53 protein-coding genes (2 of these 53 running past the window's edge) are annotated in these 56,745 nt (G+C 63.0%); 28 read left to right on the forward strand and 25 right to left on the reverse strand.

Annotation, left to right across the window (positions count from 1 at the left end):
* From AC0L3E_RS26695 to AC0L3E_RS26730, 8 genes are all read left to right on the forward strand, one after another.
* Positions 1-169: the end of an ABC transporter ATP-binding protein gene (locus AC0L3E_RS26695; protein WP_473605999.1), read on the forward strand. Its footprint begins 647 nt before the window's first position; 169 of the gene's 816 nt are visible here — the last part of the coding sequence; its start codon lies beyond the left edge, outside the window; the stop codon is at positions 167-169.
* Positions 170-223: 54 nt separating this feature from the next.
* On the forward strand, positions 224-1,024 hold the full coding sequence (locus AC0L3E_RS26700) for a transporter substrate-binding domain-containing protein (RefSeq protein ID WP_023811511.1): 801 nt from the start codon (positions 224-226) through the stop codon (positions 1,022-1,024).
* Positions 1,025-1,180: 156 nt separating this feature from the next.
* Positions 1,181-1,894, forward strand: a complete 714-nt coding sequence (locus AC0L3E_RS26705; RefSeq protein ID WP_206516821.1) for an ABC transporter permease — start codon at positions 1,181-1,183, stop codon at positions 1,892-1,894.
* Positions 1,894-2,703: an ABC transporter permease gene (locus AC0L3E_RS26710; protein ID WP_027039831.1), complete on the forward strand. Its 810-nt coding sequence runs from the start codon at positions 1,894-1,896 to the stop codon at positions 2,701-2,703. Before AC0L3E_RS26705 ends, AC0L3E_RS26710 begins: the two co-directional genes overlap by 1 nt.
* A 148-nt stretch (positions 2,704-2,851) precedes the next feature.
* Positions 2,852-3,853: an Ldh family oxidoreductase gene (locus tag AC0L3E_RS26715; RefSeq protein WP_164749058.1), complete on the forward strand. Its 1,002-nt coding sequence runs from the start codon at positions 2,852-2,854 to the stop codon at positions 3,851-3,853.
* A gap of 240 nt (positions 3,854-4,093) precedes the next feature.
* A complete protein-coding gene (locus AC0L3E_RS26720; protein ID WP_127270320.1) occupies positions 4,094-4,375 on the forward strand; it encodes a hypothetical protein in 282 nt (93 codons plus the stop codon).
* Between the two features lie 196 nt (positions 4,376-4,571).
* On the forward strand, positions 4,572-5,024 hold the full coding sequence (locus AC0L3E_RS26725; protein WP_127331428.1) for a DoxX family protein: 453 nt from the start codon (positions 4,572-4,574) through the stop codon (positions 5,022-5,024).
* 93 nt (positions 5,025-5,117) lie between these two features.
* The gene (locus AC0L3E_RS26730) at positions 5,118-6,095 is read left to right on the forward strand and encodes a complex I NDUFA9 subunit family protein (protein WP_127270317.1); all 978 of its coding nucleotides are present in this window, start codon (positions 5,118-5,120) and stop codon (positions 6,093-6,095) included.
* Positions 6,096-6,122: 27 nt separating this feature from the next.
* Here the strand turns inward: AC0L3E_RS26730 and AC0L3E_RS26735 are convergent, their stop codons facing one another.
* Entirely contained in the window at positions 6,123-7,496 is a 1,374-nt protein-coding gene (locus AC0L3E_RS26735) for a cytochrome P450 (RefSeq protein ID WP_473606000.1), read from the reverse strand.
* Between the two features lie 205 nt (positions 7,497-7,701).
* Between AC0L3E_RS26735 and AC0L3E_RS26740 the strand changes: the two genes are divergently transcribed.
* The 4 genes from AC0L3E_RS26740 (at position 7,702) to AC0L3E_RS26755 (ending at position 14,763) form a co-directional block, all read left to right on the forward strand.
* Positions 7,702-8,271, forward strand: a complete 570-nt coding sequence (locus AC0L3E_RS26740; RefSeq protein ID WP_473606001.1) for an NADPH-dependent FMN reductase — start codon at positions 7,702-7,704, stop codon at positions 8,269-8,271.
* Between the two features lie 91 nt (positions 8,272-8,362).
* Positions 8,363-10,981 (forward strand): caspase family protein, encoded by a 2,619-nt coding sequence (locus tag AC0L3E_RS26745; RefSeq protein ID WP_473606003.1) that lies wholly within the window; start codon positions 8,363-8,365, stop codon positions 10,979-10,981.
* 161 nt (positions 10,982-11,142) lie between these two features.
* Complete coding sequence (gene gyrB, locus AC0L3E_RS26750) at positions 11,143-13,614, forward strand: DNA topoisomerase (ATP-hydrolyzing) subunit B (protein ID WP_127273497.1); 2,472 nt, start codon at positions 11,143-11,145, stop codon at positions 13,612-13,614.
* Positions 13,615-13,845: 231 nt separating this feature from the next.
* Positions 13,846-14,763, forward strand: coding sequence for a hypothetical protein (locus AC0L3E_RS26755; protein WP_292336432.1), 918 nt, complete (start codon positions 13,846-13,848; stop codon positions 14,761-14,763).
* A 77-nt stretch (positions 14,764-14,840) separates the two neighbouring features.
* On the opposite strand, the gene AC0L3E_RS26760 is transcribed toward AC0L3E_RS26755, so the two are convergent.
* The 10 genes from AC0L3E_RS26760 to AC0L3E_RS26805 all read right to left on the reverse strand — a co-directional run bounded on the left by AC0L3E_RS26760 (position 14,841) and on the right by AC0L3E_RS26805 (position 26,953).
* Positions 14,841-16,238 (reverse strand): NAD(P)(+) transhydrogenase (Re/Si-specific) subunit beta, encoded by a 1,398-nt coding sequence (locus tag AC0L3E_RS26760; RefSeq protein ID WP_473606004.1) that lies wholly within the window; start codon positions 16,236-16,238, stop codon positions 14,841-14,843.
* Between the two features lie 6 nt (positions 16,239-16,244).
* The gene (locus AC0L3E_RS26765) at positions 16,245-16,670 is read right to left on the reverse strand and encodes a proton-translocating transhydrogenase family protein (protein ID WP_127331418.1); all 426 of its coding nucleotides are present in this window, start codon (positions 16,668-16,670) and stop codon (positions 16,245-16,247) included.
* Positions 16,670-17,938, reverse strand: coding sequence for a Re/Si-specific NAD(P)(+) transhydrogenase subunit alpha (locus tag AC0L3E_RS26770; protein WP_473606005.1), 1,269 nt, complete (start codon positions 17,936-17,938; stop codon positions 16,670-16,672). Before AC0L3E_RS26770 ends, AC0L3E_RS26765 begins: the two co-directional genes overlap by 1 nt.
* Positions 17,939-18,022: 84 nt before the next feature.
* The gene (locus AC0L3E_RS26775) at positions 18,023-18,247 is read right to left on the reverse strand and encodes an aa3-type cytochrome c oxidase subunit IV (protein WP_127267396.1); all 225 of its coding nucleotides are present in this window, start codon (positions 18,245-18,247) and stop codon (positions 18,023-18,025) included.
* Between the two features lie 195 nt (positions 18,248-18,442).
* Positions 18,443-18,592, reverse strand: a complete 150-nt coding sequence (locus tag AC0L3E_RS26780; RefSeq protein ID WP_013528205.1) for a DUF3096 domain-containing protein — start codon at positions 18,590-18,592, stop codon at positions 18,443-18,445.
* Between the two features lie 119 nt (positions 18,593-18,711).
* Positions 18,712-19,491, reverse strand: a complete 780-nt coding sequence (locus tag AC0L3E_RS26785) for an N-acyl amino acid synthase FeeM domain-containing protein (protein ID WP_128307221.1) — start codon at positions 19,489-19,491, stop codon at positions 18,712-18,714.
* 150 nt (positions 19,492-19,641) lie between these two features.
* The gene (locus tag AC0L3E_RS26790; RefSeq protein ID WP_127267398.1) at positions 19,642-21,954 is read right to left on the reverse strand and encodes a putative bifunctional diguanylate cyclase/phosphodiesterase; all 2,313 of its coding nucleotides are present in this window, start codon (positions 21,952-21,954) and stop codon (positions 19,642-19,644) included.
* A gap of 144 nt (positions 21,955-22,098) precedes the next feature.
* On the reverse strand, positions 22,099-25,593 hold the full coding sequence (locus tag AC0L3E_RS26795) for an indolepyruvate ferredoxin oxidoreductase family protein (RefSeq protein ID WP_473606006.1): 3,495 nt from the start codon (positions 25,591-25,593) through the stop codon (positions 22,099-22,101).
* Between the two features lie 219 nt (positions 25,594-25,812).
* Complete coding sequence (locus tag AC0L3E_RS26800) at positions 25,813-26,349, reverse strand: hypothetical protein (protein ID WP_473606007.1); 537 nt, start codon at positions 26,347-26,349, stop codon at positions 25,813-25,815.
* A complete protein-coding gene (locus tag AC0L3E_RS26805) occupies positions 26,342-26,953 on the reverse strand; it encodes a CGNR zinc finger domain-containing protein (protein ID WP_352580245.1) in 612 nt (203 codons plus the stop codon). The genes AC0L3E_RS26800 and AC0L3E_RS26805 overlap by 8 nt, the downstream gene beginning before the upstream one ends.
* A 148-nt stretch (positions 26,954-27,101) precedes the next feature.
* On the opposite strand from AC0L3E_RS26805, the gene AC0L3E_RS26810 reads away from it, so the two are divergent.
* The 4 genes from AC0L3E_RS26810 to AC0L3E_RS26825 all read left to right on the forward strand — a co-directional run bounded on the left by AC0L3E_RS26810 (position 27,102) and on the right by AC0L3E_RS26825 (position 31,606).
* On the forward strand, positions 27,102-28,007 hold the full coding sequence (locus tag AC0L3E_RS26810; protein ID WP_473606008.1) for a branched-chain amino acid ABC transporter permease: 906 nt from the start codon (positions 27,102-27,104) through the stop codon (positions 28,005-28,007).
* A gap of 186 nt (positions 28,008-28,193) precedes the next feature.
* Positions 28,194-28,778 (forward strand): TRAP transporter small permease subunit, encoded by a 585-nt coding sequence (locus tag AC0L3E_RS26815; protein ID WP_473606009.1) that lies wholly within the window; start codon positions 28,194-28,196, stop codon positions 28,776-28,778.
* Positions 28,778-30,559: a TRAP transporter large permease gene (locus AC0L3E_RS26820; RefSeq protein ID WP_473606039.1), complete on the forward strand. Its 1,782-nt coding sequence runs from the start codon at positions 28,778-28,780 to the stop codon at positions 30,557-30,559. The genes AC0L3E_RS26815 and AC0L3E_RS26820 overlap by 1 nt, the downstream gene beginning before the upstream one ends.
* Before the next feature lie 18 nt (positions 30,560-30,577).
* Positions 30,578-31,606 (forward strand): zinc-dependent alcohol dehydrogenase family protein, encoded by a 1,029-nt coding sequence (locus AC0L3E_RS26825; RefSeq protein WP_473606040.1) that lies wholly within the window; start codon positions 30,578-30,580, stop codon positions 31,604-31,606.
* A gap of 84 nt (positions 31,607-31,690) precedes the next feature.
* Here AC0L3E_RS26825 and AC0L3E_RS26830 read toward each other — a convergent pair whose 3' ends face one another.
* Positions 31,691-32,800: a TRAP transporter substrate-binding protein gene (locus AC0L3E_RS26830; protein ID WP_027039853.1), complete on the reverse strand. Its 1,110-nt coding sequence runs from the start codon at positions 32,798-32,800 to the stop codon at positions 31,691-31,693.
* Positions 32,801-33,063: 263 nt separating this feature from the next.
* On the opposite strand from AC0L3E_RS26830, the gene AC0L3E_RS26835 reads away from it, so the two are divergent.
* Positions 33,064-33,837: a gamma-glutamyl-gamma-aminobutyrate hydrolase family protein gene (locus AC0L3E_RS26835; protein ID WP_027039854.1), complete on the forward strand. Its 774-nt coding sequence runs from the start codon at positions 33,064-33,066 to the stop codon at positions 33,835-33,837.
* Here AC0L3E_RS26835 and AC0L3E_RS26840 read toward each other — a convergent pair whose 3' ends face one another.
* From AC0L3E_RS26840 to AC0L3E_RS26865, 6 genes are all read right to left on the reverse strand, one after another.
* Positions 33,838-34,242 carry a hypothetical protein gene (locus tag AC0L3E_RS26840; protein WP_032901504.1) on the reverse strand — a complete coding sequence of 135 codons (405 nt, stop codon included), beginning with the start codon at positions 34,240-34,242 and terminating at the stop codon, positions 33,838-33,840.
* A gap of 119 nt (positions 34,243-34,361) precedes the next feature.
* Entirely contained in the window at positions 34,362-34,949 is a 588-nt protein-coding gene (locus AC0L3E_RS26845; RefSeq protein ID WP_473606010.1) for a hypothetical protein, read from the reverse strand.
* Positions 34,950-34,965: 16 nt separating this feature from the next.
* On the reverse strand, positions 34,966-35,949 hold the full coding sequence (locus AC0L3E_RS26850) for a 2-hydroxyacid dehydrogenase (protein WP_473606011.1): 984 nt from the start codon (positions 35,947-35,949) through the stop codon (positions 34,966-34,968).
* Positions 35,946-36,968 (reverse strand): LacI family DNA-binding transcriptional regulator, encoded by a 1,023-nt coding sequence (locus AC0L3E_RS26855; RefSeq protein WP_292180338.1) that lies wholly within the window; start codon positions 36,966-36,968, stop codon positions 35,946-35,948. Before AC0L3E_RS26855 ends, AC0L3E_RS26850 begins: the two co-directional genes overlap by 4 nt.
* A 76-nt stretch (positions 36,969-37,044) precedes the next feature.
* Positions 37,045-37,929 (reverse strand): DMT family transporter, encoded by an 885-nt coding sequence (locus tag AC0L3E_RS26860; RefSeq protein WP_352442663.1) that lies wholly within the window; start codon positions 37,927-37,929, stop codon positions 37,045-37,047.
* A 199-nt stretch (positions 37,930-38,128) separates the two neighbouring features.
* A complete protein-coding gene (locus AC0L3E_RS26865) occupies positions 38,129-38,536 on the reverse strand; it encodes a DUF2000 family protein (RefSeq protein ID WP_473606012.1) in 408 nt (135 codons plus the stop codon).
* A 50-nt stretch (positions 38,537-38,586) separates the two neighbouring features.
* Here AC0L3E_RS26865 and AC0L3E_RS26870 point away from each other — a divergent pair, with 50 nt between their 5' ends.
* Positions 38,587-39,456: an AraC family transcriptional regulator gene (locus tag AC0L3E_RS26870; protein ID WP_027039861.1), complete on the forward strand. Its 870-nt coding sequence runs from the start codon at positions 38,587-38,589 to the stop codon at positions 39,454-39,456.
* A 24-nt stretch (positions 39,457-39,480) separates the two neighbouring features.
* On the opposite strand, the gene AC0L3E_RS26875 is transcribed toward AC0L3E_RS26870, so the two are convergent.
* Positions 39,481-39,951 carry a MarR family winged helix-turn-helix transcriptional regulator gene (locus tag AC0L3E_RS26875; protein WP_127266503.1) on the reverse strand — a complete coding sequence of 157 codons (471 nt, stop codon included), beginning with the start codon at positions 39,949-39,951 and terminating at the stop codon, positions 39,481-39,483.
* Between the two features lie 66 nt (positions 39,952-40,017).
* On the opposite strand from AC0L3E_RS26875, the gene AC0L3E_RS26880 reads away from it, so the two are divergent.
* Positions 40,018-40,203, forward strand: a complete 186-nt coding sequence (locus AC0L3E_RS26880) for a hypothetical protein (protein ID WP_127319450.1) — start codon at positions 40,018-40,020, stop codon at positions 40,201-40,203.
* Here the strand turns inward: AC0L3E_RS26880 and AC0L3E_RS26885 are convergent.
* The gene (locus AC0L3E_RS26885) at positions 40,167-40,898 is read right to left on the reverse strand and encodes an intradiol ring-cleavage dioxygenase (RefSeq protein WP_128307230.1); all 732 of its coding nucleotides are present in this window, start codon (positions 40,896-40,898) and stop codon (positions 40,167-40,169) included. The genes AC0L3E_RS26880 and AC0L3E_RS26885 overlap by 37 nt on opposite strands.
* Positions 40,899-41,094: 196 nt before the next feature.
* On the opposite strand from AC0L3E_RS26885, the gene AC0L3E_RS26890 reads away from it, so the two are divergent.
* Together AC0L3E_RS26890 and AC0L3E_RS26895 are read left to right on the forward strand one after the other, a co-directional pair.
* The gene (locus tag AC0L3E_RS26890; protein WP_473606013.1) at positions 41,095-42,138 is read left to right on the forward strand and encodes a CobW family GTP-binding protein; all 1,044 of its coding nucleotides are present in this window, start codon (positions 41,095-41,097) and stop codon (positions 42,136-42,138) included.
* Between the two features lie 257 nt (positions 42,139-42,395).
* A complete protein-coding gene (locus AC0L3E_RS26895) occupies positions 42,396-43,370 on the forward strand; it encodes a WD40 repeat domain-containing protein (RefSeq protein WP_352580252.1) in 975 nt (324 codons plus the stop codon).
* A gap of 6 nt (positions 43,371-43,376) precedes the next feature.
* Here the strand turns inward: AC0L3E_RS26895 and AC0L3E_RS26900 are convergent, their stop codons facing one another.
* Positions 43,377-43,829, reverse strand: a complete 453-nt coding sequence (locus AC0L3E_RS26900; protein ID WP_128307377.1) for a hypothetical protein — start codon at positions 43,827-43,829, stop codon at positions 43,377-43,379.
* 156 nt (positions 43,830-43,985) lie between these two features.
* Here AC0L3E_RS26900 and AC0L3E_RS26905 point away from each other — a divergent pair, with 156 nt between their 5' ends.
* The 4 genes from AC0L3E_RS26905 to AC0L3E_RS26920 all read left to right on the forward strand — a co-directional run bounded on the left by AC0L3E_RS26905 (position 43,986) and on the right by AC0L3E_RS26920 (position 49,565).
* Positions 43,986-45,365 (forward strand): aspartate aminotransferase family protein, encoded by a 1,380-nt coding sequence (locus AC0L3E_RS26905; protein WP_128307376.1) that lies wholly within the window; start codon positions 43,986-43,988, stop codon positions 45,363-45,365.
* Between the two features lie 11 nt (positions 45,366-45,376).
* Positions 45,377-46,783, forward strand: a complete 1,407-nt coding sequence (locus AC0L3E_RS26910; protein ID WP_128307375.1) for a glutamine synthetase family protein — start codon at positions 45,377-45,379, stop codon at positions 46,781-46,783.
* A gap of 86 nt (positions 46,784-46,869) precedes the next feature.
* Positions 46,870-48,105, forward strand: coding sequence for a putative DNA modification/repair radical SAM protein (locus tag AC0L3E_RS26915; RefSeq protein WP_128307374.1), 1,236 nt, complete (start codon positions 46,870-46,872; stop codon positions 48,103-48,105).
* A gap of 2 nt (positions 48,106-48,107) precedes the next feature.
* Positions 48,108-49,565, forward strand: a complete 1,458-nt coding sequence (locus AC0L3E_RS26920) for a UdgX family uracil-DNA binding protein (protein WP_128307373.1) — start codon at positions 48,108-48,110, stop codon at positions 49,563-49,565.
* Between the two features lie 63 nt (positions 49,566-49,628).
* On the opposite strand, the gene AC0L3E_RS26925 is transcribed toward AC0L3E_RS26920, so the two are convergent.
* The 4 genes from AC0L3E_RS26925 to AC0L3E_RS26940 form a co-directional block, all read right to left on the reverse strand.
* Entirely contained in the window at positions 49,629-50,894 is a 1,266-nt protein-coding gene (locus AC0L3E_RS26925; protein ID WP_128307372.1) for a glycerate kinase type-2 family protein, read from the reverse strand.
* Positions 50,891-51,394 carry a heme-degrading domain-containing protein gene (locus tag AC0L3E_RS26930; RefSeq protein ID WP_127331376.1) on the reverse strand — a complete coding sequence of 168 codons (504 nt, stop codon included), beginning with the start codon at positions 51,392-51,394 and terminating at the stop codon, positions 50,891-50,893. The genes AC0L3E_RS26925 and AC0L3E_RS26930 overlap by 4 nt, the downstream gene beginning before the upstream one ends.
* A 195-nt stretch (positions 51,395-51,589) precedes the next feature.
* A complete protein-coding gene (gene guaD / locus AC0L3E_RS26935) occupies positions 51,590-52,906 on the reverse strand; it encodes a guanine deaminase (protein WP_128309780.1) in 1,317 nt (438 codons plus the stop codon).
* A gap of 1 nt (position 52,907) precedes the next feature.
* Positions 52,908-54,125, reverse strand: a complete 1,218-nt coding sequence (locus tag AC0L3E_RS26940; RefSeq protein WP_128309781.1) for a urate hydroxylase PuuD — start codon at positions 54,123-54,125, stop codon at positions 52,908-52,910.
* Between the two features lie 162 nt (positions 54,126-54,287).
* Between AC0L3E_RS26940 and AC0L3E_RS26945 the strand changes: the two genes are divergently transcribed.
* The 3 genes from AC0L3E_RS26945 to AC0L3E_RS26955 all read left to right on the forward strand — a co-directional run.
* Positions 54,288-55,208 carry a LysR family transcriptional regulator gene (locus AC0L3E_RS26945; RefSeq protein WP_027039874.1) on the forward strand — a complete coding sequence of 307 codons (921 nt, stop codon included), beginning with the start codon at positions 54,288-54,290 and terminating at the stop codon, positions 55,206-55,208.
* 103 nt (positions 55,209-55,311) lie between these two features.
* The gene (locus AC0L3E_RS26950; RefSeq protein WP_473606014.1) at positions 55,312-56,325 is read left to right on the forward strand and encodes an LLM class flavin-dependent oxidoreductase; all 1,014 of its coding nucleotides are present in this window, start codon (positions 55,312-55,314) and stop codon (positions 56,323-56,325) included.
* Positions 56,322-56,745: the beginning of an LLM class flavin-dependent oxidoreductase gene (locus AC0L3E_RS26955; protein WP_473606015.1), read on the forward strand. Its footprint extends 842 nt past the window's final position; 424 of the gene's 1,266 nt are visible here — the first part of the coding sequence; its start codon is at positions 56,322-56,324; its stop codon lies off the right edge, out of view. Before AC0L3E_RS26950 ends, AC0L3E_RS26955 begins: the two co-directional genes overlap by 4 nt.

Here is a 56,745-nt window from a genome sequence, read left to right on the forward strand (position 1 = left end):
AGGCCGCACCATGGTGCTGGTCACCCACGAGATGAAGTTCGCCCGCGAGGTCGCGACGCATGTCGTCTATCTCTACAATGGATTGGTCGAGGAAGAAGGCCCGCCCGAGCAGATCTTCGGCGCGCCCAGATCCGAAAGGCTGAAGCAGTTCATCCGCAACATCGGCTAGGACAGGCCGGGACGGAAGAAAACCGGGAACCAACAACAAACTGGGAGTCATGAAATGAAGACCGTTCTGAAGACATTCGCCGCAGCGCTGCTGCTCGGCGTCGCAGCCATGGGCGTGGCCAAGGCCGATCCGGTCAAGATCGGCGTCGCCGCCGAGCCTTATCCGCCCTTCACCTCGCCCGATGCTTCGGGCAAGTGGGTTGGCTGGGAGATCGACTTCATCGATGCCGTCTGCGCCGAGGAGAAGCTCGATTGCGTCATTACCCCGGTCGCCTGGGACGGCATCATCCCGGCACTGACGACCAAGAAGATCGACCTCATCGTCTCCTCGATGTCGATCACCGCCGAACGCGCGAAGACGATCGATTTCTCGGACAAGTACTATAACACGCCGACCGCGATCATCGGCCCCAAGGACCAGAAATTCGGCTCCGCCCCGGACGACCTCAAGGGCAAGATCGTCGGCGTGCAGGTTTCGACGGTGCACGCTGTCTACGCCAAGAAACATTTTGGCAGCACAGCCTCCGAGATCAAGGAATACCAGACCCAGGACGAAGCCAACAACGATCTTGCCGCCGGCCGCCTCGATGCGGTTCAGGCCGATTCCATCGCGCTTGGCGAGTTCCTGAAATCCGACCAGGGCAAGGCCTGCTGCGACTTGAAGGGGATGGTCGCTCCGGACGACGAAGTGCTCGGACCGGGCGTCGGCGCCGGCGTGCGCAAGGAAGACACCGAGCTGAAGGGCAAGATCAACGCCGGCATCAAGGCGATCCGCGCCAACGGCAAATATGACGAGATCTCGAAGAAATACTTCGATTTCGACATTTACGGCGGCGGCGGCGCGCAGTCGAACTGACGATCCTCGCATGAGCCGTGGGGCATGGCGTCAGCGCCATGCCCCACCTGCCCGATCTTTCCCAGGGATGTTTGCCGCCGACACAGCCGTCGGCGGTTGGCCAGCACTTCGGGGGCGACGCTGATCGACGCACTTCTTTCGGCCTCCGCGGCCGGCATCACCGAGCTTCTCTCGCCCTACCCGCCAGGCTGGGGCGGGACGCTTCTGGTCGGGCTGCTGCACTCGATCGAGATCGCGCTGGGCGCCACGTGCCTCGGCCTTCTGATCGGCACCGGCGGCGCCTACGGCAAGCTTTATGGCGGGCCGGTGGTGCGCGATCTCCTGGCGGTCTACACTACCATCGTGCGGGCTGTGCCCGAACTGGTGCTGATCCTGCTGCTCTATTACGCCGGAACCGACCTGATCAATCAGGCGCTGACGGCCATGGGCTATCAGCGCGTCGATGTGAGCGGCCTTGCCGCCGGCATCGCCGTGCTCGGCTTCGTCCAGGGCGCCTATTCGACAGAGGTGATACGCGGCGCGATCCTGGCCATTCCGCAGGGCCAGATCGAGGCCGCCCGCGCCTATGGAATGTCTCCGGGCCTGCTGTTGCGGCGCATCACCTTGCCGTCAATGCTGCCCTTCGCCATACCGGGCCTCGCCAATCTCTGGCTGATCGCCACCAAGGATACCGCGCTATTGGCGGTCGTCGGCTTCTACGAACTGGCGCTGGCGACGCGGCAGGCGGCGGGTGTCACCAAAGCCTATTTCACCTTCTTTTTCGCGGCGGGCGTGCTCTATCTGCTTTTGTCGCTGTTCTCCAACCTCGTCATCGGCCGGGTCGAGACCTGGTCGCGGCGCGGCATGCCTTCGCTCAAGGAGGCGCGCTGATGGCCAACGAGGCTGCCATCATCAACGTCGTCGCGCGAACATCGCTGTGGCTGCAGCCGCACCGCATCGTGCTGATCCTGATCGCACTGGGCCTTGTTCTGTCGGCAGCCTTTTTCATGCGCTGGGACTGGCTGCCGCAATATTATGAAATGGGCTTGATCGGCATCTGGCGGTCGCTGTGGATCCTGGCCGTCACCTGCGTGCTGGGCTTTCTGCTCGCCGTGCCGCTCGGGCTGGCGCAAGCCGCCGGCTCATTCTGGTTCGCCGCGCCTGCCAAGGTGTTCTGCACGGTGATCCGGGGCACGCCGCTGCTGATCCAGCTCTGGCTGCTCTATTACGGCCTGGGTTCGCTGTTCCCGCAATATCCGTGGATCCGCGAATCCTGGATGTGGCCATATCTCAGGCAAGCCTGGCCCTATGGCGTGCTGGCGTTGACCCTGTCTTTCGCCGGCTATGAGGGCGAGGTGATGCGTGGCGCCTTTGCCGGCGTGCCCAAGGGACAACTGGAGGCGGCGCGTGCCTTTGGCATGAGCCGCTGGAAGGCATTCCGGCGGATCTGGCTGCCGCAGGCCATCTACCGGGCGCTGCCGACGCTGACCGGCGAGACCGTGCTGCAATTGAAGTCGACGCCGCTGGTGGCGACGATCAGCGTCATCGACATCTTCGCCGTTTCGTCCAAGGTACGGCAGGACACCTACCTCACCTACGAACCCCTGCTGCTGCTGGCGCTGATCTACATGACGATCACCGGTATTCTGGTCTTCGCCTTCAGCAGGATAGAGGCCAGGATCCCCAACAAGATTGGCTAGAGGGGAGTAGGGGAGTAGGGGAGTAGGGGAGTAGCCAGCCACTATTCACGTTCACAATTCCATCCCCATTCGCTATTCACTGCTCACCATTCCCCTATTCCCCTATTCCCCTATTCCCTTACTCCCCTATTCCCCTAGGATTGCCATCATGCAACTCAGTCTCGACCAGGCAAAAGGACTGTGCCGGATGGCGGCACTTGGCGCTGGCGCCAATGAGGAAGCGGCACAATCGCTCACTGCTTCGATCATATCAGCCGAGGCCGAAGGGCTTTCCTCGGTCGGTCTGTCGCATTTCATCGACTATCTCGAGGCGCTGGAAGCCGGACGCATCGACGGCAATGCCGACCCGGTGATCACCCGGCCGGCGCTTGCGGTCTATCTCTCCGATGCACGCCGGGGGCTGGCGCATACCGGCTTCGACCGCACCATCGACGACCTCGCCAAGGCGGCAAAACTGTTCGGCGTCGCCATCTTCTCGCAGAAGAACGCCTATACATGCGGCGCGCTCGGCTATTTCACCGGAAGGCTGGCAACACTCGGGCTGGTGTCGTTCGCCGCCACCAACGGCCCGGCCGTGCTTGCCGGCTCGGGCTCGGTCAAGCCGGTCTACTGCACCAACCCGATGTCGTTTGCCGCCCCCGCCGCCGACGGGGCGCCGCTGGTCATCGACCAGTCGTCGAGCGCCACCGCTTTCGTCAACATCCGCAAAGCGGCCGAGGAGGGCAAGACAATCCCGGAAGGCTGGGCGCTGGACGCCAGCGGCAACCCGACCACCGATCCCGCCGCCGCCATGAAGGGCGCAATGCTCGCCTTCGGCGGCCAGCGCGGCGCCAACATCGCGCTGATGGTCGAGGTGCTGGCGGCGGGCCTGTCGGGCGCCAACTGGTCGCTCGACGCGCCATGGTTCAGCGGCGGGCCGGACAGCCCCGGCACGGGACTGTTCGTGCTTGCTATCGAACCCAAGCTGCTCGATCCGGATTTCGAGCAGCGGATGAAGGACCAACTCGACCGGCTGCGGCGGCGCTTCGGTGTGCATGTGCCCGGTCGTGCCCGCGCAGAGGCCGCCGAGAAGGCGCAAGCGCGGGGCATCACGGCATCCAAGGCGGTGGTGCAGCGCATTTCCGAATTCGCCGCACGCTATTCTTCCTGAATAGTTTTTTATATCAAATAGTTATCTGAAATCTGCCCGCCGCAGGCGCGGCGCGGTGCGATTTTCTTTGCGCGCTGCTGAACCTTTCCGCGCCTTGCTGCGACCCAGCTTTGTCCAGGGCAAGGCGAGCTTGCCCGATCCACACCGGGGGAAGCAGCAAACCGAAATCGAAAGCCTGCATCACGCGAAGGCCGGTCCTTCGCGCCTCGGAAACCTCAACCCAAATCAAAGGAAATTGTCATGACCAACACCAAGATCACCATGCTGACCGCCGTCCTTCTGCTCGGCTCGTTCATGGGTGCCACACAGGCAGCCACCCTGAAGGCCGCGCCGGCCAAGCCGACCAGCCCGGGTGTCATCGCCGCCCCGAGCGGCGGCGCCACCGAAGACCATTACTGCAAGAACGGCCATGCAAAATTCGCCAATTGCAGCGCCGATTTCGTCGCCGCCTGCAAGAAGGTTGGTGGCACCATGTCGGATGTTCAGGGCTGGGGTGGGCGTACTTGCTTCACGCCCTCCTGATACCGTCTCAGGTCAGGCCGCTCCGTCGGCCCCTGACTTCGCATGGATGTCACCCGGAAAACCCCGCTTCTGCGGGGTTTTCTGCGTTTTGATCGCACAATGGTAAAACATTCTTGTTTTGGTCAACTTTTGTTTATTTGACTTCGGCCGACCCGACCGGCCGTTTGCGCTGATTGAGCAAAACAGAGGAGCTATAATGTCGGCAAGCATGGACAATCCCCGCAACGCCCTTGTCATCCCGGTCCTTGGCAGGCTTTACGCGGCTCTGCACGATGGTGCCGAAACCGTTCTTCGCGTCGTCGCCGGCGGGTTTTTCGCCATCCACGGTTCGCAGAAGATCACCAATCCTTTCGGCGCTGCCGAGATGGTCGAGGGTCTCGGTTTCTATCCGGGCGCGTTGTGGTCGTTGCTTCTGGCCTGCACTGAATTCTTCGGCGGCATCTTCATCGCCATCGGGTTTTTGACGCGGCCGGCTGCCTTTGCCGGCCTGTTCGTGCTGCTGGTCACGGTCTGGTTCCACTGGGTCACGATGGACCAAGGCTATTCGGGCGCGGAAAAGTCGCTGCTTTGGGCGGCGATCCTGCTCTTCTTCGTCATTCGCGGCGGCAACCGCCATTCGGTCGACGCCCGTATGGGCAAAGCGTTCTGACAGGCTGATAGCGACGACGCGTCGCCCTTTGCCTTTGGCACGAAACGGATTATGAAACGGCTTCAGCCAAGCTTGCGAGCGCCGGAGCCAGCCATGACCGAAATCCTGCAGACCCCAAAGCTCGTCGTCGTCTTTGGCGGGTCAGGCTTTGTCGGCCGCCATGTCGTGCGCGCGTTGGCCAAGCGCGGCTATCGCATCCGGGTCGCCTGCCGGCGGCCCGATCTTGCCGGCCATTTGCAGCCGCTTGGCAATGTCGGCCAGATCCAGCCGGTGCAGGCCAATGTGCGCGTGCGCTGGTCGGTAGACCGCGCCGTGCAGGGCGCCGACCACGTCGTCAATCTGGTCGCCATCCTGCATGAGAGCGGCCGGCAGAAATTCTCCGCCGTGCACGAGTTCGGCGCCCGCGCAGTGGCCGAGGCCGCACGCTCGGTCGGCGCCGGCCTGACCCACATTTCTGCGCTTGGCGCCGATCTGGACTCCGAATCAGACTACGCGCGCACCAAGGCGCTTGGCGAAAAGGCTGTGCTGGAGACGATCAAGGACGCCGTGATCTTCCGGCCGTCGATCAATTTCGGACCCGAAGACGGCTTCTTCAACCGCTTCGCCAACATGGCGCGCTATTCGCCGGTGCTGCCGCTGATCGGCGGCGGCCAGACCAAGTTCCAGCCGGTCTATGTCGGCGACGTGGCCGAAGCGGTGGCGCGCTCGGTCGACGGCAAGGTGGATGGCGGCCAGATCTATGAACTTGGTGGACCGAAGGTGCTCACCTTCAAGCAGTGCATGGAAGAGCTGCTCGACGTGATCGAGCGCAAGCGGCTGCTGGTGCCGGTGCCGTGGTGGGTGGCCAACATCCAGGCCTCGATCCTCGGCCTGTTGCCCAATCCGCTGCTGACCAAGGACCAGGTGACGCAGTTGCGCGAGCACAACATCGTTTCGGACGCCGCCAACAAGACCAACAGGACGCTTGCAGGGCTCGGCATCCAGCCGCAATCGATCGCGACGATCCTGCCCAGCTATCTCTGGCGCTACCGCGCCGCCGGCCAGTTCCAGCAACGCAAGCCTGCTGCTTGATTTATCACAACCGTCTGAAGCTGTGTCTCATGCCTGTCGCGGCGTGACCCGCATCGGCAGACCGCCTTGCGGCTGCGTGGTCAGTTTCTGTACCGGCCAGGGTTTGGTTTCGGCTGTCGTGTCGAAGCGGAAGCGCGACAGCATGATCGCCAGCGCGATGATCGCCTCCTGCATGGCGAAGCTGGCGCCGATGCAGACGCGCGGACCCGCGCCAAACGGCAGATACTGGAAGCGGTCGATCTTTTCGCGATTTCCCGGATGGAAGCGCTCCGGCAGGAAGGCATCCGGCCGGTCCCACAGTTTCCTGTGGCGATGTACGACCCAAGGCATCACCAGCACCGCGGCGTGCTTGGGGATATGAAGATCCTTCCACATTTCCGGTTCGATCGGCTCGCGGTTGATCGACGGCGCCGGCGGATACAGCCTGAGCGCTTCGTCGAAAGCCGCACGCGTGAACGGCATGGCATCGAGCCATTTCGTCGGATCGGGCTCGCGCGCCAACACCTGGTCGATCTCCTGCTCGACCCGGTCGCGCTCCCACGGTGATTCAGCCAGGCAATACAGTGTCCAGCCCAGCGCACGCGCCGTCGTCTCATGGCCGGCGCCGATGAAGGTGATGATGTTGTCCTCGACCTCGGCCCGCGTCAGCCCGTCGGGTCCCTCGGCCTTGAGCAGCAGCGTCAGGAAATCCTGCGGCACGGCATCGGGGTCGCGCTTGAATTTCGCTTCGCGCATCTTGACCGTATCGGTGACGATCTTGCGGAAATAGGCCATGGTCTTGCGGCCGCGGATACGGGTCAGCCTCGGCAGCCAGTCGGGCGCGCGCAACAGATCGAGCGGATCGACGCGACCCATGGTCTCGAACAGGCGGTCGATCTCGTTGGCGAAACTGCCGGACTCGCCTGATATCTCGCCGGAAAACAGCGTCTCGGCCAGGATGTCGTAGGTGAGCAGCGTCATGTCATGGGCGATGTCGGACGTGCCGCCGTCTTCGTAGCGGGCGACGAAGTCCAGCGTGCGTCTCAGCATCGGCTGGGCGAAGCCGAAGATGTGGCGCGGCGTGAACACCGGCGCCATCGCCTTGCGCGACCGCTTCCAGACCTCGCCCTCGGCGGTCAGCAGGCCATCGCGCAGGATCGGCCGCAGGATCTTCTGACGCACCGTCGCCATCTTGTAGTTCCTGGCGTTGTCGACCAGCACATGGCGGATCAGGCCGGGATCATTGGCGACGATCAGATGTCCACCAACACCACTGGCCGAGATCCACGGCTCGTTGTAGGTGTGCTCACCCCACAATTCGAGCGGGTTGCGGTAGACGATGCGGATCATCTCCAGCGTCGAGGGCGGCGTGGTGCGCGGCTTCGGCGCCGGGGGAATGAAGGGGGCGGGCTGGATGTCCATGGGCTGCTCCGCTGATACCCCAATGTAGTGGCTGGCAATGCGGGCGTCCATGTGACCGAACGGCAGGCGCAAATATGCAGCCCGAGGCGTCACGGCAGGCGATCCGTTCAGCCGATTGTGACCGCCTCCATGGCGGTGCCGCCTTGTCCGCGGCCGTGCCCTGCCGTAGGTCACCAACAGATACCGCCAGACCTAGGAGCCCGCCTTGAAGCACCAGTTGAACATCATCATCGGCAGCACGCGGCCAGGCCGCGCCGGACCGGTTTTTGCCGAGTGGCTGGAGACGTTCGCGCGCGAGCATGGAAAATTCGAGCCGGTACTGACCGACATCGATACGTTCAAGCTTCCGGTGCTGGACGAACCGCACCATCCAAGGCTCGGCAATTACAAGAACGACCATACCAAGGCCTGGTCGAAAGCGATCGATGCCGCCGACGCCTTCGTCTTCGTGGCGCCGGAATACAATTATTTCGTGGCGCCGGCGATCGTCAACGCGGTCGATTATCTCTCGCGTGAATGGAAGTACAAGCCTGCAGCCATTTTCAGCTATGGCGGCGTCTCCGGCGGCCTGCGCGCGGCGCAAGCGCTGAAGCCGTTGCTGACATCGGTCGGCGTCATGCCGATCTCGGAAGGCGTCGCGCTGCCGATGTACCAGAAACTGCTCGATGAGAACGGCGCTTTCAACGCCGGCGAACAGGTGCAGGGCGGAGCCAAAACCATGCTCGACGAACTGTTGCGCTGGAGCGAGGCTTTGAAGCCTATGCGGGTTGCCTGAAAACGCTGGTCTTCCGCAAAAAGCCCGGCTTGCTCATGGCATAAAGAGGTGGAATGTTCGCGCAAATGGACAAGCCGGGGGGCGGTTCGACTTGCGCTTGCTTTTTGCCTTGCTGCTGATGCTCATGAGCACCGCCGCCGCGGTGGCTGAGCGACGCGTGGCTTTGATCATAGCCGAGGACGGCTACCGCCTGGTTCGGCCGCTCGCCAATCCGGTCCATGACGGCGAGGCGATGGCAGCGGCGCTGAAGAAGCTCGGCTTCGAGGTCATCCTCGAAACCAATCGCGACCTGCGGCGAATGCGCCGCGCGCTCGACGATTTTCGCCTGGATGCCAAAGGCGCCGACGTGGCGCTGGTCTACTTCTCCGGCCACGGCGTGGAAATCTCGGGCGACAACCGGCTGCTCCCGATCGATGCCGACGCCTCCTCGCTCGATGCGCTGGAGAAGACCAGCCTGCCGCTGGAAGAGGTGCGCGACAGCGTGGCCGCCACGGCCAAGGTCGGCCTGATCATGCTCGACGCCTGCCGCAGCGATCCCTTTTCGGGAAGCAGCGGTGAAGGGCGCGGCGCGACATCGCTGGCAAAGGATGTCTCCGACAAGGTGAAGCCGGGTCTCGGCCGGATTGGCCGCGCCGAAAACATCCTGTTCGCCTTCTCCGCCGCACCGGGCGAGACGGCTGCCGACGGCACCGGCCAGAACTCGCCCTTCACGACAGCGCTGACCAAATATTTCGGCACCGACGGGCTCGAGATCCGCTCGGTGCTGACGCTGGTGCAGCAGGAGGTCTACGATTTGTCGCGGGGCAAACAGCTGCCTTACGTCGAGAGCGGCCTGCCGAAGCTGTTTTTTGCCGCGGCCGCCAAGCAACAATTGCCGGAGCGCGAGCGCCTGTTGCTTGCCATGGCCGACGTGACGCCGGAAATGCGCGGTGAGGTCGAGCAGGTCGCCAGCGATGCCGACATGCCGCTGGCGCCTCTCTACGGCGTGCTGATCAGCTCCGACGCCAGCCACCTTTCCGCGGACAGCCTGAATGCCCGGTTGCGCGAGGCGGCCGACGCCTTCGTCAAGGTGCGCGGCGAAATGAGGACGCTGGCCTCCGATGATCCGCAGGTGACGGAATTGCGCCGGCAGGCCGAGGAGCAGCTTTCGCTCGGCGCCTTCGATGGGGCTCGCGCCATCCTCGCAAAGGCCGCCGACATCGACAATGTTTCGCGCAACGCCTTGAGGGCCAACTTCGTCAACCGCACGCTGTCCGAGGCGGCGACGCGTTTCCTGTCGGGCGGTGCGGCGCGTGCCGACCTCGACTATGCCACGGCCATCAAGGACTATGAATCGGTGCTGGTCCTCTACGGCGAGGCCGGGCAAACCGATCTGACCCTGGACCAGGCCGACCGCCAGATCCGAACCCTGGACGAGCTCGGCAAGCTCTACACCCTTGTCGGCAACACCGATGCGGCAGGCCGCGCCTTTGCAGCGCTGGTGTCCAATCTCGAGCTGCGTTCGGCCCGGGAAACCGACCCGAGCGTCAAGCGCGATTTTGCCGTCAGCCACATCAAGCTCGGCAACATCAAGCTGGCGCAAGGAGACCTGCCGGAAGCGCTGGAAAACTATCGGACCGCCAGAACCATGCTCAGGGATTTGACCGCTGCCGAACCCGATCGGCTGTCATGGTTCAGCGACTTCGCCATGGCCGACGACAAGATCGGCAATGTGCTTGTGACGCAAGGCGATCTGGCTGGGGCCTCGCAGATCTACCAGGAAGGCTTGTCGGTCAAGAAGCAGCTTGCCGACAACGAGCCGGAGCGCGCCGAACTGCAGCGCGACCTGACGATCAGCTATGACGAGATCGGCGGCCTTGCCCGGGTCATGGGGCAACTGGACAACGCCCAGATGGCCTACGAGGAGAGCCTGAAGATCCGATTGGCATTGGCCGAAAAGAAGCCGCAGGATGCCGAACGGCAGCGCGATGTGTCGGTCAGCCATGATACGATCGGCGACCTCAAGCGCGAGCGCGGCGATGCGGCGGGCGCACTCGCGTCCTATAAAGCGGGCCATGCGATCGTCGAACAATTAGCGGGCCGCGACCCCGACAACAGTGAGTTGAAGCGCGACCTGTCTGTCGGCAACGCAAAGATGGGCAATGCGCTGAGCGATCAAGAGGACTGGCCGGCAGCCCTCGCCGCCTATAGGCAAGCCCTCTCGATAGCCCGCATGCTGGCGGCCGGTGACCCTGCCAACGCCGACTGGCAACGCGACCTTTCGGTCAGCCTGGAAAAGGTCGCCGGCATTCTGGCGATTCAGGGCGACCGCGCCGGAGCGCTCAAGGCCTATACAGACAGTTTCGCTATCGCCGACCGGCTGGCCAAGCTCGACCCTGCCAATGCCGACTGGCAACGCGACCTGTCGATCACCCTGTCCGAGATCGGCATGCTCAAGGCCAAGCAGCGCGACGTCAAAGGCGCGCGGCAGGCTTTCCAGGACAGTCTCGACATCCGCCAGAAGCTCGCCCGGTCCGACCCAAACAACGCCACCTGGCAGCGCGACCTGGTGGTTGCCATGATCGACTACGCTCAGGTCGCCAAGAACCCCAAGACGGTGCTTTCGCAGGCGCTGGACATGACGCTGGAGCTCGACCGCAGCGGGCGGCTGGCGCCGCGATACAAGTTCATGATCAAGTTTCTCAGGGACCGGCTGGCCAAAGTGAAATAGGGCCTGACGGGAGGCTGCCATGGACAGCCGGCTCATTCCCCGTGAAATGCCTGCAAACCTTGGAAAAACCGCCTTTTGCGCCTATATCTAGTGCATATCAGAGGCGCGATTCGGAGCGGGTTTTTCGCGCCGTGCAAGCGGCATCCAGACAACAGGTTTTCATGAGCGATCAGATCGATAACAACAACGGCGCTGAAGCCGAATACGGCGCCGATTCCATCAAGGTTTTGAAGGGGTTGGATGCTGTCCGCAAACGCCCCGGAATGTATATCGGCGATACCGACGACGGTTCGGGCCTGCATCACATGGTCTATGAAGTGGTCGACAACGCCATCGACGAGGCGCTGGCCGGTCACGCCGATCTCGTCACCGTGACGCTCAACCCCGATGGTTCGGTCACCGTGATCGACAATGGCCGCGGAATTCCGACCGATATCCACACCGGAGAAGGCATTTCGGCGGCCGAAGTGATCATGACGCAGCTGCATGCCGGCGGCAAGTTCGACCAGAATTCCTACAAGGTCTCGGGCGGCCTGCATGGCGTCGGCGTCTCGGTGGTCAACGCGCTGTCGGCGTGGCTGAAGCTGAAAATCCGCCGCAACGGCCAGATCTTCGAGATGAGTTTCACGCATGGCAATGCCGACGCGCCGCTGAAGGCGACCGGCAGCTATGAGCAGGACAAGCAGCCGGGCACCTATGAGGGCCGCAGCGGCAGCCAGATCACCTTCTTCCCGTCGGCCGAGACCTTCACCATGGTCGAATTCGACTTTGGCACGCTGGAACACCGGCTGCGCGAGCTTGCCTTCCTCAATTCCGGCGTGCGCATCATTTTGACCGATGCCCGTCACGCCGACGTCGTGCGCCATGAACTGCACTATGATGGAGGCCTCGAGGAATTCGTCAAATATCTCGATCGGGTCAAGAAACCGCTGATCGACAAGCCGATCGCCATCCGGGCGGAGCGCGATGGGATCACCGTCGAAGTGGCGATGTGGTGGAACGACAGCTACCACGAGAACGTGCTGGCCTTCACCAACAACATCCCTCAGCGCGATGGCGGCACGCATCTGGCCGGCTTTCGCGGCGCGCTGACGCGCCAGATCACCGGCTATGGCGAATCCTCCGGCCTGACCAAGAAGGAAAAGGTCTCGCTGATCGGCGACGATTGCCGCGAAGGCCTGACGGCGGTGCTTTCAGTCAAGGTTCCAGATCCGAAATTCTCCTCGCAGACCAAGGACAAGCTGGTCTCGTCGGAAGTCCGTCCTGTCGTCGAAGGCCTGGTCAACGAAGCGCTCGGCACCTGGCTGGAAGAACATCCGAGCGAAGGCAAGGTGGTCGTCGACAAGGTGATCCAGGCCGCGGCGGCGCGTGAAGCGGCGCGCAAGGCGCGCGATATCACCCGCAAGAGCTCGCTCGGCGTCACTTCCCTGCCCGGCAAACTGGCCGACTGCCAGGAACGCGACCCGGCGAAGTCCGAAATCTTCATCGTCGAGGGTGACTCCGCCGGCGGCTCGGCCAAAGGTGGGCGTTCGCGCCAGAACCAGGCGATCCTGCCGTTGCGCGGCAAGATCCTCAATGTCGAGCGGGCGCGCTTCGACCGCATGCTCGGCTCCGACATGATCGGCACGCTGATCACGGCGCTCGGCACCTCGATCGGCAAGGACGAGTTCAACGCCGACAAGCTGCGCTACCACAAGATCATCCTGATGACCGACGCCGATGTCGACGGCGCCCATATCAGAACCTTGCTGCTGACCTTCTTCTTCCGGCAGATGCCGGAGCTGATCGAGCGCGGCCATCTCTATATCGCCCAGCCGCCGCTCTACAAGGTGACGCGCGGCAAGAGCTCGCAATACATCAAGGACGAGAGCGCGTTCGAAGAGTTCCTGATCGGCTCGGGACTGGAGGAAGCATCGCTTACGCTTGGCTCGGGCGAGGTTCGCATCGGACAGGACCTGCGCGGAGCCATCGACGACGCACTGGCGGTGCGCCAGCTGATCAACGGCCTGCACACGCGCTACAACAGAGGCGTGGTCGAGCAGGCGGCGATCGCCGGCGGGCTCAACCCGGACGTGTTCACCGATCTCGGCCGAGCCAACGACATGGCGGAGCGGATTGCAAAACGCCTCGACATCATTGCCGAGGACACCGAGCGCGGCTGGACGGGCCGCATGTCGACCTCGAATGAAGGTGTCGGCGGCTATGTGTTCGAGCGCACGGTGCGCAGCGTCAAGGAATACGCGCATCTCGACCTGGCGCTGATCAATTCGGCCGACGCACGCCAGCTCGACCGCTACGCACAGCGCCTCAGCGAGGTCTACGGGTCGCCGCCGGTGCTGCGCCGCAAGGATGTCTCCGAAACGATTTCGGGGCCCTTGGCGATGCTCAATGCGGTCTTTGCGACCGGCCGCAAGGGCCTGACAATGCAGCGCTACAAGGGTCTCGGCGAGATGAACGCCGAACAGCTGTGGGAAACCACGCTTGACCCGAATGTGCGCTCGCTGCTGCAGGTCAAGGTCAATGACGCGACCGACGCGGATTCGCTGTTCTCGCGGCTGATGGGCGACGAGGTCGAACCCAGGCGCGAGTTCATCCAGGACAACGCGCTGTCGGTCGCCAATCTGGATATCTGATCCGGACGTTAAATCTGAATTGGCGCGCTGCGGCGCGCCAATTGTTCCACCGGCGGCAACAAAATCATTTTACAACGCCCCGGAACGGAAGTCCCTGCGGGACATTGTGACAACATCGATCACAATTTCTTACAGGAGGCCTTCATGGGACGCGGCATTTTGCTCTGGTTGCTCGGTATTCCGATCCCGATCATCATTCTGATCATGCTGTTCGTACGGTAGGGGGCTTCCATGCAGTCCACCCTATCGGCTGTCGACGTTTCCACCTCAACAGAATCCTCCTCCACCGCCGTCAGTTGGGGACCGATCATCGCCGGTGCCTTCGCGGCTTCCACGTTGACCTTCATCCTCATGCTGCTCGGTTCGGGGCTGGGATTGACCATGGTGTCGCCATGGTCGGGATCCGGCGCGTCGGTAACCACCTTCGCGGCATCCACCGCCGTCTGGCTTGTCATCGTGCAATGGCTGTCCTCTGGTGTCGGAGGCTATCTTGCCGGGCGGCTGCGCACCAAATGGGTCGGCATCCACACCGATGAGGTCTATTTCCGGGACACCGCACACGGCTTTCTTGCCTGGGCGCTGGCCACTTTGCTCGTCGTCGGCGTGCTTGGCTCCGCCCTTTCCGCAGCGATCGGTTCAGGCGTGCAAGCGGTGTCCACCGTCGCGTCTGGCGCTGCCATGGGTGCATCGGCGGGGGCTTCGGCCAATGCCGGCAGCGCATCGGTCGACAATGCGACATCCTACCTTGTGGATTCACTGTTCCGTCCGGCCGATCCGGGCAGGCTGGCTGCCGCCAATCCGGACAGCGATACCGCCGCGACCGGGCAGGCCTCGCGCATCCTGATCGCCGGTGCGGCGGCAGGCGAGGTTTCGGCAGACGACAAGACCTACCTGTCGCAACTCGTCGCCGCCCGCACCGGTCTTTCGGAAGCAGATGCCAAGGCGCGGGTGGATGCGATCATCGCCAGGGCTCAGGACGCCAAGGTCAAGGCGCAGGAGGCTGCCGACACCGCCAGGAAGGCTGGCGCTACCTTTGCGCTCCTTGGTGCGCTGTCGCTGGCCATCGGCGCCTTCATCGCCAGTGCTGCCGCGGCCCTTGGGGGCAGGCAGCGCGACGATGAGGAAGCGGTTTTTCTCACCAGCCGCTGAAGCGGCTCAGCATTGAAAAGCAAAAGCCCGGCCTTGCGCCGGGCTTTTGTGTTTGGGTCAGTCGCGCCGTGGCGAAATCAGTGGTCCATCGCCTTGACGATCTCTTCGGTCATCTTCTTGGCGTCGCCGAGCAGCATCATGGTGCCGTCCTTGTAGAACAGCGTGTTGTCGATGCCGGCATAGCCGGAGCCGAGCGAGCGCTTGACGAACAGGCAGGTGCGGGCCTTGTCGACGTCGAGGATCGGCATGCCGTAGATCGGCGACGACTTGTCGTCGCGCGCGGACGGGTTGGTGACGTCGTTGGCGCCGATGACATAGGCGACATCGGCTTGCGCGAATTCCGAGTTGATGTCCTCGAGTTCGAACACTTCGTCGTAGGGCACATTGGCTTCGGCGAGCAGCACGTTCATGTGGCCGGGCATGCGGCCGGCGACCGGGTGGATCGCGTATTTGACGTCGACGCCATTAGCCTTGAGCTTGTCGGCTATTTCGCGCAGCGCATGCTGCGCCTGGGCAACCGCCATCCCGTAGCCCGGCACGATGATGACTTTTTGGGCGTTCATCATCAGATAGGCGGCGTCGTCGGCCGAGCCCTGCTTGACCGTGCGTTCGATGCCGTCATCGGCGGCCGCTGCAGTCTCCCCACCGAAGCCGCCGAGAATGACCGAGATGAAGCTTCGGTTCATGCCTTTGCACATGATGTAGGACAGGATCGCGCCGGATGAGCCGACCAGCGCACCGGTGATGATCAGCGCCAGATTGCCGAGCGTGAAGCCCAGCGCCGCCGCCGCCCAGCCCGAATAGGAATTGAGCATCGAGACGACGACCGGCATGTCGGCGCCGCCGATCGGGATGATCAGCAGGATGCCGAGCACCAGCGAGGCAGCGACAATCAGCCAGAAGACCAGCTTGGACTCGGTGGTGACCAGCAGCACGATCAGCACGACGAGCGCGATGGCAAGTGCCGCGTTGATGAAGTGGCGTCCACCGATCATGATCGGCTTGCCGGACATGCGGCCATCGAGCTTGAGGAAGGCGATGACCGAGCCGGTGAAAGTGATGGCTCCGATGGCGACGCCAAGGCTCATCTCGATCAGCGCCTGGGCATGGATGTCGCCATCCATGCCGATGCCGAAGCTTTCCGGCGCATAGATGGCGGCGGCCGCCACCATGACGGCAGCGAGGCCGACCAGCGAGTGGAAGGCGGCGACCAGCTGCGGCATCGAAGTCATGGCGATGCGGCGCGCGGTGACGGCGCCGACGCTGCCGCCAATGGCCAGGCCGAGCACGATCAGGCCGAAGCGGCCGGCCGAGGGGGTTGCCAGCGCCAGCGTGGTGGCGATGGCGATGCCCATGCCGATCATGCCGTAGAGATTGCCCTGGCGACTGGTGGTCGGATGCGACAGGCCGCGCAGCGCCATGATGAACAGGACGCCGGAGACCAGATAGAGGAAGGACGCGAAGTTGGCGTTCATGGCGCTCTACTTGTCCTTCTTCTTGTACATGGCCAGCATGCGCTGGGTGACGAGGAAGCCGCCGAAGATGTTGACCGACACCAGCATCAGCGCGACGAAGCCGAAGCCGGCGGCGACGCCGGAAGCAGCAATGCCGACGGCAAGCAGCGCGCCGACGACGATGACCGAAGAGATGGCGTTGGTGACGGCCATCAGCGGCGTGTGCAAAGCGGGGGTCACCGACCAGACGACATAGTAGCCGACGAAGATCGCCAGCACGAAGATGGCGAAGCGGAAGACGAAGGGATCGATGGCGCCGCCGGACAGCGCATGCGCAGCATCACCCGCCGCGTCGGCACCCCCAGGCGCGGTCGCCATGTTTTGCACCGCCAGCCGAACGGCGGCGGAGGCCTGGTCGAGCTGGTCAAGGGCTTTCTGCAGGGTCTGATCCATCACGCGATCCCTTTCGGCTTCGACGAGGGCGACTTGGATGCGGCCGGTTTCTTGGACGCGGCTTTCTTGGGCGAAGCGTCGGCGACCATGGTCTTGGCCGGGATCGCCGCCGGCTCGACATGGGGCTGCTGGTCAGCCTTCACGAATGCCGGATGAACCACCTTGCCGCCGTCGGTCAGCATCGTTGCCTTGACCAGATCGTCGTCGCGGTTGATGGCAAGCGTCTTGGTCGTCTTGTCGACCAGCGTTTCCAGGAAGGCAAACAGGTTTCTGGCATAAAGCAGCGAGGCCGACGCCGCGATGCGGCCAGGCACATTGAGATGGCCGACAATCTTGACGTTGTTGGCGGTGGTGACGACCTTGCCGGCTTCGGCGCCCTCGACATTGCCGCCGCGCTCAACCGCCAGATCGACGAGAACCGAACCCGGCTTCATCGAGGCGACCATCGCCGCCGATACCAGCTTGGGCGCCGGTCGGCCGGGAATAAGCGCGGTGGTGATAACGATATCCTGCTTGGCGATGTGCTCTGATGTGAGTGCCGCCTGCTTGGCCTGGTATTCCTTCGACATCTCCTTGGCGTAGCCGCCGGCTGTTTCGGCGGCCTTGAACTCGTCGTCCTCTACGGCGAGGAACTTTGCGCCGAGCGAGGCGACCTGTTCCTTGGCGGCGGGGCGAACGTCGGTGGCGGTGACGACCGCACCAAGACGACGTGCGGTGGCGATCGCCTGCAGGCCGGCGACTCCGACGCCCATGATGAAGACCTTCGCCGCCGGCACCGTGCCGGCCGCCGTCATCATCATCGGCAGCGCGCGATCATATTCCGAAGCCCCGTCGATCACCGCCTGATAGCCGGCCAAATTGGCCTGCGAGGACAAAACGTCCATCGACTGCGCGCGGGTGATGCGCGGCATGAATTCCATCGAAAAGGCGGTGACGCCGGCCTTGGCAAGGGCTGCCACGGCGGCATCGTTGCCGTAGGGATCCATGATGGCAATGACCGCTGTACCGGGTTTGTAGCTCTTCAGTTCGGCATCGCCGGGCCGACGCACCTTCAGCACGACATCGGCCTTGGCGACATCGGAAGCCTTGCCTATGGCGGCGCCGGCGCTCGCATAGTCGGCATCGACGATGCGCGAATTCAGACCGGCACCGGCCTCGACGACGACGTCGAAGCCCAACGCCGCCAGCCGTTTCACCGTATCGGGCGAGGCCGCGACGCGCGGCTCGTTGGCATCGAGCTCACGAGGGATGAAAACCGTCTGTCCCACCGCATGATCCTTTCGGCCGGAAGCTATTTCCCGCAAGACGCCGGCCGGCCTCGCGGCGGCGCCGTGGACAAGGTGTCGGAAAATCTATCGGAGGATAAAGGCGCCGACGGCCATAATCAGCACGAACAGGATGGTCGCCGAGAAGAAGCCGCCCGCGAAGAAGCCGAAGGCCATCGCCAGAAGCAGGGCTCCGCAGAAAAGCGATCCGTATTTGGCCAGCGCGAGGAAGCCCGCATAGGTGCGGTCATGCTCGGCATAGTCCATCTTCGCGCCCAGTTCGACAGGACCGGTCGGCGAGTGATCAGCCATAGGAATACCCCTTCGAAGACATCTTTCAGGCACATAGCGAAAAGCCGGGCCGAGAGCAATGGCGCTATTGCCGCACAACAGCGGACAACTGCCTCAACGGAAACTTGAAGCCGGTGGCCAACGCGCCGGAGCCGAACTCAGTGCGTGATGCGGAAAGATGCCCCAGAAGCGGTTGAGGCGGACGGTTGCAATCCCTCAGCCGGCTAGATGCGGAAATAGCCCGAGCAACCCGACGACGATCAGGTAGAGCGCGACGATGTAGTTCAACAGCCTTGGCATGACCAGGATCAGCACGCCGGCGATCAGCGAGATAAGTGGGGTGAGCGCAAGTGTGGAAATGGTCATGACGGGTTCCTTTGGCATATCCGTGGATTCGGCGACCAATGGCGAGGACGACAAGGCGCCGAGCCATCAGAACGCGTATCCGGCCGGAAAGCTCCAGTGGTTCTGCGAAACGCCTAATCTCAGGCGGCTTCGCGAAAATATTTGGCAGTCGGCAGGATGGTCAGCGGCGCCAATTCTCCAGCACCAGGTGTCTCGAACAGCATACGCTGCTCCAGAGATGTGGATCGGAAGAATGGGAAGCGCGAGAACGACCGCTCGCGAATGGCAGCGACATTGGCGCGATAAAGCACGACCTTGTAGTTCAGGCCCGGATAGTCGCGCAGCTCGCCGATCTGCTCAGAACTGTAGATACGACGGTAGAAACCCGCATGTTCGGGCCGGATAGTCGAGAGACAGTAAGGTGCGTCGAAGTAGAAGCAGGCCATTCCGGCAAGGCGCAGCGTCAGGTAGGGGATCTGCGGATAGACCTTCGACCAGTCTGGGTCGGCAGCAAAGCGGCTCGGATCGGCAAAGTGCGCACCCGCAGCCAGCATCGGGCGCAGGATGTCGCCGTAGACAGTTGTAGACGGCGATTGTGGCGTGGCCCGGCAGGCATGATGAATGCGCACCGTGGAGACCAGGATGCCGTCAATATAGACGCCGAACTTGGAACAATTTTCAGCTTCGTCGAGCTCGTCATGCACAATATGTTCCGGATTTTCCGACACCATATCATTCAAGCGATAGGATTTGTAGCGTAACCTATAGATGTCTTCGAGATCCTCCCCCTTGTCGCAGCGGCGATATTCCGTCCGCTCAAGCATCGCTGAAACATTGCGGGCGAAACTCGACATGCTGTCGGGCGAATTTTCTTCACCCCCGCCCGCCACATGGCCAAGCGCTTCCAACTGCACATCCATACTCAAACCCTCGTAAGTTTCCGCCGCAGTTCAACCTACGACGGGACCCTGAGATGTAAAAGATGAAAATGGAGCACACGTCGTTTACCGATCATTAACGTTAACGATCCGTAAATTTTTATGAAAAGGCGACACTCTTCCCGGCACCGGTCAGCGGCGTGCGGCTCTCTTGGCTGTATTGATGTCCTTGGCGAAGGGCCATACCGTGTTCGACATGGTTTCGATGCCGGAAGCGCTGAGCGCCGAACCGAACAGGAACCCCTGGACAAGGTCGGGCTTGACCTGCAGCGCCAGTATCTTGAGCTGCTCGAAGGTCTCTACACCCTCGACGGTGACCGAAAGCCCCAGCGGCCGCGATAGGTTGACGATACCCTTGAGCAGCTCGAGCGAACGGGGGTTCTGGGTGACGTCCATCAGGAACGAGCGGTCGATCTTGATCTTGTCGAGCGGCAGTTTGTGCAGATAGCTCAGGCTCGAATAGCCGGTGCCGAAATCGTCGAGCGCGATGCGTACGCCGATCTGCTTCAGCTCCTCGATATACTGGCGCGTCAGCGACTTGTCGTCGAGCAGCGCCGTTTCGGTGACCTCGATCTCGAGCCGGGAGGCGGCGAGGCCGGAGCCGGCCAACGCATCGCGAACCTTCTGGATGACGTCGCGGTTGCGGAAATCCTTGGCCGAGAGATTGACCGAGACGCTGGTCTGGTCCGGCCATTTGGCGCATTCGGCGCAGGCTGCCTGCAGCACGAAGGTGCTGATCTCGGAAATGATGCCCATTTCCTCGGCCAAAGGAATGAAGATGCTGGGCGAGATCGGCCCGAGATCGGGATGATCCCACCGGCACAACGCCTCGCAGCTGGCGATACGCATGGTGCTCATCGCCACGATCGGCTGATAGACCACCCTCAAGCCCTTGCTTTCCACGGCTGTACGCAGGTCCGCCTTCATCAGCTGACGGTTGCGGAAGGCGGCATCCATCGAGGCTTCGAACAGCCGCCAGCTGTTCTTGCCGAGCTCCTTGGCCTTGTAGAGCGCCAGGTCCGCCTTGACGATCATGGCGTCGACATCGGTATCCTTGACCCGTGACAGCACCGCGCCGCCGCTGGCCTGAATGCGCAGCCCGTGACCGGCGACGTCGACTTCCCCTTGCAGGCCGGCGAAAATCTCGTCGAGCTGGCTGGTCAGATGGCTCTCATCCTCGACGCGGTCGAAGAAGATCATGAACTCGTCGCCACCGAAACGGCTGACCGTGATATCTTGCCTGGCAATGGCGGCAAGCCGCTCGGCAACGGCATAGATCAAGCCATCGCCGATCGGATGGCCAAGCGTGTCGTTGACGCTCTTGAAATCGTCGAGGTCGAGCACCGCAAGGCCGCAGAGACGATCGCGATCGCCTGATACCATGGCCTCGCCTACCAGTTCATGGAAATAGGCGCGGTTGGGCAGGCCGGTGAGGTTGTCGTAACGTGCCATGAAGCGGATCTTGTCTTCCGCCTCGACACGGGCGGTGACGTCCTCGAAGGTGATGACGCCCAGTTCCTGGCTGCCTTCGCGAGCCGAGAACTCGTAATGCTGGCCGTTGGCGAGGGAAACCAGCACCTTGCGGTCGCGGCCCTCGCGCAGGGCACGCGTCAGCTGGGCCTCGATGTAGCGGCAATCCTTGGGCGCCAGCATGCCGCCGGCGACACCGCGCATCAACAGACCATGGATCGACCGGCCGAGCAGCGCGTCGGGCGACTTGAGCGACATCAGATGCGCCGCCTCGGCATTGGCCACCGCGACGCGGCCGTCCGGGCCGAGCATGACAAGGCCGTGCGACATGGTGTTGAGCGCTCGGTTGAAGCGCTGGGCGATGCGATTGGCCTTCTTTTCCTCGGACAGGGCGGCGAAAAGCACCTCGCGGACCAGATCGGCGAAGCGCTTGATAGCAAAAAGAAATGGCGCCGAAAGCAGGCCGAGAATGAAGTGATAGGGATCGCCCCGCAGGATGAAGCCCAGCGAGATCGGCCAAGTCATGGTCATAATGAAGATCACGACCATCCTGGGCGAACCATAGTTGCGGCCAGCAATAGACGTGGCGGAGGCAAGCGTCACGCAGACGGCAGCTATTTCCGCGAACGGGTCATAGGCAAGATAGATGCCGACAAAGCAGAAGGCGCCAAGCATGAAGCCATGCATCGAGCCGTACAGTATGTAGTCGTTCTCGCGGCGACGCGCCTCTTCCCAATTTTGAGGCGAAGGAGCGTGGCGATATTTCCTGATGTTGCGAAGACGAAGGAAGGCGACAGCCAGCAGTCCGAGGGTGACGGCGAGATAGGCCGGATCCATGGTTTTCCAGTAAACCAGCACGACCAGCAGGGTTTGGGCAAAGAATCCTATCGAAAGCGTCAACCCGTCGCGAAACAAGGTTTCCACGAACGGAATGTAGACGTCGACCGGAATCTCGTTCTTCTTTATCAGATTCAACGCCTGAATCCCAACCCTGGGGAGCCAAGCAGTGCCACATCCGCCTTAAGAAAGATTTAGAGAGGCCCCGCCGCTCCTGCCGTCAAGCCGGGTGACGTTACGGAAAGCAAGGAAACTGTCGTTCAGGTAAACAAGGCGTATCGATCATTCCGCGGCCTGAAGTTTCGGCCGCGCCAGCGTACTCGACAGGCGTTCGAGCAGCCTTTGGCGTTCGCTCGAGGCCTTGTCGGCGCTGGCTCGACGGACGTGACCATAGCCGCGAATCAGGGCCGGCACCGAGGCCAGCGCAACCGCCGCATCGACCCTGGCCGGGGCCAGCGATCCGGCGATGAGCTCCAGATCCGCCTCATACTGCGCCAGGAGCCGCCGCTCCATGCGCCGTTCGGCGGTATAGCCGAACAGGTCGAAGGCGGTGCCGCGCAGGCCCTTCATCGCCGACAGCAGGCGAAAACCCTTCATCATCCACGGGCCGAAGCTCGATTTCCTAGGGCTTCCGTCATTGCCGCGACGGCCCATGATCGGCGGCGCGAGGTGGAATTCGAGCTTTTCGTAGCTCTGGAACTGTTTTCCAAGTTCGGCGACGAAAGAGCCGTCCGTGTAAAGACGCGCCACCTCGTATTCGTCCTTGATCGCCATCAGCTTGAACAGGTTCCTGGCGGCGGCCTGCGATACCGTGGTCGACCCAGGTACGGCCTTCGCTTCGGCGGCGCGCAAAACGGCAAGTTTTTCGGCATAACGCCTGCCATAGGCGGCGTTCTGATAGGCTGTCAGGAAGGCGACGCGGCGGGCGATGATATCGTCCAGTGTCTCGGCGACATCCGTGCCCGGGCCGGCCTTTCCAGCCACGGCTGGACCCGGCTGGGCAACGAGGCCGCGCACGAATTCCGGCTGATGGGCAGCGCGACGTCCCCAGCGGAACGCGGCAACGTTCATCGCCACGGCTTCGCCATTGAGCTCGATCGCCTTCTCGACCGCCTCGGCGGACAGCGGCAGGCCGCCATGCTGGAAGGCAAAGCCGAGCATGAACATGTTGGCGCCGAGCGAATTGCCGAAAAGTGCCGTGGCGGTGCGGGTGGCGTCGAAGAAATGCGCCTTGTCGTCGCCCGCGGCCGCGCGGATCGCCTTCTTCAGGCGGCCTATCGGCAACGAGAAATCCGCCGAGCGGGCAAATTCGCCAGGCATGATCTCGGCGGTGTTGGCGACGAAGATGGTGTGGCCCTCGCGCACCGCGGTCAGCACCTTCTTGGCGCCCGAAACGACGAGATCGCAGCCAAGCACCAGATCGGCCTTGCCGGCCGAGACGCGGATGGCATGGATGTCGTCCGGCGTGCGGGCGATGCGGACATGCGTGAACACCGAGCCACCCTTCTGGGCGAGGCCGGCCATGTCGATCATGCCGCAGCCTTTGTCCTCGAGATGCGCCGCCATGCCGAGCACCGCACCGACGGTGACGACGCCGGTGCCGCCGACGCCGTCGATGATCGCCGCCCAGCCCTGCTCGCCAAGCGGGAATTGCGCCGGCACGGGCACGCCTTCCAGCGGATCGGCCTTGCCGGCAAGGCCCTCGGCCTTGCGGATCTTGGCGCCGTGCACAGTGACGAAGGAGGGGCAGAAGCCGTTGACGCAGGAGAAATCCTTGTTGCAGCTCGACTGGTCGATCTTGCGCTTGCGGCCGAATTCGGTCTCGACCGGCTGGATCGAGACGCAGTTCGACTGCACGCCGCAATCGCCGCAGCCCTCGCAGACCAGCTCGTTGATGAAGACCCGCTTGTCGGGATCGGGGAAGGTGCCGCGCTTGCGGCGGCGGCGTTTTTCGGCGGCGCAGGTCTGGTCGTAGAGCAGCACGGAGACGCCTTTGACATCGCGCAGCTCGCGCTGGACGAGATCGAGGTCGTCGCGGTGATGGATGGTGGCGCCGGCCGGGAATTCGGCCTTGCCGGCATATTTGCCGGGCTCATCTGTGACGATGGCGATGCGGTCGACGCCTTCGGCGCGCACCTGCCTGGCGATCATGTCGACGGTCAGGCCGCCTTCGTGCGGCTGGCCGCCGGTCATGGCGACGGCGTCATTGTAGAGTATCTTGTAGGTGATGTTGGCATCGCTCGACAGCGCGAAGCGGATCGCCAGCGTACCGGAATGGTTGTAGGTGCCGTCGCCGAGATTCTGGAAGATGTGCTCGCGCTTGGAGAACGGCGCCTGGCCGACCCATTGCGCGCCCTCGCCGCCCATGGCCGTGAAACCGACGGTGTTGCGGTCCATCCACAGCGCCATGAAGTGGCAGCCGATGCCGGCCGCGGCGATAGAGCCGTCCGGCACCTTGGTGGACGAATTATGCGGGCAACCGGAACAGAAGAACGGTGTGCGCGAGCCGATGTCGGTGGCCTCGGTGAGCATTGCCTGGAACTGGCGCAGCTTCGCCACCCGCGCCGAAATCTCTTCGGACGGGCCGATGGTCCTGACGATCCTCTCGCCAAGCGCAATGGCGATCTCGTTGGGATCGAGCGCGCCCTTGGCCGGAAACAGCCAGTCGCCGCGCTCGTCCTTCTTGCCGATAATGACCGGTTGGGTGGCAGTGCCATAAAGGCTTTCGCGCAGCTGCACTTCGATCAGCGAGCGCTTCTCCTCGACGACGACAATGGTGTCGAGGCCGCGGGCGAAATCGGCGATGTGATGCAGGTCGAGCGGCCAGGGGCAGCCGACCTTGAACAGCCGCACGCCGATGCGGTTGGCGGCCGCCTCGTCGATGCCGATGTCCTCCAGCGCCTGACGGACATCGAGATAGCTCTTGCCCAGCGTGATGATGCCGATCTTCGGGTTGCGGCCGCCCGAATAGACGATGCGGTTCAGCCCGTTGGCAAGGATGAAGGCGGAAGCCGCGGCGCGCTTGTGCTCATGCAGCCGCTCCTCCTGACCGAGCATATCGATCTCGTGGCGAATGTTGAGACCGCCTGATGGCATGTCGAAATCCGGCACGACGATGTTCAGCCGCTCGAGCGAGGCATCGACCGAGGCCGTCGATTCGATGTTGTCCTTGACGCATTTGATCGCCGCCCAGGTACCGGCAAAGCGCGACATGGCAAAGCCGTAGAGCCCGTAATCGATGATCTCCTGGACACCGGCGGGATTGAGGATCGGCACCATCGTGTCGACGAACAGGAATTCGGTGGCGTGCGCATTGGTCGAGGATTCGGCCATATGGTCATCGCCCATCAGCGCAAGCACGCCGCCATGCTTCGACGATCCGGCGAGGTTGGCGTGGCGGAACACGTCGCCTGAGCGATCGACACCCGGTCCCTTGCCGTACCAGACCGAAAAGACGCCGTCATGAGTGCCCTCGCCCAGCAGTTCCGTCTGCTGCGTTCCCCAGCAAGCGGTGGCGGCAAGCTCCTCGTTGAGACCCGGCTGGAAGACGATGTCAGCCTGGGCGAGCTGTTTCTTCGCCTTCCAAAGCTGCATGTCGAGGCCGCCGAGCGGCGAACCGCGATAGCCGGAGACGAAGCCGGCCGTGTTCAGGCCGGCGCGGCGATCACGCTCGCGCTGCATCAGCAGCATGCGAATGACCGCCTGCGCGCCAGACGGGAAGATGCGCTCCTTTGCGAGATCGAACTTGTCGTCGAGCGCGACGTCGTGCAGCGTCATCAGGCATTTCCTCTGCGGAGGCCACGCGGGGCAGGCAGCCAACGTCGGGGTCGGATGACGCATCCTTTCTCCCCTTGCAAGGCAGGTCAAACAAAATCGCAGATGCCAGGCAACGCGCAACGAACAGTCCGCGGCCATCCTGAATCGGGTATGAAACCGGTCCGCGGATATTGCCCGGCGCACGAAAATTTCAGCTGCGGCCCGGATGGCCACGACGCGTCAGCCGCCCTTCGAGCAATCCGGCTTCGGTTCGCCCGGCAGCTTGCCGTCGGGATGGCCGACGAGATCGGGATTGGCGGTGTAGAGCTGGTCGATGACCAGCGGCCGGTCGGGCAGGATCGACTGGTCTTCCGTCGACATCAGCGTGGTGTCGATCTTCTGCAGGACCGCGCCGTCGGCGCCTTTGATGCTGATGGCAATCGCATAGGGCTTGTTCTTGACGACGCAGGTCAGTGTCGGACTCTCCAGCGTCACCTTGTCGAGCTTCGGCCAGACCTTCTGCTCGACCACCAGAGGCGCGCCGCCGGCGGGATCCTGGAAGCTGGCGACCGCGACCTGGCCCTCTCCCATCGGCTTCAGCGGCCGCAGGGTCACGACATAAGTCGCCCTTGCGAGGCGGTAGTTGAAGACGAATATCTTACCGGAAATCTCGAACAGCTTGCCTTCGTCATTGCCGGTATCGCGGCAGGCGCCGAGCGCAACGGCCGCGATGAGTGCCACGCCGACAAGGATCGAACGGGAAAGGCCGCTACGCATTCCTGACCTCATTTTCCGCCATGCGACGGCGACGATAGTGACGGCTTGCCTTCTGCCTGTTGCCACACACCGCCATGTCGCACCAAAGGCGGCTGGAATTGCGGCTTCTGTCGACGAACAGCCAGGTGCAATTGGGACAGATCCTGAGCCTCGCGACGGTGTCGTCGCGCAGAAGCGACAACGCCGAAACCGCCAGTGCCACCTCGAAGGCGATCGGCGTCAGGGGATCACCGAACGGCCTCCCCGGCGCACCGATCTCGGTCCGGCTGCCGGCAAGGCCATCGGCGCAAGCTCTCAGGAATCCAGGCAGATCAGTGGTGGCAACCGCGCCCTTCGACGCCGCTCCACGAAACAGCCGGTCGGTCGCCTCGCGGATCGACAGCACGACGGGTGCGATCGCCACCGCCGAGGATACCGCCAATGGCCTATCGCCAAGTTCGGCAGCGCGAAAGCGGCTCGCCGCATCGGCGAAGCGGGCAATCTCGGCCGGATCGTCGAAGCGATCGAAGGTTCGCCCCGGATCGCCGCGCAGCACGACGGTGTTCGCTGTGTCGAGCGCAAGCAGGCCGCCGGTGAAGCGGTGCGGGGTCCAGGATACCGTCATGGCGAAAATCTAACCCATAAATCGTATTTGACAAGTTAGATTCAGCGATGCACCCTCACTCTGGGCTGCGGTGATCTTCGCAGCCTTTTGAGCCTGTCGTTGGCCAGGACCGCTTCGCACTTTTGGGCGGCATGCTTCGAGGTTTTGCATGCTCTATTTCTTCCAGCAGGTGCTGAACGGGCTGCATTCGGGCGCGCTTTATGCGCTGCTCGCCTTTGGCTATGTGCTGACCAACGGCATCCTGCACCGCACCAATCTCGCCTATGGCGCGTTGTTCGCCTTTTGCGGCCAGACGATGATCCTGACCGCGGCCTTCGGCTATCAGGTGCTGTGGCTGACGCTGCTGGCGGCGGTGGCGCTCGGCGTCGTCGCTGCGTTCCTCTATGCCGCGCTGATCAGCCACGTGCTGTCGCGCAGTGTCTTCGAACCTTTGGCCGATCGCACGCCCAATGCAATCGTGGTGACGACGCTCGGCATCCTGCTGCTGCTGTCCGAAGCGAGCCGTATCGCCGCCGACACGCATGATCTGTGGCTGCCGCCGATGCTGGCGCAGCCTATCGTTTTCGCGCAGGGCGCCACCTTCAAGGCAACGCTGACGCTCATCCAGATCATCGACTGCGCCGTGGTGGTGGCGGCAATCGCGCTGGCCAGCCGGGCCTTTGCCCGGTCGAGCTTCGGACGGCGCTGGCGCGCCGTCTCCGACGACCCCAAGGCAGCCGCGATGTGCGGCGTCGACGTGCGCGCGGTGTTCCGGCGCGCGGTGCTGTTCGGCGGCTTCTGCGCCGCACTGGCCGGTGTCATGGCCGGGCTTTATTACGGCAATGTCAGCTTCGGCTCGGGCCTCGTCTACGGCCTGAAAATCCTGTTCGTGACGGCGGTCGGCGGCTATCTCTCGCCATTGCGCGCGGCGCTCGGCGCGGCCGCCTTCGGCATGGCCGAATCGCTGTGGGCCGGCTATTTCCCGGTCGAATGGCGCGATGCGTGGATGTATCTGTTCCTGGTCACGACGCTGATCCTGATCGGCGCCGGCCGCGACACCGGCAAAATCGCCTGAAACGTCAGACTTTGGTTGCATGACGCCAGGGCAGATCGCCGGTATTGGGCACTGTCTGCCATGCGATGATATTTGCTCCCTCTATCCTTGTTGACCCGTCAGTCCACGCGCGGCATACCGTTGGACCACGCGGCGTGACGGACAAAAGGGGGAAGCCGGCACGCCTCCGGTACAAGGGAGGAATGCATGGCAGGGCTTCTTGCTCTATCCAGGACAATTGATCGCGCCAACGAATTCATCGGCAAGTGGATATCGTGGCTGATCCTGCTGGCGATCCTGGTGAGCGCCGCCAACGCCATTATCCGCAAGGTGTTCGACATATCCTCGAACGCCTGGCTCGAGCTGCAATGGTATCTGTTCGGCGCCGCCTTCATGCTGGCCGCCGCCTATACGCTGAAGCAGAACGAGCATATCCGCATCGACGTCGTCTACGGCCTGTTTTCACGCCGCGTGCAGCACTGGATCGACCTGCTCGGGCATGTCTTCTTCCTGATGCCGTTCGTGACGCTGATGGTGATCTATTTCGTGCCCTATGTGTCGCTGTCGTTCCGCAGCGGCGAGATGTCCAACAATTCCGGCGGCCTGATCATCTGGCCGGCCAAGGCCATCCTGCTCGTCGGTTTTTTCCTGCTCGCGCTCCAGGGCATCTCCGAGATCATCAAGAAGATCGCCATCATGCGCGGCGACATGGACGACCCCAATCCCTTCATATCGGTGCATGAGCAGGCCGAACTCGAAGCCAAGGCGCTGGCCGACGAGGTGCGTTCGTGATGGAGTTCATCGCGCAGAACATGGCGCCGATCATGTTCGCCTCGCTGATCATTTTCCTGCTGATCGGCTACCCCGTCGCTTTTTCCTTGGCCGCCAACGGCTTGATGTTCTTCTTCATCGGCGTGCTGCTGTCGCCTTATTCCGGAGGATCGATCAACCTCGCCTGGCCGCTCCTGCACGCATTGCCGGATAATTTCTACGGCAGCCGAGTGATGTCGAACGACACGCTGCTGGCCATCCCGTTCTTCACCTTCATGGGCATCGTGCTCGAGCGATCGGGCATGGCCGAAGACCTGCTCGACACGATCGGTCAGCTGTTCGGGCCAATCCGCGGCGGCCTTGCCTATGCGGTGATCTTCGTCGGCGCGCTTTTGGCTGCGACCACCGGCGTGGTGGCGGCTTCCGTCATCGCCATGGGCCTGATCTCGCTGCCGATCATGCTGCGCTATGGCTATGACCGCCGGCTCGCATCCGGTGTCATTGCCGCCTCCGGCACGCTTGCCCAGATCATCCCGCCGTCGCTGGTGCTGATCGTGCTTGCCGACCAGCTCGGCCGCTCGGTCGGCGATATGTACGCGGGCGCGCTGATCCCGGGCCTCGTGCTCACCGGCCTCTATATGTCCTATATCCTGATCATGTCGATCATCCGGCCGAACTCGATGCCGGCGCTGCCGCTAGAGGCTCGTACACTCGGCCATGGCGTGATGTCGCTGCTGGTGGCTTTGCTGGTCACATCAGCGGTTTCCTATGCAGTATATCGTTATCTGGCGCCGGCGCATGGCGACAACGCCGACATTCTCGGCGCGACCGCCGGGGTGCTGTTCATCTACATCGTGGCCATTGCCGACAAGCGCCTGAACTTCAACATGATGTCCAGGCTGGCACAGCAGGTGATCATCGTGCTGATCCCGCCACTGGCGCTGATCTTCCTGGTGCTGGGCACCATCTTCCTGGGCATCGCCACGCCGACCGAAGGCGGCGCCATGGGTTCCGTCGGCGCCTTGTTCATGGCGGCGGCAAAGGGGCGCTTGTCGCTGGACGTCGTCAAGCAGGCACTGGCCTCGACGACAAGGCTTTCGTCCTTCGTGCTGTTCATCCTTATCGGCGCACGGGTGTTCTCACTGACCTTCTACGGCGTCAACGGCCACATCTGGGTCGAGCACCTTTTGACGTCGCTGCCGGGCGGCGAGGTCGGCTTCCTGATCGGCGTCAACATGCTCGTCTTCTTCCTCGCCTTCTTCCTCGACTTCTTCGAATTGGCGTTCATCATCGTACCGCTGCTGGCGCCCGCCGCCGACAAGCTCGGCATCGACCTGATCTGGTTCGGCGTGCTCCTGGGCGTCAACATGCAGACCAGCTTCATGCACCCGCCCTTCGGCTTCGCGCTGTTCTACCTGCGTTCGGTGGCCGCGCGCGTGCCCTATCTCGATCGTCTCACCGGCAAACAAATCGCGCCGGTGACCACCGGACAGATCTATTGGGGCGCGGTGCCCTTTGTCTGCATCCAGGTGATCATGATCGGGTTGACCATCGCCTTTCCGCAAATGGTGATGCACTACAAGGGAACGACCGTCGATCCGGGCACCATCGACTACAAGGTACCGGAGGTGCCCGGCCTGTCACCGCTCGGCACACCGCCGGCGGATGGAGCGGCGCCCGCTGGCGGCGGCACGGCGCCGGCAGCTCCTGACCTTTCGCAACCGCCCAGTTTCGGCGATCCGGCACCGGCAAAGCCGGCAGCGCCACAGCCCGACCTGTCGCAACCGCCAAGCTTCAACTGAACCGGCATGGTCAAGACCATGAAAGCAGTGCGGCTGGAAGCGGTGGGCGGCATCACGCTGCGCGACGTCGACATGCCCGACATCGGTGCGGATGAGCTGCTGGTGCGCGTCGAAGCCTGCGGCGTCTGCGGCACGGATCGGCATCTGTTTCACGGCGAATTTCCGTGCACGCCGCCGGTGACGCCCGGGCATGAGTTTTCCGGTATCGTCGAGGCGATGGGAAAATCGGTCTCGGGTTTTGCCATCGGCGATCGTGTCACCGGCGACCCCAACATCGCCTGCGGGCGCTGCGCGCGTTGTCACGCGGGACAAGTCAATCTCTGCAGCAATCTGCGCGCCATCGGCATTCATCGCGACGGCGGCTTTGCAGAATATCTTGCCTTGCCGCAGAAGCAGGCTTTCGTGCTGCCTGCGAGCCTCGATCCCATGCACGGTGCGTTTTGCGAGCCGCTGGGCTGTTGCCTGCACGGCGTCGACCTTGCCAGGGTCAAGCCGGGCAGCTCCGTGGTCGTGCTTGGCGGCGGCGTGATCGGCCTGCTCACCGTGCAGCTGGCAAGATTGGCGGGAGCCACGACCATCATCCTGTCGACCAGGCAAGCTTCGCGGCGCGCGCTCGCCGAGGACCTCGGCGCGACAATGACGGTCGATCCGACAGCCACCGATGTCATCGATGCGATCGCCGGACCGGCGGGGCTGATGCCAGGCGGTGTCGACGTCGTCTTCGAATGTGCGGGCGTGCGAGAGACCGTCGAGCAGTCGATGCGGGTGGCCCGCGCCGGTGGCACGATCGTCATCCTCGGCGTAACGCCGCAAGGCATGAAGGCGGAATTCGAGCCCTTCGACCTGTTGTTCCGGGAACTGAAGGTGCTGGGTTCCTTCCTCAATCCCTACACCCATCGCCGCGCCGCCGAAATCATCGCTTCCGGTACGATCGAGATCGACAGGCTGATCTCCAGGCAGGTATCGCTTGAAGAAGCGCCAGCGGTGATCGCCAATCCGCCGGCGCCCGGCGAGGTCAAGGTTCTGGTGGTGCCGCGCCGAGGCTGAACCGCCGGCTTCGCCTCCCGGACATACAGAAAAGCTCCCTGAGCGGGTTCCGCCCAGAGAGCTTTTGAGCAGAAGTCCGGCCGACTACAGCTTGCCGTTGCGCTGCTGGACCATCATGAAGGTGTCGTAATTGTATTCAGCCACCTGCGCCCAGAGATAATGCTCCTTGCGGAAGCCCTTGATCGATTCCCAGATCTTCTTGAACGGGGCGTTGGAGGCTTCCATTTCGGTGTAGACCTCGTTGGCCTTTTCGAAGCAGGCGGCCATGATCTCCTGGCTGAACGGGCGCAGTTTCGCGCCGCCGGCCACCAGCCGCTTCACCGCCGCAGGGTTCAGATAATCGTATTTCTGCAGCATGTTGGCGTCGGCCGCCTGCGCGGCAGTGCGCAGCAGCGACTTGTACGTCGGCGAAAGTTCTTCGTACTTCGCCTTGTTGAACATCAGGTGGACGGTCGGACCGCCCTCCCACCAGCCGGGATAGTAATAATAGGGCGCGACCTTGTAGAAGCCGAGCTTCTCGTCGTCATAGGGCCCAACCCATTCGGCCGCGTCGATGGTGCCTTTCTCCAGCGCGGGATAGATATCACCGCCGGCGATCTGCTGCGGCACGACGCCGAGTTTCTGCACCACCTTGCCGGCAAAACCGCCGATTCGCATCTTGAGGCCGGAAAGGTCGGCCACCGTGTTGATTTCCTTGCGGAACCAGCCGCCCATCTGCACGCCGGTGTTGCCGCCCGGCAGGCCGAAAAGGCCCTGCGTGGCGAGAAACTCGTTGAACAGGTCGATGCCGCCGCCGTGGTAATGCCACGCATTCATGCCGCGTGCGTTGAGCGAAAAGGGAACCGCCGCACCGAGCGCCCATGTCGGGTCCTTGCCCCAGTAATAATATGCCACCGTATGGCAGGCCTCGACCGTGCCGGCCGTGGCGGCGTCGGCGGCCTGCAGGCCAGGCACCAGCTCGCCGGCAGCAAAAACCTGGATCTGGAAATTGCCGTCGGTGGCTTCCGACAGCATCTTCGAGAACACCTCGGCGCCGCCATAGATGGTGTCGAGCGACTTCGGGAAGGACGACGCCAGCCGCCATGTCACCTTGGGATTGGACTGCGCGATTGCAGGCGCCGCCAGCGTGGCCGCCGCGGCCGCGGCACCTACGCCGGTGGCACCGGCCTTGCGAATGAATGAACGACGATCCATGAAGTTCCTCCCTTTTGGATCAACAGGCCGACGCCAGGAAATCCTCGGTTTCCGTGTCGGTTCGTTCGAGACAATACACAGGCAAGAAGTCGAGTCCAGCAGGCCGGCCCGATTTGACGGCGAAGCCCGGCTGCCCTGCAACTATAGTCTAACAGGCCATTTCGTGGCCCATGCGACACGTTGAAACTTGGCATGGAAAAATGCCCGGCGATGGCCTATTTTGCAGGCAGGACATCCTTGCCCAGATGGAACATAGAGCCAAAATGCACCAGCCGCTCGTCGCCATATCGACCGACGTCCGTCAGTTCGACAACTACACCTGGCATGCAGCCCCACAACAATATCTGGAAGCGGCGATCACCGGCGCCGGCGTGTTCCCGGTGCTGGTGCCATCGTTCGGCGATCGGCTCGATTTCGACGAACTTCTATCGTCGGTCGACGGCGTCATGGTCACCGGCTCGAAATCCAATGTGCACCCCTCGCTCTATGGCGGCGACGCCAGCGAAGCCAATGGCCCCTATGATCCGGCGCGCGACGCCACGACGCTGCCGCTGATCCGCCGGGCGATCGAACGCGGCGTGCCGCTACTCGCCATCTGCCGCGGCATCCAGGAATTGAACGTGGCGTTGGGCGGCACGCTCGGCGCCGAGATCCAGGAGCGCGAGGGCTCGCTCGACCACCGCGCGCCGGTGAGCGACAAGCAGGACGAACGCTTCGCCATCCATCAGACCATTTCGATCAAACCTGACAGTTGCCTGGCCGGCGTGTTCGGTGCCGGCGACATCAAGGTCAATTCGCTGCACCGCCAGGCAATCGACCGGCTCGGCTCGAAGCTGCAGGTCGAGGCCGTCGCCACCGATGGCACGGTCGAGGCGGTTTCGGTGCGCGACGCCCGCGCCTTCGCCGTCGGCGTGCAATGGCACCCGGAATACTGGGTCAAGTCGGACAGCAATTCGGTGAAAATATTCCGTGCCTTCGGCGATGCTGTTCGGCTGCACGCCGCAGCGAAGGCCGGCGCGCGGGCCGCGGCGGAATAATCAGTCGCCAGATTTTTTGTCACCGGTGGCCGCCAGCGACAGCAATGGTAGCGCCGGGGCATAGGATTCGTAGCCGTCGCCATCGGCAGCCGCGAAGGTGACGATCGGATCGGTGCCATTGGCGCTGAAGGCGACCGTGCCATCGTTTTGCTCGCGCCAGAACTTCGCCTGCTCTATGCCCGGCAAGAGCCGGCGGCATTTGGGAGCAACGGTGAGCAGCGACAAACCGTCCGAAATTTCGGCCCCGCGGCTGACTGCACAGACCGCCTCATCGCCATTGGCGACCAGCCTGTAGCTGTTGGACGGGGCGGCCTCGTTGGCCACGCTTTCACGGCTGCCGCCATGAAACAGCTGGATGCCACCAAACAGCGCCGCGGCAGCGATCAATGCGGAAAGTGCTTTCATCATTCTTCATCCACGTACACGGACAGGTTGAACAATGATTCCAAAGCGTTAAGCTGACGTTAATAAGTGTGGCAGCGCCGCTCCTGATATCAACGGATGTCGACGACGAAAGCGTCGGCCTATTGCGGGACTGCTAACGAATAGCGATCTGAAAGGAGCTTGAAGAGCCACTCCCGCTCAACATCGGTGGCGGCTGAGGCAAGTTCGACCCTCTGGGCACCCGCGTCGACTGTCAGGCGGTTGCATGTATCGCCCTCGCGTAGTTTCAGCGATTTGAGCTGCGTCCGATCGATCTTGAGTTCGGTTCGTTTCGTCATCAAAGAGGGCCATGCCGGGAAGGACCTGGAGCTAGGCATCTTGAACGGGGGAACTCCCGGATCATAGACGAGCCCAGCAACCTCCAGCTTCATCATTTCAGGCACGGATCTCTGGAAAACGCGACGAACCATCAGCACCGCAAGGAGGCCCCCGATCGTCCAGGCACAAAGCCAGAATACGAGAAATGCCGTTCCTCCGCCAACCGGCATCGTCATGATCTGGTGAGCGGCGGAAATCTCTCCGAAAGCCCAGCCGCCAAGCCAGAAAAGCATGAAGACGCCTACCATATAGGTGGCGGCGGGCGGTTTTGGGTACGGGATCGAAACGACCTGCTCCCGGCCACTGGTTGCGACCGAGATAGTGGAATTTTCGGGCGGCTTCAAAGCCATCGGATTTGCCTTTTGGCTAGCCTCGACCCTTCACATGCGCCGTCTCGGGCACCGGGGTCAGCGGACGGCGTTCGGTGAACCAGGACACCAGATTGTCGACGCACAGATCCGCCATGGCGCGGCGGGTGTGGTCCGAGGCCGAGCCGACATGCGGCAGCAGCGAGGTGTTGGGCGCGTCGAGCAGCGCCTTGGGCACATTCGGTTCGTCGGCAAAGACATCGAGGCCGGCGGCGGCGATGGTGCCGTTGGCGAGTGCTGCCGCGAGCGCCGCCTCGTCAACCGTGCTGCCGCGGCCGATGTTGACGAAGACGCCGTTGGCGCCAAGCGCCGACAGGATCTCGGCATTGACCGCCTTCTCCGTCGAGGCGCCCCCCGGCGCGACCGAAATCAGCGTATCGACGGCTTCTGCAAGCCCTTTCAGGGTCGCATGGTACTGGTAGGGAAGACCTTCGACACGGCGCCGGTTGTGGTAGGCGACCGGCAAGCCAAAAGCTTCCAGACGCCGGGCGATGGCCTGCCCGATGCGGCCCATGCCGAAAATGCCCACACTGCGCCCGCGCAAGGTCAGCCGGCTCAGCGGATAGTTGCCCTTGCGCACCCAGCTGCCGTCGCGCAGCCAGGTTTCAGCACGCGGCAGATCGCGGATGGTGTTGATCAACAGCCCGATCGTGGTGTCGGCGACCTCCTCGGTCAACACGTCGGGCGTGTTGGTGACCATGATGTTCTTTGCCCGGGCATGCCCGACATCGACCGAATCATAGCCGACGCCGAAGGAGGCGATGAGTTCGAGGTTGGGCAATGCATCCATCATCGCCGCGTTGATGCCGGCGAACGAAGCGATGCCGCGCACATCACTGCGCATCTCGTCAGTGACGAGCGCCGGATCGGCGCGTTCGATTCTGACACGCCTGAATGTGCGGTTGATGCGGTCGACCGCATGGTCGTTGAAATCGCCCGGCACCAGGATGGCGACGGTCTGCAACTGTTCGGCCTTGGTCATGCACGCTCCACCGGCTTGCCGGTCGACTGACGCACATGCAGTTCCGGCTTGATCAATTCCTGCGAGGGTCGCACCGTCTGGCCGTTGAGCTTGTCGAGCAGCGCGCTCGCGGCGCGGCGGCCAACCTCGCGCTGGCCATTCCAGACAGTGGTCAGAGCCGGCGTCGCGATCGCCGCCTCTTCGAGGTCGTCATAGCCGGTAACCGAGATGTCGACGCCGGGCACAAGGCCGGCACGGGCGATGCCGTTCATCAGGCCGATGGCGACAAGGTCGTTCCAGCAGCATGCCGCCGTCGGTCTGTCCTTCAGCGCCAGGAACTGCCCGGCGGCCTCGAAGCCGGCCTGCTTGGTGCGCGGGCCGGCGATGCGCCATGACGGCCTGACTTCCAGCCCGGCCGCGTCCATCGCGTTGACATAGCCCTGGTAGCGGTCACGGCCGGTCGAGGTCTGGTCGGTGCCGCCGATCATGGCGATGCGCTTGTGGCCGAGCGAGATCAGATGGTTGGTGGCGAGGCCTGTTCCATAGGAGTCGTCGCCGCGAAAGACCGGCACGTCGGCACCCTCGACGGTGCGCGCGATCAGCACGGCCGGCAGGCCGTTCTCCTCGGCCATCACGATGTCGGAAGCCGGCGTGCCGATGGCCGGCGACATGATGACGCCGTCGGCGCCGAGCTGCAAAAGCGTATCGATGAAGGTGCGCTGCTTTTCGAGCTGATCATAATGATTGGACAGGATGAAGGTCTGCCGGCTGCGGTCGAGTTCGCTTTCGATCGAGCGCAGGATCTCGGCGAAGAACGGGTTCATGATGTCGTGGACGACGACGCCGACAATGCCGGAACGCGAGGTGCGCAGGCTGGCGGCGCGACGGTTGTAGATATAGCCGATGGCGCGGGCATGTTCCTTGATGCGGTCGCGGGTGGTGCCGGCAACCAGAGGGCTGTCGCGCAGTGCCAGCGAGACCGTGGCCGTGGACACGCCGAGCGCATCCGCGATCGTCGAAAGCTTGATTTTTTGTGCCAGCGACGTGTGCTCCCCGGACCTGAATTCCAGACCTAAACTGTTTAAAGGCGGCGTTATGCCACTGATCGGGGGCAAATCAAAGTTTTTTTGCCAACGCTTCAGCCTCGACATCCGAGGCCGCGCGGCTCCGCAGCCGAAGCCTATGCTCGCGGTGGACGATGTAGAGGCCGCTGGCGACGATGATGGCGGCGCCGACCAATGTCCAGCGGTCGGGAAACTGCTTGAAGACGATCCAGCCGGAAATGATCATCCACACCATCTGCGAATAGGGATAGGGCGCCAAAGCCGTGGTTGTCGCCAGCCGGTAGGCCTGGACCAGCAACCAGTGGCCGACGCCGCCGAACACGCCGAGCATGAGCAGCACGAACCAGTGCCAGCCGTCATGCGGCAGGGAAAACGAAAACGGCAGCAGAGGTAAAAGCAGCAGCGCCGGCGCCAGCGCCGAAAACAGGATGAGGCTCTCCGACGTCTCGGTCGCCGACATGCGGCGCGTCATGATGACGTAGAAGCAGTTCGACAGCATCGAGCCGAGCGCGAAGAGATGTCCGATACCGAACACGCCGACGCCTGGCCGGGTGATGATGAGGACACCGGCAAACGCCGCCAAGATGGCCAGCCAGCGCCGCCAGCCTGCCCACTCGCCAAGCAGCGGACCGGCCAGCGCCGTGATCACCATCGGCCCGAAGAAATAGATCGAGGTGGTCTCGGCCAATTGCAGGGATTTGAGCGCCAGGACATTGAATATGGTCGATCCGAACAGGAACGCGCCACGCAAGATATGCGCCGGCAGGTTGACCGGACGAAACCGCACCGGTTGGCGCCAGCCGCGCAGCAGTGTGCCGACCAGCACCACATGCACGGCAAAGCGCACCCAGGCAACGATCAGCACGGAAACGCCGGCAAGCACGAGGTATTTGCTTGATGTGTCGAGGAAGGTGAAGCAGACATAGGTGGAAAGCATGCACAGGATCGCCACCGGGGGCGTCGCGCTTTCTACATGTCTTTGGGGAGCACTCACTTGCAGGCCGGGTGGAAGCTGGGCTGAAGCCCACCTTTGCGGGAATCGCCGGCTCCCGGCAAGGCAATTGTCGGCTGTCGCCACGCCAAAGCCGGCTGGCACAACAAGTGTCGGCGGCAGGCTTAGTCGATACCTTTGTAAGCTACGGGTGCATGCGGGCGCCCTTGGTGATCTTGTCGACCAGCTTCTTCTCGGCGCGAAGCGCGATCCCGACCACCTTGGCGTCTTCAGGCGCGAATTCGGCGAAGACGGCACGATTGGCCGCGTCAAAGCCGGTCGCGAACATCTCCTCGACATAGAGCGAGGTCGTCACGCCGCGCTCCAGGGTGCGCCGGTGGATGGTGCCCAGCGTTGCCTGGTCGGCGGACAGCACGATGACCGGCTGGATCGACAGCGGATTGTAGAGATTGCCGGCGCGGTCACGATAGGGTTCGCCGATGATGTCCGGAAACTGCGCAACGATGCCGCTGGTGAGGAAGGCCGTGACGTTGAGTTTCTGCCAGACAGGCAGATCTTCCCTGAGCACGATTGCAAATTTCGTATCGAACATGAGACATTGACCATTCAAGCTTGTGCCCCAATGCGAGGCTGAAGGAGACGATGTCGCACGATCTAGACAGCCAGGCCTTCAAGGGTCTTGGACGTTTGTGCGTCGATGCGGCGGAAAACTGCATCATCTCTGCCTCCGACCCCGCTGGCATGGAGCGGATCGAGGCGCGTTTCCATGGCAGCGCGTTCGATCTGCATCGCCACGACACCTACTCGATCGGGGTGACGCTGCACGGGGTGCAGACGTTTCGCTATCTCGGCGCTGCGCGCCACAGCCTGCCCGGCCAGATCATCGTGCTTCATCCCGACGAGTTGCACGACGGAGGTGCCGGCACCGAGGACGGCCTGCGCTACCGAATGCTCTATCTGGAGCCGTCGCTGATGCTCAATTGCCTCGGCGGCGCTTCGCTGCCTTTTGTCAGGGATGGCGTGGTGACGGACGCCGCCTTTTGCGCAACGTTGCTTTCGGCGCTGGGGCCGCTGGAGCAGGAACTCGACGAGCTGTTCGTCGACGACTTCCTGGCGCAACTGATGCAAAGCCTGACACGGCATGGCGGCCGGTCGGCGAAGCCGATGACCAGGACGGCGTGGCGGGCGGTGGCACTGGCGCGCGACTATCTCACGGAAAACCTGAACCGGCCGGTGCGTTCCGGCGAACTGGAGGCGATAACCGGGCTCGACCGCTACGCCTTGTCACGGCATTTCCGCGCCGCTTTCTCCACCAGTCCGCATCGCTTCTTGGTGATGCGCCGGCTTCAGCGTGCACGGCGGATGATCGCCGCCGGCGAACCGTTGGCGCAGATCGCGGTCGAAGCCGGCTTCAGCGACCAGAGCCATTTCATCAGGCAATTCAAGAAGGCGTTCGGCATGACACCGGGACGCTGGTCGTCGCTGATCCAGGGCTCTGCCGCAGCGGCTTGATCGCCTGCCGCGACAATCTGCCGGTCAGTCGTCCGACTCGGCGTCGTCGTCGATGAGCACCAGTTCCTCGTTCGAGAGGTTGGCCTCGATGCGGGCAAGCAGTTTGAACAGCGACTTCTGGTCCTTCTTGTCGAGGCCCTTCAGCGCCTGCTTTTCGGTCTTCTTCACCGATTTCTCGATCGCGTGGATGATATCGCGGCCGGTATCGGTGAGGAAAATATGCGCCTGACGGGCGTCTGCCGAGGAGGCGCGTTTTTCCAGAAAACCCTGGGCCTGCAGCCGGTTGATTGTCTTGGTGATGGTGGGTGGGCGCACGCCGAGGCGTCCGGCAAGATTGCCCGGCGTCTGGCCGTCCTCACGGTCGAGCGCCAGCATGATCTGATCCTGGCCGGCATAGAAGCCGTGCGCCAGAAGCCGGGCCGCCAGCGCCGTTCTTGCCAGCCTTGCCGCCGAATGCAGCCGGCTCATTGTCGCAGTCTTATCCGCCTTGGCCATGGTCATCCCTCTTCGGCCGTACCGGTGCGGGCAGCATAGAGGCAGCCGGCCGGTTGGCAATCGACGATGAAAAAGATTCCGGAGCTTCAAACAGCTTTGCCGGCAAGCATTGTGGTGTCCGCCGTGGCTAATGCCAGATGTTTATTTCAGTTAGATGACAAACGAATTCCCGGCCGGAATTTTCGCCGCGAGCAAAGTGATGGAGTGACCGCCGCTCAGCCGGACTTCACCGCGATGATCATCAGCGCCTGATAGGCATCCTCCAGCTCGCGCAGCGCAGCCTGCGATTGCGGTCCGGCCCGCCTGGCTATGCCGTCCGCGGCATTCGAGGTGTCGCGCTCGCCCGACCGGTCGTTGTAGGGCGCGACAGCGGTGAAAATCTGCTCGCTGAGGCTGTCCGGGAAGAACAACTGTCCGGTCATCACCGAACTGTCGTCGGGAAAGACCTTGAAATGGATGTGGGTGGTGCGGCCGCGATACCAGCCGGGATAGATCGTGGCGAAGGAAACGATGCCACTCGCGTCGGTCCTTTGCCAACCACGCAGGAAGGTTTGGCCCGAGGTGTCGAGATCGCGGCCATCACCCTGTCCGGGATAGCCGGAATAGGCGCCTTGCGCGTCGCAATGCCAGATGTCGACACGAGCGCCGGCAAGCAGGCGGCAGCCCGCGTCGACAACCTGCAGCCGGACATCAAGGGCAATGCCCTTCTTGCCTTCGGTGACATCGGCGCGTTCTAGCTTCGGATCGAAATAGAACGGTCCCTCGGTCGCCTCGGGCGTGATGGTGCAGACACCGGCGCCGTTTTCGAACAAGGCCAGTCCGGCATAAGGTGAAGTCTGGTCTGCCATCGCGGCGGCGGGCAGGAAGGCGCCACCGCCGGCGGTGACCGCGATCAAACCGAGCGCCTGGCGCCGGCTCATTGAGAACGAGGATGGCTTGCCGGACATATCTTGCCTCTCGAATTGGCCTCTGTCGCCCTGATCTAGGCGATCACAACGGCTTTCGCCAACGATTCGGCAATGCAGCAAGCCGGTTTGGCCCATCGGTTTGCCCCGTGCAAAAGCCCGGCGCACATCCTATATGGAACCAACAATCCCATTTCTTAGGCCGAATTTTCGCGGCCAAGATAATTCGAGGCAAGCCATGAGCGACGCACAGACGCAGATCCCCGTAACCGTTCTCACCGGCTATCTCGGCGCCGGCAAGACGACGCTGCTCAACCGCATCCTGTCGGAAAACCACGGCAAGCGCTACGCCGTCATCGTCAACGAGTTCGGTGAAATCGGCATCGACAACGATCTGATCGTGGAATCCGACGAGGAAATCTACGAGATGAACAATGGCTGCGTCTGCTGCACGGTGCGTGGCGACCTGATCCGTGTCGTCGAGGGCCTGATGCGCCGCCCCGGCCGCTTCGACGCCATCGTCGTCGAGACCACCGGGCTGGCCGATCCGGTGCCGGTGGCACAAACCTTCTTCATGGACGACGACGTGCGCTCCAAGACCAGGCTTGACGCGGTGGTGGCGCTGGTCGACGCCAAGCACCTGCCGTTGCGGCTCAAGGATTCCAGGGAAGCCGAGGACCAGATCGCCTTCGCCGACGTCGTCGTGCTCAACAAGACCGACCTCGTCACGTCAGAAGAGCTCGCCAAGGTCGAGGCGACGATCCGCGCCATCAATCCGGCGGCAAAGATCCATCGTACCACCCGCGCTGGCGTCGACCTGACCGAAGTGCTCGACCGCGGCGCCTTCGACCTGTCGAGGGCACTGGAAAACGATCCGCACTTCCTTGAGGCGCATGACGATCATGACCACGACCATGACGGCCACGATCACCACCATGATCATGACGGGCACCACCATCATGCGCATGCTTCCGACATCCATGACGTGACGGTGCAATCGGTTTCGCTGCGCGGCGGCGAGATGGACCCGAAGAAATTCTTCCCATGGATCGAGAAGATCACCCAGATGGAAGGCCCCAACATCCTGCGGCTGAAGGGCATCATAGCGCTCAAGGGCGATGATGAGCGCTATGTCATCCAAGGCGTGCACATGATCATTGAGGGCGACCACCAGCGCGCCTGGAAGGACGGCGAGAAGCATGAGAGCCGGCTGGTGTTCATCGGCAGGGAACTCGACGCCGAGCGGCTGAAGAAGAGTTTTGACGCCTGCCAGGCGGCTTGATTTCCAGACTTTATAGCGCTAGCGCTGCCCCTCCTTCCTTCTCCCCTTGTGGGAGAAGGTGGCCGGGCGAAGCTCGGTCGGATGAGGGGTGTTCCAGCTTGGCGCTGACGGAGATCCGTCACCCACCCCTCAACCGTCTCGGCGCTGCGCGCCGATCCACCTTCTCCCACAAGGGGAGAAGGCCGGCCGCACCCAGCCGCGCTGGCGACCCAGCGAGGTTAGACGACCAGCATAAATCTCGAATGGAATAATCTCCCATGCCAACAGTCGCCCCGCTTGATCTCGAAGGCCACTGCATCGCTGCCGTCTTCCTCGGCGACGTGCCGCATTTCGCGATGGCCGACGGCGCCGTCCATCGGCTCGACCATGGCCACAAGACAATTCAGGCCAATGACGGGCTGCTCGCCGCCTTTCTTGATGGGGCCAATGACCGGCTGATCACCGGCGGCGAGGACGGCAAGGTGTTTTCCGTGAAAGCGGGCGGCGAGGTCACGGAATTGGCAAGCGCGGCCAAGAAGTGGATCACCAGCGTTGCCGCCGGGCCGCAAGGCGCCATCGCCTATGCCTCAGGCAAGACGGCCTTCGTGCGCTTCGCCGACGGCAAGACGAGGGAATTCGTCCATCCGCGTTCGGTCGAGGGGCTGGCCTTCTCGCCCAAGGGCATGCGCTTCGGTGTCGCCCGCTACAATGGCGCGACGCTGCATTTCCCGGCCGCCGAGGGCAAGCCGGTGGAGCTTGAATGGGCCGGCGCCCACACCGGCATCACCTTCTCTCCCGATGGCGCCTTCCTCGTCACCACCATGCAAGAAAACGCATTGCACGGCTGGAAGCTCGCCGAAGGCAAGCACATGCGCATGACCGGCTATCCCGGCAAGGTCAAAAGCCTGTCGTGGAGTGTGAAGGGCAAATGGCTGGCGAGTTCCGGCGCGCCGGCGGCGATCGTCTGGCCGTTTTCAGGCAAGGATGGTCCAATGGGCAAGGCACCGCTGGAGCTCGGCACGCGCGGCAACGCCATGGTGACGGCTGTCGCCTGCCACCCGAGCCAGGATGTCGTTGCCGTCGGCTATGATGACGGGATGGTGATGGCGGTGCGTTTTGCCGACGCCAAGGAAGTGCTGTTGCGACGGCCGGGCAAGGGCGCCATCACCTCGATGATGTGGGACAAGGAAGAACGCCGGGTCGCCTTCGGCAGTGCCGCCGGCGATTGCGGCGTCATCGATATCACGGCCTGACCCCGCTCACTCCGCTCCGCACGACACTTTGCCGCTGATTTCAACCGGTTTGCCGTCCTGGTCCATATCCGCCGCGGCGTCGTAGACGGCGAGCGTATAGTACCCGTCGTAGACGCCTTCGTCGCTGGTCTTGGTCAGGATCGTCAGTTCAACCGAGTTGATCTTTTGCGCGGCCTCGTGCTCACGATAGATGTTAAGCCGCAATTCCTTGCCGTCGAGCCAGTACTGCGTCAGGTTGGAATCCTCGAACACCGTCTTGCGCAGGCTGTCGCCGGCAGGCCGGCTCAGAATTTCGAGGTTGCCGCGAAAGTTGAAGGTCGGCCCGCCCATGCCTCTGGTGACGCCTGCCTCGACCTCGAATGTCGCCGCCGTGTCCTCGGTGGAGCACCAGATGCCACCCGACGCGAAGGCAGCGCCAGCCGACGACAGAAGCATTGCCACACACATGATCGTTCGCATTTTACCCCTCCACCTCAATTCCCGCTCATATTGGCGCTGACTTCGGCAGCACGGTCAAGCGCCGCCGCCAAAGGCTGAGCCAACGCAGGGCAGATGCGCGGCCAATTGCGGATGCGGACACGGATTGGCTAAGAGGGATCGACCAGAGGGGTTTTCATGCACAGCGACACGTCCAACACGTCCATCGGCGGCATCGGCCGCGACCGCATTGCCGATTTGCGCGAAACCGAGGGGGCAGCCTTCCGCAAGGCGCGGCCAAAATCGCAAGCCAAGATCGGCAACGGCCTGCCCGGCTTCTTCGGCGGCGTCCCGATGCACTGGATGAACGATTGGCCGACGCCGTTCCCGATCCTGGTCGACAACGCCAGGGGCGCTACGATCACGGATATCGACGGAAACAAGCTTGACGATTTCTGCCTTGGAGACACCGGCTCGATGTTTGGCCATTCGCCGCCACCGGTGGCTCGCGCCATCCGCCGCCAGGCCGGACGCGGCCTGACCTATATGCTGCCTTCGGAAGATGCGCTGGCCATTGGGCCGCTGCTGCAGCAGCGCTTCGGAATGCCATTCTGGCAGATCGCGACGACGGCGACCGACGCCAACCGCTTTGCGCTGCGTGTTGCCCGTGCCATCACCGGCCGCGAAAAAATCCTGGTCTTCAACGGCTGCTATCATGGCTCGGTCGACGAAACGATGGTGCGGCTGATCGACGGCAAGCCGGTCAACCGGCCGGGATTGGCGGGCGAGTTCCGCGACTTGACCCGCACGGCCAAGGTCATCGAGTTCAACGATGTTTCAGTACTCGAAGCCGCGCTTAGGGATAAGGACGTCGCCTGCGTCATCGCCGAGCCGGTGCTGACCAATTCCTGCATGGTGCTGGCCGATCCGGGCTACCATGACGCCCTGCGCAAACTGACACGCCAAACCGGCACGCTGCTTCTGATCGACGAGACGCACACGATCTCGACCGGCCCCGGCGGCTACACGAGGAAATATGGTCTCGACCCGGACTTCTTCGTGCTGGGCAAGCCGATCGCCGGCGGCGTGCCGGCCAGTGTCTGGGGCATGAGCGACGACGTTGCCTCACGCTACGCGGATTACAACAGGACCAAGGAGCCGGGCTATTCCGGCATGGGCACGACACTCTCGGCCAACCCGCTTCAGTTCGCGGCGATGCGCGCCACGCTCGAAGAGGTGATGACGCAGGAAAACTACGACCGGATGGATCATCTGGCGCGGCGGCTCGATGCCGGGCTGACCGGCGTGATCGATCGCTATCGCCTACCCTGGCATGTTTCCCGCGTCGGCGCTCGTGTCGAGTTCATCTGTGCGCCCGGTCCGCTGCGCAATGGCGCCGAGGCGGAAATGGCGCATGCACCGGAACTGGAGGCCGCCATCCATGTCGCGCTGGTCAATCGCGGCGTGCTGATCGCACCCTTCCACAACATGATGCTGATCTCGCCGGCGACCTCGGCTGCCCAGGTCAACCGGCTGATCACCGCCTTCGGCGCGGTTGCGGCGAAGCTTGCGGCATGAGACAAGCGGCGATGGACCACCCTAATGCCATGATAACCTCACCTTCGGGCTCGACACCTGCCGAGGCGCACGCCTTTCTCGACGCCCATCCCGAGATCGAGGCCTTCGATATCGTGCTGACCGATGCCAATGGCGTCGGCCGTGGCAAGATCGTGCGCCGGCATGAACTGAAGAGCATCTTCGAGGGCGGCCGCCATATGCCGATCTCGATCCTCGGCCTCGACATCACCGGCGAGGATGTGCACGAGACCGGACTGATCTGGACGACCGGTGATGGCGACCTTAGGGCATGGCCGATCCCCGGCACGCTCGTGCCGCTCTACGGTACGAGCCCGCCGCGCGGCCAGTTGCTGATGGCGATGTACATGCTCGACGGCCGACCGATGTCGTCGGATCCGCGGCTGGCGCTGGCGCGGCAGGTGGAGATCCTCGCGGCCAAAGGTCTCTATCCGGCCGGCGCCTTCGAGCTCGAATTCTTCCTGCTGGCCAACGAACGCGACGCTGACGGCAAGGTGCAGCCGGCGCGCGCGGTGCTCGATGGCCGCGTCTCGGGCAAGACCGAAGTCTATTCGGTCGACCATCTGCACGGCATGGAGCCGCTGTTTTCCGACATCTATGCGGCGGCCAAGGCGCAAGGCATTCCGGCCGAGACGGTGATTTCCGAATATGCGCCCGGCCAGTACGAATTGACGCTGAACTACCGCAAGGATGTGATGCGGGCGGCCGACGATCTGGTCATGCTGAAGCGGCTGGTGCGGGCGCAGGCGCGCCGCCATGGCGTCACCGCCTGTTTCATGGCCAAGCCGATCGAGAAATATGCCGGCTCGGGCATGCATTTCCATGTTTCGCTGCAGGACAAGGCCGGCCGAAACGTCTTTGCCGAAGCTGGGGGCGAGAGCTGGTCGCTGCCGCTGCTGCAGGGGCTCGGCGGCCTGATCCAGACCATGGCGGAATCGATGCTGGTGTTTGCACCGCATGCCAATTCCTGGCGGCGTTTCGTCTCGCAATCCTATGCGCCGGTGGCGCCGACCTGGGGCGTCAACAACCGCTCGGTGGCGCTGCGCGTGCCGGCCGGCGACGCCAAGAACCGGCGCATAGAGCACCGGCCGTCCGGCGTCGACGCCAATCCCTACCTGATCGCCGCAACCGTGCTCGCCGGAATCATCAAGGGCATGGACGAAGGTCTCGATCCCGGTCCCGAAACGACCGGCAACGGCTATGAGGCAGCGGTCACGCGCACGACCATGCCTGTCGACTGGCGCGCCGCGATCGAAGCGGCGCGGACGTCCAGCTTCCTGAAGAACGCGCTCGGCGAAGACCTGCACCGGACCTTCGTGGCGATCAAACAGTCCGAATATCTGCGGGTGGCACGCACGGTCAGCGAGTTGGATTACCACCTCTATCTGCACGAGGTTTGATGGATTCATGATGGGCGGCGATCACTTTTTCGCCGCCTCCATCAAATGAGGTAGCGTATCTTCTGTTTAGAACATATCATGAACAGATGAGCGCACTTACCGTCCGTGAAAAGCTGGCGATCCTCTCCGACGCCGCCAAATACGATGCCTCTTGCGCCTCTTCCGGTGCGGCGAAAAAGGACTCGCTGAAATCAGGCGGCATCGGCTCCACCGAGGGCATGGGCATCTGCCATTCCTATGCGCCGGATGGCCGCTGCATTTCCCTTCTCAAGGTCCTGCTGACCAATTTCTGCATCTACGATTGCAGCTATTGCATCAACCGCTCGTCCTCCAATGTGCGGCGCGCCCGTTTCACCATCGACGAGGTGGTGAAGCTGACCATGGATTTCTACCGGCGCAACTACATCGAAGGCCTGTTCCTGTCTTCAGGCGTCATCCGCTCGCCGGACGAGACCATGGGCGAGATGGTCGAGGTGGCGCGCCGGCTGCGGCTGGAGGAGAAGTTCTCCGGCTATATCCACCTGAAAACCATTCCGGAAAGTTCGGCCGAACTGATCGAGAAGGCAGGGCTTTATGCCGACCGGCTATCGATCAATGTCGAACTGCCGACCGACGAGGGTGTGAAGCGGTTGGCGCCCGAGAAGAAGCCGGAGACAATCCGGCTTTCCATGGCCAGGCTGCGCCAGAAGATGGAGGAGAAGGCCGAGCCGACTTTGAAAACCAAAAAGCGCGAACGCTTTGCGCCGGGCGGCCAGTCGACGCAGATGATCATCGGCGCCGACAAGACATCCGACGACGGCATCCTTCACACCAGCGCACGGCTCTATGGCAGCTATCATCTGCGGCGCGTCTATTACTCGGCTTTCAGCCCGATTCCGGATTCGTCATCGTCGCTGCCCTTGCTGAAACCACCGCTGATGCGCGAGCACCGGCTCTATCAGGCCGACTGGCTGATGCGGTTCTATGGGTTTTCGCAGCCGGAAATCCTTGCCGGGAGCAGCGACGGCATGCTCGATCTCGCCATCGACCCGAAGCTCGCCTGGGCGCTGCGCAACCGGGGGCAGTTTCCGGTCGACATCAACCGCGCCGACCGCGAAGCTCTGCTGCGGGTGCCGGGTCTCGGCACCAAGGTGGTGGCAAAGATTTTGGAGACGCGCCGGCATCGGCGCATGCGGCTGGAGGATGTCGGGCGGGTCTGCCAGTCGATCGCCAAGCTCAGGCCGTTCATCATCGCCGAAGGCTGGTCGCCTGGTGCGCTGACCGACAAGGCCGGCCTGCGCGACAAGATCGCCCACTCCTGCGAACAATTGTCGTTGTTCTGATCATGCGGCCGGCGGAACTCGATCTCGCCAGATACAGAGTTCGGCTCGACAGCGAGACGGATTTTGCCGGCTGGCGTGACGCGGCACGGCGGCTGGCCCTGAATGAGGTCAGGCCCGAGGACGTCTACTGGCATGTCGCGCCGGGCTCTGATCAGGCAGAATTGCCCGAAGTGCCTGCGCGCGCGCAACTCGTCGTGCCGCGCGACTTCATCGGGCATGCCGAAACGGCCTTCTGCCATTCCGATCCCGGCCGGTTTGCCTTTCTCTACCGAATGCTCTGGCGGTTGCGCGACGAGCCTAAACTGCTGGAAATCGCGTCGGATCCCGACACCAGGCGGCTTGAGGCCATGGAAAAGGCGGTTCGGCGCGACAGCCACAAGATGCATGCCTTCGTACGCTTCCGGAAAATCGGCGACGATGCCGATGAGCGCTATGTCGCCTGGTTCGAGCCGGATCATTTCATCGTCGAGCGCAACGCCGATTTCTTCGTCAGGCGTTTCACCGGCATGCGCTGGACGATCCTGACGCCCTACGCCTCCGCCGATTGGGATGGCGAAAGGCTGGCTATCGGACCGGGCGCGGCCAAGGGCGATGCGCCGGATCAAGACGACACCGAGACGCTCTGGCGCATCTATTTCGAGAACATCTTCAATCCGGCGCGATTGAAGGTGAAGGCCATGCAGAAGGAGATGCCGAAGAAATATTGGCGGAACCTTCCCGAGGCTTCGCTCATTCCAGACATGATCGCAGGAGCGGACAAGGCCGCCAAGGACATGATTGCGAAGATGCCGACAACACCCGCGCCGCACCACGCCAAGGTGCAGGCACGGCATTGGCCGAAGCAGCCCGCCGAAGCACCGGAAGATGATGCAGACACGATTCCCGAGTTGCGTGAGGTAGCGAAAGGCTGCCGCCGCTGCCCGCTGTGGCGCGACGCGACGCAGACCGTCTTCGGTGAAGGTCCCGACAATGCCAAGGTGATCTTCGTCGGCGAACAACCGGGGGATCAGGAGGATCTTGCCGGCAAACCTTTCGTTGGTCCGGCCGGCAAGGTGTTCGATGCGATCCTGGATGATGCCGGTGTCGATCGGCAAAAGGTCTATGTCACCAACGCGGTCAAGCACTTCAAGTTCGAGCCGCGCGGCAAGCGCCGCATCCACTCCAAGCCGAATTCCGGTGAGATTCAGGCCTGCCGCTGGTGGATCGACCAGGAATTCGAGCTGATCAAGCCGAACCTCGCCGTGGCACTCGGCGCGACAGCGGCGATGTCGCTGCTCGGCAAGGCGATCCCGGTGACAAAGATGCGCGGACAAGTGATCGAGCGCGAGGACGGATTGCGCGTGTTCATCACCATCCATCCCTCCTTCATTCTGCGCATCCGCGAGTCCGCGGACAAGGAGGCTGAACGCGAACGGTTCCTGCAGGATATGAAGCTGGTGAAGCGGCTAATGGCCGCCTGACCAGTCTGTTTTTCGCAATTCCGGACGGAAAACCGCTTCACACTTTTCCTGGAATTGCTTCAGCTACCTGATCAGAATCGCCCTGAGATCGTTGACATTCGTGCCGGTCGGGCCGGGTACGAAGAGATCGCCAACCGCGTTGAAGGCCGTCCAGGCATTGTTGCCGGCAAGCATGGCCTTGGCATCGACACCGGCCGAGCGCATGCGCGACACGGTCGAGCCATCGGCGAAGGCGCCGGCATTGTCTTCCGAACCGTCGATGCCATCGGTGTCGGCGGCCAATGCGTGGATGCCTTCGACGCCGTTGATGCCGATAGCAAAGGCGAGCAGGAATTCCGAATTGCGGCCGCCCTTGCCTTTTGCCCGTAGCGTGACGGTTGTCTCGCCGCCCGACAGGACCAACACCGGCTTCGAAAATGGTCGGTTGCGCGTCGCCACTTCACGCGCGATCGCGGCATGGACGCCGCCCACCTCGCGCGCTTCGCCCTCGATGGCATCGGAGAGGATAACGGCCTCGACACCCTGCCGTTTCGCTTCCGCAGCGGCGGCTTCCAGCGATACCCCGGCCGAAGCGATCAGATGCACCTCGTTGCGCGAAAAACGCTCGTCGTCCGGGCTTGGCGCATCGGCGGCCGGCGAATTGATATGCGCCATCACCGAGGCCGGCAGTTTCATGCGATAGGCCGATATCGAGGCCAGCGCGTCGGCGCGACTGCCTGTATCCGGTACGGTTGGGCCGGAGGCGACCATTGCCGGATTATCGCCGGGAATATCGGAGACGATCAGCGACACCACCCTGGCCGGCCATGCGGCCGCTGCCAGCCTGCCGCCCTTGATGGTGGAAAGGTGCTTGCGGATGGTGTTCATCGCCGCGATCGGCGCACCCGAGGCGAGCAGCGCCTCGTTGACGGCGATCTCGTCGGCCAGCGTCAGGCTGCCGGCCGGCGACGGCAACAGCGCCGATCCGCCGCCGGAAATCAGCGCCACCACCAGGTCATCCTCAGTCAGATCCTGGACCTTGGCGAGCAGGCGCCGCGAGGCTTCCAGACCGGCAGCGTCCGGCACCGGATGAGCCGCCTCGATGATCTCAATGCGCTCGCAGGTCGCGCCATAGCCATAGCGGGTGACGACCAGCCCTTCGATAGGGCCGTCCCACGCTTTCTCGAACGCTGCCGCCATCTGCGCCGAGCCTTTGCCCGCGCCGATGACGATGGTGCGGCCCTTCGGCTTGGCCGGCAGATGATCCCGGATGGTTCGTTCCGGGTCGGCGGCGGCGATGGCGGCGTTGAAGATGGAGGTCAGGAATGCCTTGGGATCGAGCACGGTCATTCGGCGTCCCGAGGCAATGCCAGGCCGCGCTTGTCGACGCCCAAATGATCGCATAGCGCATCTACGACGACGCCGTGATCCTCGCGCTCCGGCAGTCCGGAGACGGCGATCACCCCGATGACGCCGGCGCCCTTGACGGTCACCGGAAAGCCACCGCCGGCCAGCACGTAGTCGGCAATATCCAGCCCTTCGCCGATCTTGAAGCTGCGGTCCGGGCGCTGCTGTTCCAACACCATACGATAGGTGCTTCTCAGGAACCGTTTGACCACATTGATCTTGCGCCGCGCCCAGTCGGGATTGGAAGCATTCGAGCCCGGCAGCGCGGCATAGAACAGCGGCCGATCCCACAGCCTGATATCGACAATGATCGGCATGGCCTCGGCCAGTGCCCGCTCACGGATCGCCGCGCCGATCTCGAAGGCGACGGCCTCGTCGAACGCCGGGAAGACCAGCGTCTCTTCCTGTTTCTGGATCAGAGCGATGTCGTCCGCAGCGGCCATTTTTGTTCTCCGAATCGTCACAAATCGTGTGTACGACAAGCTCCGCCCGGTCAAGGTCCCGTCGTCGCGGCCACCTTCTCCCCGAGGGGAGAAGAGACGAGCACGGGCCTCGGCTTCCTCCTCTCCCCTCGGGGAGAGGTCGGATTGTCCCGAATTGCCCTTCGCAATTCGGTTGGCAATCCGGGTGAGGGGGTCTTACCCCGCGATCATATCCGCCTTCGCTGCGCGCCCCGCCACATAAACCTCGCGCACGGTGCGGTCGTCGCCAAGCGTCTGCAGGAGAAACAGTTCCTGCGCCAGCGTCTCGACCGTTTCCATCCTGAGCCGCATCGCCGGCGTCGCCCTGGCGTCCAGCACGACGATGTCGGCATCGGTGCCCTCGTCCAGCGTGCCTATCTTTTCCGCCACCGACAGCGCCTCGGCATTGCCACGCGTCATCTGCCAGAAGGACTGGAACGGGTTGAGCTTCTCGCCGTTCAGCGCGATCACCTTGTAGCCCTCGTCCATGGTGCGCAGCATCGAATAATTGGTGCCGCCGCCGACATCGGTGGCGGCGGCGATGCGGAGCGGCTTGTCGCGGCGACGAAAGCGCTGATAATCGAACAGGCCGGAGCCGAGGAACAGGTTGGAAGTCGGGCAGAACACCGCCACCGAGCCACTGTCGGAAAGCGCATCCGCTTCGCGCTCCGAGAGATGGATGCAGTGCCCGAACAGGCTCTTTTTGCCCAACAGCCCGTAGTGCTCGTAAACGTCGGTATAGTCGCGCGACCACGGGTAGAGTTCCTGCGTGAAGGCAATCTCAGCGTGGTTCTCCGACAGATGCGTCTGCATGTGCAAATCGGGATGTTCGCGGCACAGCGCGGCCGCCATCTCCATCTGCTCCGGCGACGAGGTGATGGCGAAGCGCGGCGTGATGGCATAAAGCTGCCGTCCCTTGCCATGCCACTCCTTGATCAGCGCCTTCGTGTCGTCGTAACCCGATTGCGGTGTGTCGAGCACGCCGTCGGGCGCATTGCGATCCATCATCACCTTGCCGGCGATGTTGAGCATATTGCGGTCATGCGATTCGGCAAAGAAGGCCTCCGCCGAAGCCTTGTGCACCGAGCAGTAGGCGGCGACCGTCGTTGTACCGTGGCGCACCATCTCGTCGAGGAACAGCCGCGCGATACGGCGGCCATGTTGCGCGTTGGCGAACTTCGTCTCTTCCGGAAAGGTGTAGGTGTTCAGCCAGTCGAGCAGCTCAGCGCCATAGGAGGCGATGATCTGCATCTGCGGAAAATGCGCATGCGCGTCAATGAAGCCGGGCAGCAGCAGATGCGGCCGGTGGTCGATTTTTTTCGCTACCTCGCCGGCTTGCTTTTCAACATCGGCATAGGTGCCAGCGGCGACGATCCTGCCGTCGCGGATCAGCAGGCCACCATCCTCCTCGTAGCGCCAGGCGGCATGATCGTCGATGGTTTGCGGCCAGCGCACAAAGGAAAGCGTGCGGCCGCGCAGGAGTGTCGAGGTCATGCTATTTCCTCGCGCCTTCGAACCAGGCCACCAGCAGCGCCCGTTCCTTGTCGGTGATCTGCGAGACGTTTGCGGGCGGCATGGCGTGGCTGCGGCCGGCCTGCAGATAGATCTCTCGGGCGTGATTGGCGATGTCGGCATCGGTGTCGAGCATCACGCCCTTCGGTGCATGATAGATGCCCTCATAGACCGGCTCCGCCGCATGGCACATCGAGCAGCGGCCGAGCACGGTGTCGCGTACGGCCGGGAAATGCGCCGAAGCGACATAGATTTGCGCCGATGCCGATTCCCTGGGTTCGCCGGTCAGCACCTTCGGCGCGGTCGACAGCCAGATGATGACAATGAACAGGACGAGTGCCGCCATCCAGGTCCAGGTCGGATTGCCCTTGCGGGCATGGATCGAGTTGAAATAGTGCCGGATCAGCACGCCGATGATGAACACCAGCGAGGCGATGACCCAGTTGAACTCAGTGCCGAACGCCAGCGGATAGTGGTTCGACAGCATCAGGAACAGCACCGGCAGCGTCAGATAATTGTTGTGAAGCGAACGCTGCTTGGCGATCTTGCCATATTTCGGATCGGGCTTGCGGCCGGCGATGAGGTCGGCGACAACGATCTTCTGGTTTGGGATGATAACCATGAAGACATTGGCCGACATGATCGTGGCGGTGATGGCGCCCAGATGCAGGAAGGCGGCGCGGCCGGTGAACAGGTGCGTCAGCCCCCAGGCGATGAACACCAGCACGCAGTAGAGCACCAGCATCAGGCCGGTATCGCTTTTTCCCAGCGGCGAGCGGCACAGCAGATCATAGACCACCCAGCCGACGCCGATCGTTGCCAGCGACAGCAGGATGCCTGTAGGCACCGACATCGGCAGCACGTTGGGATCGATCAGGAACAGATCGGCTCCGGCGTAGTAGACGACGCACAGCATGGCGAAGCCGGACAGCCAGGTGGCGTAGGATTCCCATTTGAACCAGGTCAGGTGTTCCGGCATTTCGGCTGGTGCCACGAGATATTTCTGGATGTGGTAGAAGCCGCCGCCATGCACCTGCCATTCCTCGCCGAAGGCGCCGACGGGCATGCCCGGACGCTGGCGCAGGCCAAGGTCGAGCGCGACGAAGTAGAAGGACGAGCCGATCCAGGCGATGCCGGTGATGACGTGCAGCCAGCGCACGGCAAAACTCAGCCAGTCCCAGAAAATCGCGAAATCCATCATTGAAGTCGTCCCTGCCGATCGGGTGACTTTACGGTGTGGCGCGCAAACGGAAAGAGGTGAGGTGCACGATGACTTTCAAAAAAAAATGGAAAATACTAGGGTAGTCACACGCAGCAGGATGGGAGCCGCCCGAAGGCGGCCTCAGGAAAGCCACTAAACCGCATGGCCTATCTCGACAACATTGCCGTCTTCGTTCGTGTCGTCGAACTCGGCAATCTGTCGGCGGCCGGGCGCGACATGCGGATTTCGCCGGCGGTCGCCTCCAACCGCATCAAGGAGTTGGAGAAGCACCTGGGCGTGCGTCTGTTCAACCGCACGACGCGGCAATTGATGCCGACCGAGCACGGCACGGTTTTTTACGGGGGCGCAAAGCAGGTGCTGGAGGCGATCACCGAAGCGGAAGCCGCGGTCTCGGCGCTATCCGGCCAGCCGCGCGGCACCATCCGCGTCACCGCCCCCTTGGGCCTCGGCCGTCGGTTGGTGGCCTCGGGCATTCCCGATTTTCACGACAAATACCCAGACATCGAGGTGAGGCTGAGGCTTTCGGACCACAATGTCGACATCATGAAGGAAGGCATCGATGTCGCCTTCCGGCTCGGCATCATCGAGGATTCCAGCCTCAGGATGCGCGGCATCATGGAATGCGAGCGCGTGCTGGTGGCGGCGCCGAAATATCTCGAGGCGCGCGGCGAACCGATCGAGCCGCAGGAACTGATCGGCAAGAAGCACGACTGCCTGATGCTGCGTTATTCCGGCGCGCGCGAATATGTGTGGACGCTGCAGACCCCCACGGGCCCGCAGAAGTTCGAGGTACACGGACCCTACGACACCGACGATGGCGACGTGCTGACCGGCTGGGCGCTTTCAGGCCGCGGCATCATCAACAAGCCGCGCTTTGAGGTCGAGCCGTTCATCCGCGACCGGCGGCTGAAGGTGATCCTGAGCAGCACGCCGCCGACACCGGTGCAGTTCGCCGCCGTCTATCCGCACAAGAAGCTGCAGGATCCAAAAGTGCGGCTGCTGCTCGACTTCATGGCCGAGCGCTGCCAGCGACTGATCAACGATCTGTTGGCTGGGAAATAATGCTGGCCTCCACGTGACCGGCGGTTGGCCCAGCGCCAGCGGTTGCCATCCCCTGAAGTGGCGAACATAGTTCGGGTGGTATTTCGTCTCGCAGGCACCATCGATGGACAGCGGCGCCACAATGCATCTTGCCGTTTCGCTGTTTCCGGGGATCGCCGATCCATCGCCGGAACCGGGATTCAGCCGCCTGACTGGTTTCGTGCAAAAGGCCGAAGCAGCGGGCCTGGACATGGTGCTGCTTGCCGATTCCGCACCGGCGTCCGGCGGCGGTGCCGCGAACAGCCCGATGCCCTTCGAAGCGACCACTTTGCTGGCCGCATTGGCGACTGTCACAAGCAGGATCGGGCTCGTCGCCGCGGCATCGACCGTCGCCCACCAGCCATACAATCTGGCGCGCCGTTTCGCCTCGCTCGACATTATCAGCCATGGCCGCAGTGGCTGGAACGCAACCATGACGCAAGCGCCACGGGAAGCAGCCAATTTCAGCCGGCCCGGGGGATTTTCGCCCGACGATTTCCGCCGTCGCAGTGAGGAATGTATCGGCATCGTGCAAGGTCTGTGGCGGGGCTGGGATGCGGACGCGCTGCTGTTCGACCAGAGCGGCGGCCGCTTCCATGACCCCGAAAAGATGCATTTGCTCGACCATAAGGGCGAGTTCTTTTCCGTGCGCGGACCGCTGAACGTCGCACGCTCGCCGCAGGATACGCCAGTGCTCGTCTTGTCGGGCTTGAGCGAAGCCGACCTGGATATTGCCGCCCGCATCGCCGATGTCATCCTGCTGGATGACGGACCGGTGGAGGGCGCGACAGGACGCTATGACGATATCAGGCGCCGTGTCGCAGCCTGTGGACGCGACCCGGATGCCGTCAAGGTGCTGACGAACGTCGCGCCTACCGCCGATAGTAAGCCGGCTGCCGTCGCCGAGAGGCTGGAAGAGGAATTCCGGGCGAAAAGCTGCGACGGGTTCAACATCCTGATGCCGGCACAGCTTTCAGCGCTCGACGATTTCGTCGATCTGGTTTTGCCGGAACTGAGGCAGCGTGGCCTGTTTCGAGAGAACTACCGCGGCACGACGTTGCGCTCGCATCTGGGGCTTGCCGGCGGAGGTGACCGATGACCGCTCGCCAGATGAAGCTCGGCGCCTTCCTGTGGGCGACAGGCCACCACATCGCCGCCTGGCGCCATCCCAAGGCGCACGTCACCGCCGGCATAGACATCGATCATTACATCCAGCTGGCGCGCACGGCGGAGGCGGCGAAGTTCGACATGATCTTCTGCGAGGACGCCGCAGGCCTGCGCGAAGCCAATGTCGGCATTGCCAGCCAGACGTCGCGCTCGATCGGCTTCGAGCCGATCAGCCTGCTTTCGGCGCTCGCCGTCCAGACCAGCCGCATCGGCCTCGTCTCGACGGCCTCGACAAGCTACAACGAGCCCTATGGCCTGGCGCGAGCCTTCCTGTCGCTCGACCATCTGAGCGGCGGCAGGGCCGGCTGGAACTTGGTCACCTCGGCCAGCCCCGTCGAGGCCGCCAATTTCG

The organism is Mesorhizobium sp. WSM4822, assembly GCF_055811155.1.

Bases quoted from the DNA above. Each gene is read 5' to 3' on its own strand.
- AC0L3E_RS26700 (WP_023811511.1), top strand. From the start codon at position 224: ATGAAGACCGTTCTGAAGACATTCGCCGCAGCGCTGCTGCTCGGCGTC.
- AC0L3E_RS26710 (WP_027039831.1), top strand. From the start codon at position 1,894: ATGGCCAACGAGGCTGCCATCATCAACGTCGTCGCGCGAACATCGCTG.
- AC0L3E_RS26715 (WP_164749058.1), top strand. From the start codon at position 2,852: ATGCAACTCAGTCTCGACCAGGCAAAAGGACTGTGCCGGATGGCGGCA.
- AC0L3E_RS26720 (WP_127270320.1), top strand. From the start codon at position 4,094: ATGACCAACACCAAGATCACCATGCTGACCGCCGTCCTTCTGCTCGGC.
- AC0L3E_RS26725 (WP_127331428.1), top strand. From the start codon at position 4,572: ATGTCGGCAAGCATGGACAATCCCCGCAACGCCCTTGTCATCCCGGTC.
- AC0L3E_RS26730 (WP_127270317.1), top strand. From the start codon at position 5,118: ATGACCGAAATCCTGCAGACCCCAAAGCTCGTCGTCGTCTTTGGCGGG.
- AC0L3E_RS26735 (WP_473606000.1), bottom strand. From the start codon at position 7,496: ATGGACATCCAGCCCGCCCCCTTCATTCCCCCGGCGCCGAAGCCGCGC.
- gyrB (WP_127273497.1), top strand. From the start codon at position 11,143: ATGAGCGATCAGATCGATAACAACAACGGCGCTGAAGCCGAATACGGC.
- AC0L3E_RS26755 (WP_292336432.1), top strand. From the start codon at position 13,846: ATGCAGTCCACCCTATCGGCTGTCGACGTTTCCACCTCAACAGAATCC.
- AC0L3E_RS26760 (WP_473606004.1), bottom strand. From the start codon at position 16,238: ATGAACGCCAACTTCGCGTCCTTCCTCTATCTGGTCTCCGGCGTCCTG.
- AC0L3E_RS26765 (WP_127331418.1), bottom strand. From the start codon at position 16,670: ATGGATCAGACCCTGCAGAAAGCCCTTGACCAGCTCGACCAGGCCTCC.
- AC0L3E_RS26775 (WP_127267396.1), bottom strand. From the start codon at position 18,247: ATGGCTGATCACTCGCCGACCGGTCCTGTCGAACTGGGCGCGAAGATG.
- AC0L3E_RS26780 (WP_013528205.1), bottom strand. From the start codon at position 18,592: ATGACCATTTCCACACTTGCGCTCACCCCACTTATCTCGCTGATCGCC.
- AC0L3E_RS26785 (WP_128307221.1), bottom strand. From the start codon at position 19,491: ATGGATGTGCAGTTGGAAGCGCTTGGCCATGTGGCGGGCGGGGGTGAA.
- AC0L3E_RS26795 (WP_473606006.1), bottom strand. From the start codon at position 25,593: ATGACGCTGCACGACGTCGCGCTCGACGACAAGTTCGATCTCGCAAAG.
- AC0L3E_RS26800 (WP_473606007.1), bottom strand. From the start codon at position 26,349: ATGCGTAGCGGCCTTTCCCGTTCGATCCTTGTCGGCGTGGCACTCATC.
- AC0L3E_RS26805 (WP_352580245.1), bottom strand. From the start codon at position 26,953: ATGACGGTATCCTGGACCCCGCACCGCTTCACCGGCGGCCTGCTTGCG.
- AC0L3E_RS26810 (WP_473606008.1), top strand. From the start codon at position 27,102: ATGCTCTATTTCTTCCAGCAGGTGCTGAACGGGCTGCATTCGGGCGCG.
- AC0L3E_RS26815 (WP_473606009.1), top strand. From the start codon at position 28,194: ATGGCAGGGCTTCTTGCTCTATCCAGGACAATTGATCGCGCCAACGAA.
- AC0L3E_RS26820 (WP_473606039.1), top strand. From the start codon at position 28,778: ATGGAGTTCATCGCGCAGAACATGGCGCCGATCATGTTCGCCTCGCTG.
- AC0L3E_RS26825 (WP_473606040.1), top strand. From the start codon at position 30,578: ATGAAAGCAGTGCGGCTGGAAGCGGTGGGCGGCATCACGCTGCGCGAC.
- AC0L3E_RS26830 (WP_027039853.1), bottom strand. From the start codon at position 32,800: ATGGATCGTCGTTCATTCATTCGCAAGGCCGGTGCCACCGGCGTAGGT.
- AC0L3E_RS26835 (WP_027039854.1), top strand. From the start codon at position 33,064: ATGCACCAGCCGCTCGTCGCCATATCGACCGACGTCCGTCAGTTCGAC.
- AC0L3E_RS26840 (WP_032901504.1), bottom strand. From the start codon at position 34,242: ATGAAAGCACTTTCCGCATTGATCGCTGCCGCGGCGCTGTTTGGTGGC.
- AC0L3E_RS26845 (WP_473606010.1), bottom strand. From the start codon at position 34,949: ATGGCTTTGAAGCCGCCCGAAAATTCCACTATCTCGGTCGCAACCAGT.
- AC0L3E_RS26850 (WP_473606011.1), bottom strand. From the start codon at position 35,949: ATGACCAAGGCCGAACAGTTGCAGACCGTCGCCATCCTGGTGCCGGGC.
- AC0L3E_RS26860 (WP_352442663.1), bottom strand. From the start codon at position 37,929: ATGCTTTCCACCTATGTCTGCTTCACCTTCCTCGACACATCAAGCAAA.
- AC0L3E_RS26865 (WP_473606012.1), bottom strand. From the start codon at position 38,536: ATGTTCGATACGAAATTTGCAATCGTGCTCAGGGAAGATCTGCCTGTC.
- AC0L3E_RS26870 (WP_027039861.1), top strand. From the start codon at position 38,587: ATGTCGCACGATCTAGACAGCCAGGCCTTCAAGGGTCTTGGACGTTTG.
- AC0L3E_RS26875 (WP_127266503.1), bottom strand. From the start codon at position 39,951: ATGGCCAAGGCGGATAAGACTGCGACAATGAGCCGGCTGCATTCGGCG.
- AC0L3E_RS26880 (WP_127319450.1), top strand. From the start codon at position 40,018: ATGAAAAAGATTCCGGAGCTTCAAACAGCTTTGCCGGCAAGCATTGTG.
- AC0L3E_RS26885 (WP_128307230.1), bottom strand. From the start codon at position 40,898: ATGTCCGGCAAGCCATCCTCGTTCTCAATGAGCCGGCGCCAGGCGCTC.
- AC0L3E_RS26890 (WP_473606013.1), top strand. From the start codon at position 41,095: ATGAGCGACGCACAGACGCAGATCCCCGTAACCGTTCTCACCGGCTAT.
- AC0L3E_RS26895 (WP_352580252.1), top strand. From the start codon at position 42,396: ATGCCAACAGTCGCCCCGCTTGATCTCGAAGGCCACTGCATCGCTGCC.
- AC0L3E_RS26900 (WP_128307377.1), bottom strand. From the start codon at position 43,829: ATGCGAACGATCATGTGTGTGGCAATGCTTCTGTCGTCGGCTGGCGCT.
- AC0L3E_RS26905 (WP_128307376.1), top strand. From the start codon at position 43,986: ATGCACAGCGACACGTCCAACACGTCCATCGGCGGCATCGGCCGCGAC.
- AC0L3E_RS26910 (WP_128307375.1), top strand. From the start codon at position 45,377: ATGGACCACCCTAATGCCATGATAACCTCACCTTCGGGCTCGACACCT.
- AC0L3E_RS26915 (WP_128307374.1), top strand. From the start codon at position 46,870: ATGAGCGCACTTACCGTCCGTGAAAAGCTGGCGATCCTCTCCGACGCC.
- AC0L3E_RS26920 (WP_128307373.1), top strand. From the start codon at position 48,108: ATGCGGCCGGCGGAACTCGATCTCGCCAGATACAGAGTTCGGCTCGAC.
- AC0L3E_RS26925 (WP_128307372.1), bottom strand. From the start codon at position 50,894: ATGACCGTGCTCGATCCCAAGGCATTCCTGACCTCCATCTTCAACGCC.
- AC0L3E_RS26930 (WP_127331376.1), bottom strand. From the start codon at position 51,394: ATGGCCGCTGCGGACGACATCGCTCTGATCCAGAAACAGGAAGAGACG.
- guaD (WP_128309780.1), bottom strand. From the start codon at position 52,906: ATGACCTCGACACTCCTGCGCGGCCGCACGCTTTCCTTTGTGCGCTGG.
- AC0L3E_RS26940 (WP_128309781.1), bottom strand. From the start codon at position 54,125: ATGATGGATTTCGCGATTTTCTGGGACTGGCTGAGTTTTGCCGTGCGC.
- AC0L3E_RS26945 (WP_027039874.1), top strand. From the start codon at position 54,288: ATGGCCTATCTCGACAACATTGCCGTCTTCGTTCGTGTCGTCGAACTC.
- AC0L3E_RS26950 (WP_473606014.1), top strand. From the start codon at position 55,312: ATGGACAGCGGCGCCACAATGCATCTTGCCGTTTCGCTGTTTCCGGGG.